This window comes from Pseudomonas sp. PDM22 (assembly GCF_014851965.1).
Classification (GTDB): Bacteria; Pseudomonadota; Gammaproteobacteria; order Pseudomonadales; family Pseudomonadaceae; genus Pseudomonas.
In genome coordinates this window covers 1,056,012-1,113,047 of the sequence record NZ_JACVAR010000001.1, presented here as the reverse complement: position 1 = coordinate 1,113,047, position 57,036 = coordinate 1,056,012, and the positions used below count along the sequence as shown (strand labels likewise).

Sequence of the window (57,036 nt, the reverse complement as noted above, 5' to 3'; positions counted from 1 at the left end):
AGGAACTGGGTGTGGCCGTTGACCGTCTCGGTCAGGCCGATGCCCCACAGCGGCGACGTGCGCCAGTCGCGGCCGCTGGCAAGAAATTCCGGGCGATTGTCCGCTAGTCCCTCGCCCATGTCATGCAGCAACAGGTCGCTGTAGGGGCGGATGACCTGGTTGGCCAGTTCCGGCTCGGCGGCATTGGCGCCGGTGGTGAACTTGGGCGTGTGGCAGCTGGCGCAGCCGCTGTCGAAGAACAGGCCCTTGCCGGTGAGCACCTGCGGGTCGTCGACCTTGCGCCGCGCCGGCACCGCGAGGTTGCGGGCGTAGAAGGCGACCTGGTTGAAGATGTGCTGGCTGACTTCCGGCTTGCCGCCGTCGATGGCGTTCCGGCAGTCGACCTGGGCTTCTGTGCAGTCATCGCTGGGCAGCAGGTCGCTGGTCAGGCCCATGTCGCCGGAGAAGGCGTGGGCGTTCTGCTGGGCGACGTTGGGTTGCCCGGCCTTCCAGCCGAAGCGGCCGAGGACTGTGGCCTGTTTCTCGTCGTCCCAGACCCGGTTCGGCCGGCCGTGGATGCCGTCGCTGCCCTTGGCCTGGAGCTCGGCGTTGGCGAGGATGTCCGCCTCGCTGATGGACTCCAGCAGGCCCAGGCCGATCATCGGCGGGGCGATGCGGGCGGAGAACAGCGTGTCCTGGTGCATCGGGCCGTAGCCCAGGTCGCTGATGAGCAGCTTGGGCTTGCGCAGCTCGACCACGGTGCCGTCCTTGAAGCTCACCTTCACCGGCTCGTAGTCCACCCGCACCTTGCCCTCGGGCGCGATGCCGGGGATGGCCGAGTCCTGGAACTGGCCGCCGTACACCGGCTCGGGCACCACGCCCAGGCGCTTGATGGTTTCGACGTCGGCGGCGCCGGCGGGGATCGACAGGCGCACCAGCATCGACACGGCGTTGACGTCGTTGATCTCCGGCGGATGGCCGCGACCGTCCTTGATGTGGCAGTTCTGGCAGGCGTTGGTGTTGAACAGCGGGCCGAGGCCGTCGCGCGCGGTGGTGGTGGTCGGTGCGATCACCCAGGGATTGCGGAAGAAGCTGTTGCCCACGGCGAAGTCCAGGCGGCGACTCGGCGTGAGGTTGCCCGAGGGCATGGAATAGGCGTTGCGATCGCTCTGTTTCACCGTGGTGGCGCCGCCGGAGAGTGCTTCGCCAGGCTCGGCCACGGCATGCTGGGAGGACTCCGGCTTGCACGCGGCAAGGGCGAGGGCAGACAGCAGCGGCACAAGGCACAGGGCGGTACGGCGGTGGAGCATTGGCGGGGTTCCAGAGCGGTAGATGGCAGCGCGCCATGGTAGCAGGGGCGTCAAATGCAAATATGAAAAATTTGTATTTGAGAACGACATCGTTTGCCGCCCGGAAATGACAAAGCCCCGCAGTGCGGGGCTTTGCAGAGGCTTGCAGGTGGCTGCGGCGTGGAGCCGCAGCACTTTCAGCCGTCAGGACAGGCGGATCAGAACTGGTGATCGGCGTTGTCCGGCTTCAGGTCCTGAACGCCGACCGCGGTGGCGGCCTTCTCGATGGCGCCGGTCTGCTTGACCAGCGAGGCGATGGCGTCGCGGATCTTCTGCTGATCGTCCTTGTCTTCCGGAGCGATCATCTGGTCGAAGTGCACACCGTCCTTCTCGGCACGGTCGACGATGACCTGCATCTTGGCTTCGGTGTTGGCCAGGTCGGCCTTCAGGTCGGTGTCGGCCTGGGCGTCAGCCTTGGCGACCAGGTCGGACAGGCTCGGGCCCTTCACGACGCTGCCGTCGGTACGCTTGTATTCGCCGGTGTAGATGTTGCGAATGCTCTTGGCGTTGAAGAACAGGGTGTTGTGGGTGTTGTCGCTGAAGCAGTCGTGCTCGTCTTCGGTGGAGTTGGCTTCCAGCGCGACCTTCATGCGCTCGCCGGCCAGCTCGCCCAGGGACAGGGAACCCATGCCGAAGAACATCTTGCGCAGGTTGTTCTCGGCGGTGTCGGCCTCGACCTTGGCGCGGTAGTTGTCGGCGACGCCGGCCTTGAAGTTGCCGTGCATTTCTTCCAGGTCGGAAACCAGCAGGTCGGTGACGGCCTTCAGGTAGGCGGCGCGACGGTCGCAATGACCGTTGGTGCAGTCCTTGCCCTGGGCGTAGTCGGTGTACTTGCGGTCGCCCGCGCCCGGCTTGGTGCCGTTCAGGTCCTGGCCCCACAGGAGGAATTCGATGGCGTGGTAGCCGGTGGCGACGTTGGCTTCGGAACCGCCCAGCTCGTTCAGGCCCTTGAGCTTCTCGCCGGTGATTTCCTTGACGTCGATCTTGTCTTCGCCGACCTGGATCTCGGTGTTGGCGACGATGTTGGCGCTGGCGCCGGCGTTGCCTTCGGCGTGCTGGTAGTCCTTGGCGACGTAGTCGATCAGGCCTTCGTCCAGCGGCCAGGCGTTAACCGCGCCTTCCCAGTCGTCGATGATCGAGTTGCCGAAGCGGAAGGCTTCGCTCTGCGAGTAGGACGGGCGGGAGGCGATCCAGGCTTCGCGGGCGGCCTTCAGGGTTTCTTCGCTGGGCTTGGCGATCAGCGCATCGACGGCGGTCTGCAGGGCCTTGGCGGTGGTCAGGGCGTCGCCGTAGGTGGCTTCGGCGATGTCCAGGTAGTTCTTCACCACGGCCTTGACTGCGGCCTCGTCGACCTTGGCAGCCGCTGCCGGGGCAGTGCTCTGGGTGCTGGCAGCCGGAGCGGCGGCGGGGGCTTCGGCTTTCTTGTCATCGCCGCAGCCGGCGAGGGAAATGGCGATGGCGAGCAGGCTGGCAGTGGCCCAGGGCATACGAGTCATGACGGGTTCCTTTGCATGGAGAGGAGGCGCACGTAAAAAGGACTGCGCAAGAAAATCCGCAACATAATGCGAAAGATTTGCATTTTTGAAAAGAGAGATCGATGGCGCCGCTCGATCAAGGGGCCAGCAAGTCGCCAGCAGAAGGGAATTGGCGTGCAGGAGCGGGCCTTGCCTGCGATCGCGCGCAGGGCGCGGTATCAGGGAATCAATGGCGCTCGACGGAGCCGTTGGGATTGCCGCCGGCCGCTTCGGCCAGGCGTCGCGCCTGCTTGAGGTAGAGCGTCAGTTCGCGCGCCGGCAGCGGCTTGCTGTAAAGGTAGCCCTGACCTTCGTGGCAGCCCTGGGCAATGATGTAGGCCTCCTGCTCGACCGTCTCCACGCCCTCGGCGATCACCTGCATGCCCAGGCTCTTGCCCAGCTGGATGATGGCGCGAACGATGGTGGCGTCATCGTCGTCCAGCAGCAGGTCCTGAACGAAGCTCTTGTCGATCTTGATCTTGTCCAGCGGCAGGCTCTTCAGGTAGCTCAGCGAGGAGTAGCCGGTGCCGAAGTCGTCGATGGCGATCAAGGCGCCTGCGCGGCGCAGGCTGAGCAGGTGCTGGGCGGCGGTGGAGATGTCCTCCATCAGGCCGGTCTCGGTGACTTCCAGCTCCAGCGAGCGCGGCGGCAAGCGGTGCATCTGCAGCAGGTTGCTGACCACCCGCGGCAAGGCGTTGTGGCGCAGCTGCACGGTGGACAGGTTGACCGCCAGGCGCAGGTCGTCGAAGCCCTGGTCGTGCCATTCGCGCAGTTGCCGGCAGGACTGGTCGAGCACCCATTCGCCGATACTGAAGATGCTGCCGTTCTGTTCCGCCAGCGGAATGAACAGGTCCGGCGCGACCCAGCCCTGGGTCGGGTGCTGCCAGCGCAATAGTGCTTCCACGCCGACCACGCGGTGATCGCGGTAATCCACCTGCGGCTGATACACCAGGTGCAGTTCGTTGCGTGCCAGTGCCTCGCGCAGGTCCTTCTCCAGCTCCCGGCGTCGACGCATCTCGCTGTCGACGCTGGCGATGTAGAACTGGTAGCGATTGCGCGAACGGCTCTTGGCCAGGGTCATGGTCTGCTCGGCTTTCTGCAACAGCTTCTCGGTGGTCTCGCCGTCCTCGGGGAACAGCGTGATGCCGATGGTGGCGCGCAGGTGCACCAGGTGCTGGTCGAGCTCGAAGGGGGCTTCCAGGTCGTCGAGGATCTGCTGGGCCAGTTCCGCCGCTTCGTAGGGCTGTTCGATGTCGGCCTGGACCAGGGCGAACTGGTCGCCGCCCAGTCGTGCCAGGGCGCCGAGGTGCGCGCTGCGGGTACGCAGGCGGTCGGCGAGGGCGATCAGCAACTGGTCGCCGAACTGGTAGCTATATTGCTCGTTGATGCCCTTGAAGTCATCCAGGCCCAGGCAGAGCACGGCGACGCGGCGTTGCAGGCGCGAGGCGCCCTCGAGGATCTGGTCCAGGCGCTGTTGCAGCAGCTTGCGGTTGGGCAGGCCGGTGAGGAAGTCGTACTGGGAGATGCGTAGCAGGCTGTCTTCGGCCTCCCGGCGCAGGTGGCCATTGCGCTCGATGGAGGCCAGCAGCTGGTTGGCGGTATTCACCCATAGACCCAGCTCGTCCTTCTCGTGGCCGTCGGGCATCGGCAGCTTGTGCTGGCTGGGGCGGTCCGGGTTGATGGAGGCGAGGTGCTCGATGATCTTCGACAGCGGCTTGGTCAGCAGCCAGTGGTAGACCATGAACAGCACCAGGCTCAGGGCCATGGCGCGGAGGATGCCGGAGATGAAGATGATCACCGAGGTGGCGACGAAGTCGTCGCCGTAGGGCGCGGTGTCGAGGGTGATCTTCAGGTCGCCGTAGTACTCGTTGGAGCCGCCGCGGCCGGCGAGGCGGATGGAGTAGTTCTGCTCGGCGCCGAGGATCGGGTCGGTCATCCAGCGGGTGCTGGAGTCCAGCAGCGGGCGGGATTTCTCCGCCAGCATGGGTTCGTCGGGGTGGCCGATGGCGGCGTAGCGCACGGCTTCGTGCTGGAACAGGCCTTCGAGGACCTGCATCGCCATATCGCGGTCGAGGCTGTAGACGGCCTGGGTAGAGGGATCGCGGACCATCGCCAGGATGCGCTGGGCATCGTTGTGTACGGCCTGGCGCGCCTTGTGGGCGTCATAGACGATCTGGGCACAGCTGAGTACCACCCCGACCACGAGGGCCGCGAGCAATACCATTCGCAGCAGCTTGAGGGAGAGGCTGTGCCGGGGATCCAGTTTCAAGGGCGTTCCTTGTTTCTCGCCAGGGGCGAACGACTGGGGCTGAGTATTGGCAATTGGCGCAATGACGTCAAAGGGCCATCGTTGTGTTTCGTGACTGTACCGGCCTTTCAGGTTAGCTGACACGAAGGTGTTACGCGCCCATTACGAAAAAACCCGGCGCGAGGCCGGGTTTTCGTATCAGACAGGGTACATTCAGGCAGCGAACTGCTCGGCCACGAAGTCCCAGTTGACCAGGTTCCAGAACGCCTCGACGTACTTCGGACGCAGGTTGCGGTAGTCGATGTAGTAGGCGTGTTCCCAGACGTCGCAGGTCAGCAGCGGGGTGTCGCCGCTGGTCAGCGGGCAGCCGGCACCGATGGTGCTGGCCAGGGCCAGGGAGCCGTCGGCTTTCTTCACCAGCCAGCCCCAGCCGGAGCCGAAGGTGCCGATGGAGGTCTTGCTGAACTCTTCCTTGAACTTGTCGAAGGAACCGAAGGCAGCGTTGATGGCGTCAGCCAGGGCGCCGGTGGGCTGGCCACCGCCGTTGGGGCTCAGGCAGTTCCAGTAGAAGGTGTGGTTCCACACCTGGGCGGCGTTGTTGAAGATGCCGCCGGAAGAGGTCTTGACGATGTCTTCCAGGCTCTTGCCTTCGAACTCGGTACCCGGAACCAGGTTGTTCAGGTTCACGACGTAGGTGTTGTGGTGCTTGTCGTGGTGGAATTCCAGGGTTTCCGCGGAAATGTGCGGCTCAAGGGCGTTCTTCGCGTAAGGCAGCGGCGGCAATTCGAAAGCCATGGTCTCTCTCCTATCTCACTCAGTCTGGGCTAGCGCGACGTGCGCGCGACCGGTACACGGGGCCGGTTCGATGTTTGTCGCGGCATCCGGGCGTAGCTGCAATGCGCCCCATCAAGGGGCAGGCAGCGCGCCAGTTGCGTCCGGAAGGCTCAGAGCCCGCCGGCGCCACGAAGGTCCGATCATAGCACCCGACCTGCGGCATATCCACGCAGCAACTGTAGGGGCAAAGGCCCTGCACAGCGGCTTGCGCCGGAGCGCGACGCTCATTATGCACAGACCGGGATGACGGAACGTCGTTCGAAAAGCTTCCTTCTGCGGGCCGGAGATCAGCTGGCGAACACCAGTTGCGCGGCCATGCCCAGCATCATCACTGCGACCATCAGGTCTACCAGACGCCAGGTGGCCGGCCGCGCCAGCCATGGCGCAAGCCACGCGGCGCCGAAGGCCAGGGTGAAAAACCACAGCAGCGAGGCGCTGGCGGCGCCCATGGCGTAGGCGCCGGGCGCTGCCTGCTGGGCGCCGAGTGAGCCGATCAGCAGCACGGTGTCGAGGTAGACGTGGGGGTTGAGCAGGGTCACCGCCAGCGCTGCCATGAGCACGGTGCGGCGCGAGCGCGGGCCGGTTTCCTGGGCGTCGGCCATGGCTTCGGGTGCGACTGCACGACGCAGTGCCTTGAGGCCGTACCAGACCAGGAAGGTGACGCCGCCCCAGCGCGCGATGGCCAGCAGCGTCGGGTTCTCGGCGAGGACCTTGGCCAGGCCGAACACCCCGGCGCTGACCAGGATGGCGTCGCACAGCACGCACAGCGCGGCCACTGACAGGTGATGTTCGCGGCGCAGGCTCTGGGCGAGGACGAAGGCGTTCTGCGCGCCGATGGCGATGATCAGGCCGGCGGCGACCAGTACACCGTTGAGGTAGCTCTGCCACATGATTCAGGCTCCTTCCGGGTTGCGGGCGAGGGCGCGCAGCACGTCCAGCGCTCGCGGGCCGTCGGCGTAGGCGACGAACAGATGGTCGTGGTACCAGGCGGCAATCACGTTGCAGCTGATCCCGGCCGTGGCCAGGGCGCCGGCCACGGCGGCGGTGAGGCCGACCGCCTGCAGCGCCGAGTGCACTTCCAGGGTCAGCCAGGCGGCGACGTAGTCGAAGGACAGCCCGGCTTGTTCGGCTTCGGCGCGCGACAGGATCAGCGTCAGCCCCTCGCTTTCGCGAAAGCTGCCCAGCGGTTGCAGTCCGGCTGGCAATTGGCCGTCGGGCAGGGTGCAGAAGACGTACTCGCCGTCGTTGAGCACCGGGGTCATGTCGCGCAGCAGCGCGGCCAGGGAGGTTTCGCCAGCCATGGTGGGCAATCCATAAAGAGTGGGAATGCTGGCGATTGTCCGGCTTTGGCCTGTATAAGAAAAACCAATACTGCTGATATCTCATTAGGGAAACTGATCATGTTCGACTACAAGCTGCTTGCCGCCCTGGCTGCCGTGGTGGAGCAGGGCGGTTTCGAGCGCGGCGCCCAGGTGCTGGGGCTATCGCAATCGGCCATTTCCCAGCGCATCAAGCTGCTTGAAGCGCGGGTCGGCCAGCCGGTGCTGGTGCGCGCGGCGCGGCCGCAACCGACCGATCTCGGCCAGCGCCTGCTCAACCATGTGCAGCAGGTGCGGCTGCTGGAGGGCGATCTGCAGCAATGGGTTCCCGCCCTGGACGACGGCGCGGCACCCGAGCGCCTGCGCCTGGCACTGAACGCCGACAGCCTGGCCACCTGGTGGGCCCATGCGGTCGGCGATTTCTGCGGCGAGCGCCACGTGCTGCTGGACCTGGTGGTCGAGGATCAGGAGGTCGGCCTCAAGCGCATGCGCGCGGGCGAGGTGGCCGGCTGCGTTTGCGCCAGTCCGCGCCCGGTGGCAGGCGGGCGCTGCGAGCCGCTGGGCGCCATGCGCTATCGCGGGCTGGCCAGCCCGGAATTCATCGCCCGGCACTTCCCGAGGGGCGTGACGCCTGCCGGATTGGTCCGCGCCCCGGCCATCGTCTACGGCCCGGACGATCAACTGCAGCACCGCTACCTGAAGGACCTCGGCGTCGACGGCCACTTCAGCTACCACCTGTGTCCGTCTTCCGAAGGCTTCGTGCGCATGACCAGCGGCGGCCTCGGCTGGGGCCTGGTGCCGGAGCAACAGGTGCGCGGCGAACTGGAGCGCGGCGAGCTGGTGGACATGCTGCCGGGGCAGGTGATCGACGTGCCGCTTTACTGGCACCACTGGCGAAACGGCGGCGAATTGCTCGCCGCGCTGACCCGGCACCTGCTGGCGAAGGCGCCGGGGCTCATGGTGCCGATCAGCCGCGAATGACGATGCTGCCGCTGCCTGGCAACTGCTCGATGCAGCGCGCTCCGAAGAGTTTCGACGGAGTGAAGTAGCCGACCGTGTTGGGGTTGGCCAGCAGGTGGCGCACCGCGAAGAGCACGCCGTGGATGGTCACGTCGTAGCCGTTGGCCGTTTCCAGCCGTGCGGTGCGGCGTTCGCCACGGGCGTTGCGCACTTCGCCCCAGACCCAGGTGCGCAGCTTGCTGCGGGCCAGTTCGTTGGGGCCATGGACGCGCTTGTCCACTTGCTGCTTGAGCCAGTCCTGCACGCGGTCGCGGCCCAGCAGCGGGCGCAGGCTGTCCATCACCCGCATGCCGATGGCGGCGGCCGGCGGCACCGGCAGGTAGACCTCGATATCGCCGATGCCGGTGGAGTAGTAGGCCGTTGCCACGTCGCCCCAGGGGATGGTTACCGCATGCTTGAGGCCTCGGCCGAAGTCGATGTCGCGGCGCTTGTAGCCCAGCGGCACGTCGCGCAGGCGCCCGGCCTCGCGCACCTTGCCGCCCAGCTTGAGGCCTTCCACGGTGGTTTTGGCGGTGCCCGGCGAGAGGCCGCTGCCGCTGTCGAAGCCCAGCGCGAGGTGCGCGGCATCGGGCATGGCTTCCTTCAGGCAGGCGGCGACGCAGTCGGTGGGGATCACGTCGAAGCCGACGCCGGGGCAGATCACCACGCCCGCCGTGCGCGCCACTTCGTCGAGGCTGTGGGCGTATTCGAAGACGGAAATCTCCCCGGTGATGTCCACGTAATGCGCGCCGCTGGCGATGCATGCCTCGATCATCGGCGCTGCCGTGGCGGAAAAGGGTCCCGCGCAGTTGGCGACCACGCCGACATCTTCCAGCGCGGCCAGGGCGGCGGCGCTGTCGTTCAGGTCGAACACCCGGCATTCCAGGCCCAGTGAACTGCCCAGCGCATGCAGGCTGGCCGGGTTGCGGCCGCCGAGGACCGGCTTCAGGCCTTCGCGCTGCGCCTGCTCGGCCACCAGCCGGCCGGTGTAGCCGTTGGCGCCGTAGATCATCCAGTGGGGCTTGCTCATGGTGTGGCCTCTTGAGAAAACTGCGTGCCTCAAAGGGTAGTCGCAACCACCCGGCGCATGTCGCCGATCGCAAGTCGTGCAACCCTGGCGCAGCGGCGCGGTCTGCAAGGATTCGTTTCTGGCGTGCAAGGCCAGAGTAGTACGGTACGGCGCCTGCTAGAGTCGCCGGACTATAAGAACGGGAGTGGCGTGCATGAAGATTCTGGTCACCGGAGCCAGCGGGTTCATTGGCGGGCGTTTTGCCCGTTTTGCCCTCGAACAGGGGCTGGCGGTTCGGGTGAACGGACGCCGCGAAGAGGCGCTGCAGCCGCTGGTGGCACGCGGGGCCGAGTTCATGGCGGGCGACCTGTCGGACCCGGCACTGGTCCGCGCGCTGTGCAGCGGCGTCGATGCCGTGGTGCATTGCGCCGGTGCGGTGGGTGTGTGGGGCAGCCAGGCGTACTTCCACCAGGCCAATGTGACCATGACCGAGTCGGTGGTCGAGGCCTGTCTCAAGCAGAAGGTGCGCCGGCTGGTGCACCTGTCCTCGCCGTCGATCTACTTCGATGGCCAGTCCCATGTCGGCATCACCGAGCAGCAGGTGCCCAAGCGCTTCGCCAACCACTACGGATCGACCAAGTACCAGTCCGAGCTGGTCGCCCTCGGCGCCCAGGAATTCGGCCTGGAAGTGCTGGCGCTGCGCCCGCGCTTCGTCACCGGCGCCGGCGACACCAGTATCTTTCCGCGGATGATCGCCGCACACCGCAAGGGCCGCCTGCGCATCATCGGCCAGGGCCTGAACAAGGTCGATTTCACCAGCATCCAGAACCTCAACGACGCGCTGTTCGCCAGCCTGATGGCGGGCGACGAGGCGCTCGGCCAGGCCTACAACATCAGCAACGGCCAGCCGCTGCCGCTTTGGGACGTGGTGAACTACGTCCTGCGCCGGCTGGACATGCAGCCGGTGGAGCGCCACATGCCCTACGGGCTGGCTTATAACCTGGCGCTGCTCAACGAGGGCGTGTGCAAGGTCCTGCCCGGCCGCCCGGAACCGACCCTGCATCGCCTGGGGATGGCGGTGATGGCCAAGGATTTCTCCCTGGACATCTCCCGCGCCCGCCAGTACCTCGACTACGACCCGCAGGCGAGCCTGTGGGATGCGCTGGACGAGTTCTGCGACTGGTGGCGGTTGCGCGGCGTCTGACGGTTGGCTCTACCTGTAGGAGCGGGCCATGCCCGCGATCGCGCATGGCACGCTCCTGCAGGATCAACTCCGCAGCGTGCAGGACGAAAAACGCGCCAGCGTTATCCGCCGTGCGGGTGCCGGCGGATAACCTGTTCCAGATTATGCGCCCTACGCTTTCGAGGCTCGTTCAGCGTCGAGCACCGCCCCGCAGCGGCCCGGAGTACTGCTGGTCGCCACTGCCCTGCATTGGCAGGAAACTCGGCTCCTGCACCACGCGGGGCAGCTTCACGCCGCTCAGCTCGCTCAGGCGTTCGCCCAGCTGGCGCGTTTCTTCCCGCGCTGAGTCGGCGCAGGCGCGGAGCATCCGCTCGATGGCGTCGCTCTGCTGGTACTGGATCTCCAGTGCCTGTTCTTCACGCAGACGGCGGCGCAGTTCACGCATGCAATCCAGGATGGCCTTGTTGAGTTCGATCACCCGACTTCCTCCCCGCGAAGGGCGCCAAAGCGGCGCCAAGTACTTGGAGCGGGAGCAAGGGGCGTGCCACGATGTCGCAAAGCCACTATTGGCGGGTCGCCTGGGGAACTGCGACCTCCGTCACGGGTCTTCTGTGCGCCGACGAGGTGCGTGACGCCCTGTGATGGCACGCTGCTCTGAGCGTCACGCGAACGGATATACTGCGCCCTGCGCAGGCAACACGCCGCTTTATCCCCACAGGTTCATTCCATGCGTAACGACACGTTCGACGAATTCGATGATGTGCCCCACCTTTCCACCGACGCCGCCGACCGCGACGAGTTCGGTCATCACCCGCGCCGCGTGGTCGAGCCCAACGGCCGCCCCGTGCCCCAGGCGGTGAAACGCGGTGGCGGTACCGGTGCGCTGTGGGCGCTGGTCGCGGCCATGGCCATCGCCCTGGCCGGCGTGGGCTGGTGGAGCCATCAGCAACTGCTGCTGATGGAACAGCAACTGATCGCCACCCAGGAAAGCTTCGCCAAGATCAGCGAGGAAGCCGCCGGTCGCCTGGACGACATCCGCGGCAAGTTCGTCGCCAACGAATCCAACGGCATGACCGACCGCGAGGCGCTGAAGCTGCAGGTCAAGCAGCTGCAGGGCCGTTTGGCCGAGCAGGCCAAGGCGCAGCAGACGTCCCTGTCGGAATTCGACGGCGCCCAGGGCAAGCGCCTGGCGCAGGTCAGCGCCGACCTCAAGGCCCAGCAGGAAAGCGCCGCGCTGCTGATGCAGCAGCTCGACGTCAAGCTCAAGTCCATCACTGATGAACAGGCCAAGTTCAAGAACGTGCAGGCTGATCTGACCGCCGCCAACCAGCAGATCCAGGCGCTGAACACCGAGATCGCCAACCTGAAGAAGCAGGGCAACCAGAGCCAGGCGATCAAGAGCCTTCAGGACGACCTGATGCTGCTGCGCGCCGAGGTCGATGGCCGTCAGGGCCAGGCCAGCAGCGATACCAAGGAGTTCGACGTGTTTCGCATCCAGGTCATGCGCAACATCAACACCCTGCAGCAGCAGATGCAGAACCTCCAGCAGCAGATCAGCACCCGCTGATTGTCCTGCCGAAGAAAAGCCCCCGCACCGACAGGTCCGGGGGCTTTTTTCTGGCCATCCCTCTTTGGGGGTAGTAACGGCAATTCTTGTCTTGAATCAGTTTCAGGGCCGGCTTCGAGGCGAATAATCGCTAACAAATGAGAGTCATTCCGATTCTCTCCTTGTTCGATCATTCGCCCCGGAGGCTCCCCATGCACGATCTTCAAGCGCAACGCCGGTACCGCATCGCCGGCTACCGGCCCGGGATCGGCGCCGCCTTCCGCCAGCGACTGTTCTCCATGGGCCTGCTGCCCGGAGCTGAATTGCAGGTGCGCCGCGTAGCGCCGCTGGGCGATCCGGTGCAGGTGGATACCCGCCAGTGCAGCCTGGTGCTGCGCCGCCGCGACCTGGCCTTCCTCCAGCTCGAAGCGCAGGACTGAGCCGCCATGGATGAGCTGCGCATCGGCCTGATCGGCAACCCCAACGCGGGCAAGACCACTCTGTTCAACCAGCTCACTGGCTCGCGCCAGCGCGTCGGCAACTGGGCCGGCGTCACCGTGGAGCGCAAGGAAGGCAGCTTCCGCACCGCGCGCCACAACGTGCGCCTGGTGGACCTGCCCGGCACCTACTCGCTGACCACATTGTCGACCCAGGCCTCGCTGGACGAGCAGATCGCCCGGCGCTGCATTGTCGATGGCGAAGTGGACGTGCTGGTCAACGTGGTGGACGCCACCAACCTGGAACGCAACCTCTACCTCACCGTGCAGTTGCGCGAGATGGGCCTGCCCTGCGTGGTGGCGCTGAACATGCTCGACATCGCCCGCACCCAGGGTTTGAACATCGACCGCGAGGCGTTGGCGCAGGAACTGGGTTGCCCGGTGGTGCCGCTGGTGTCGACCCGCGGCGAAGGCATCGATGCGCTGAAGGACGCCATCGATAGCGTGACGGATCAGCCGCCGCTGCACGTGCCGTATCCCGCCGCGCTGCGCAACGCCGTCACCCAGCTGCTGCCCGCCGATGCACCGCCGACCCAGGCCTGGATGGCCCTGCTGGCGCTGGAAGGCGACCTGCACAGCGCCCGCCAGCTCAAGCTCGACCCGGCGAGCCTGCTGGCCGCCCGCGACGCGATCCGCTGTGCCTGCGGCGAAGACCCGGAACTGCTGCTGGTGGATGCGCGCTACCGGCTGATCGGCGAACTCTGCGAGCGCGCCAGCAACCACCGCCAGGCCGCGCCGCATCGCCTTACCCAGTTGCTGGACAGCATTGCGCTGAACCGCTGGCTGGGTATCCCGGTGTTCCTGCTCGTCATGTACCTGATGTTCTTCTTCGCCATCACCCTGGGCGGTGCGCTGCAGCCGATCTTCGACCAGGGCTCCTCGGCGCTCTTCATCGACGGCATCCAGTGGCTTGGTGCGCGGACGGGTGCGCCGGACTGGCTGACCGCGCTGCTGGCCCAGGGCCTGGGCGGCGGCATCAACGCGGTGCTGCCGCTGATTCCGCAGATCGGCCTGATGTACCTGTTCCTCGCCCTGCTTGAAGACTCCGGCTACATGGCCCGCGCGGCGTTCGTCATGGACCGCCTGATGCAGGCCCTCGGCCTGCCGGGCAAATCCTTCGTGCCGCTGATCGTCGGCTTCGGCTGCAACGTGCCGTCGATCATGGGCACCCGTACCCTGGACAACCCGCGCGAGCGCCTGATGACTTCGATGATGGCGCCGTTCATGTCCTGCGGTGCGCGGCTGGCGATCTTCGCCGTGTTCGCCGCGGCTTTCTTCGGCCAGAACGGCGCGCTGGCGATCTTCTCGCTGTACCTGCTGGGCATAGTCGTCGCGGTGCTCACCGGCCTGCTGCTCAAGCACACGCTGATGCGCGGCGAGGCCTCGCCCTTCGTCATGGAACTGCCGCTGTACCACGTGCCGCACCTGCGCAGCCTGCTGCTGCAGACCTGGATGCGCCTGCGTGCCTTCGTGGTCCGCGCGGGGACGGTGATCATCCTGGTCAGCCTGGTGATCGGCGGCCTCAACAGCGTCACCCTCGACGGCCGCCCGGTGCAGGGCGACATCGCCGACTCGGCGCTGGCCAGCCTTAGCCACAAGGTCACGCCGCTGCTCAAACCCATGGGCGTGCACGAGGACAACTGGCAGGCCACGGTTGGCCTGGTCACCGGCGCATTGGCCAAGGAAGTAGTGGTCGGCACGTTGAACACCCTGTACACCGCCGAACACATCCAGGGCGAAGCCTTCGATGCCGACGGCTACGACCTCTGGGGCCAGCTGAAACAAGCCGGCGCGGATACCCTGGATGGCCTGCGCGACTCGTTCAGCCTCAGCGTGCTGGCCAACCCGGTGGCCGCGAGCATGGCCGACGGCGAGATGGAGGAGGGCTCCATGGGCACCTTCGCCGCCAAGTTCGGCAGCCCCTTGGCCGCCTACGCCTACCTGGTATTCGTGCTGCTCTATGTACCCTGCGTGGCGACCCTTGGCGCGCTGACCCGCGAGAGCGGTCGCGGCTGGATGACCTTTGCGGTGTTCTGGGGCCTCAACGTCGCCTACTCGCTGGCGACCCTCTGCTACCAGGTCTTCAGCTTCGCCCAGCATCCGCAGTACAGCGCGGTGGCCATCGGCCTGGTGCTGGCGTTCAACCTGGTGCTGTTCCTGATCCTGCGCTGGATCGGCCGGCGGGGTCTTGAGCTGGAGGGCGAGCGTGACCTGCGCCCGGCCCCGGCGGGGAGCTGCCACTGATGGCCACGGCAATCGCGGTACGCAACCTGCTCGGCGAGATGGGCGAGGCGGACGTGCCGACCCTGGCCCAGCGCCTCGGTGCCTCGAAGGCTTTACTCGAGGCATTGCTGGAGCGACTGCTGGCGATGGGCGTGGTGGAGAAGATCGCCCCCGAGCCTGCCGCCTGCGGGAGTTGCAAGGGCTGCGCGGAGGCAACGCGGTGTTCGACGACGGGGTATCGGTTGGCTGGTCGCAACGAGGCCACGCCCCTGCGCTGGATTACCACCTGAACCCGGCTCGTAGGATGTGTGGAGCTTAAGCGATACCCATGCTGTCGGTGCCACGCATCGATGGGTATCGCTGCGCTCCACGCCATCCTACAGGTACCGGTAACTCTGGGTGCCCATTGCAGGAGCGGCTGCGAATTTTCAGGACAACAAAAAGGGCGCCTTCGCATGAAGGCGCCCTTTTCATTGGCGCAGGAACCCGCCGTTACAGGCGCGGGTAGTCCAGGTAGCCGACCGGGCCCTTGCCGTAGAAGGTTTCCGGGTGCGGCTCGTTCCAGGCGGCGCCTTTTTCCAGGCGGGTCACCAGGTCCGGGTTGGCGATGAACGGGATGCCGAAGGCCACTGCGTCAGCCTTGCCGCTGGCCAGCCACTCGTTGGCGCTGTCCTTGGTGAAGCGCTCGTTGGCGATGTATACGCCACCGAAGATTTCCTTCAGTTTCGGGCCGATGCTGTCATCGCCGGCCTTCTCGCGGGTGCAGATGAACGCCACGCCGCGCTTGCCCAGCTCGCGGGCCACGTAGCCGAAGGTGGCCAGCGGATCGGTATCGCCCATGTCGTGGGAGTCCATGCGCGGTGCCAGGTGCACGCCGACGCGGCCGGCGCCCCAGACGCCGATCACCGCATCGGTGACTTCCAGCAGCAGGCGCGCGCGGTTCTCCACCGAGCCGCCGTACTGGTCGGTGCGCTGGTTGGTGCTGCTCTGCAGGAACTGGTCGAGCAGGTAGCCGTTGGCACCATGCACTTCCACGCCATCGAAACCGGCGGCCTTGGCGTTCTCAGCACCGACGCGGTAGGCCTCGACGATGTCGGCGATCTCTTCGGTTTCCAGGGCGCGCGGGGTGACGAATTCCTTGATCGGACGCACCAGGCTGACGTGGCCGGCGGGCTTGATGGCGCTCGGCGCTACCGGCAGCTCACCGTTCAGGTACAGCGGGTCGGAAACGCGGCCCACGTGCCACAGCTGCAGCATGATGCGGCCGCCATTGGCGTGTACGGCCTTGGTGATGTTGGTCCAGCCGCGGACCTGGTCGTCGGACCAGATGCCGGGGGTGTCCGGGTAGCCGACGCCCATCGGGGTCACCGAGGTGGCCTCGCTGAGAATCAGGCCGGCGTCGGCGCGCTGGGTGTAGTACTCGGCCATCAGTGCGTTGGGCACGCGGCCTTCGTCGGCGCGGCAGCGGGTCAGCGGGGCCATGACGATGCGGTTGGGCAGTTCCAGGTCACCGATGACGATGGGGTCGAAAAGCGTGGTCATTGCGTTACTCCGGGGCGTGAGGGTGGAGGATCAGTCGAGGACGGGTTGGGTCTGGTTGGGCTTGCCGCTGAAGGCGATCATCACCGCGATCAGCGCGAGTACGGAGAGCACGGCGCCGGCCAGGGGGACGCGGGTCAGGCCCAGGCCGTGGTCGATGACGCTGCCGCCGACCCAGGCGCCGATGGCGTTGCCGACGTTGAAGGCGCCGATGTTCAGGGTGGCGACGAGGTTCGGTGCGGCGCCGCCGACGCGGACCACGTTGACCTGCAGGGCGGGCACTGCGGCGAAGGCCGCGGCGGCCCAGATGAACAGGGTGATCTCGGCCGGGATCAGCGAGGCGCTGGTCCAGCTCAGGACGGTGGAAACCACTGCCATGGTGGCGAACACGCCGGCCAGGGTGGTGCCCAGACGCCAGTCGGCGAGGCGGCCGCCGAGGATGTTGCCCAGGGTCAGGCCGAGGCCGATCAGCACCAGGCTCCAGGTGATGCCGCGCGGCGAGACCTGGGTGACTTCGCCCAGCAGCGGCGCGACGTAGGTGAACAGCGCGAAGACGGCAGCGGAGAACAGCACGGTGGTGCCCAGCGCCAGCCACAGCGGACCGTTGCGCAGCGCGGCGACTTCCTTGCGCATGTCCACCGCTTCTTCATCGTGTTTCTTCGGCAGCACGCTCCACAGGCCGATCAGCGCGAACACCCCGATCAGGGTCACCGCCCAGAAGGGCGAGCGCCAGCCGGCGATCTGGCCCAGCGCGGTGCCAGCCGGTACGCCGAGCACGTTGGCCAGGGTCAGGCCGGTGAACATCAGGGCCACGGCGGACGCCTTGCGGTTGGCCGGCACCAGGCTGGCGGCGACCACCGAGCCGATGCCGAAGAAGGCGCCGTGACACAGGGCGGTGATGATCCGCGCCAGCATCAGCAGGCCGTAGTTGGCGGCCACCGCGCAGAGCAGGTTGCCGAGGATGAAGATGCCCATGAGCATCAGCAGCGCGGTCTTGCGCGGCAGACGGGCGGTGAGCAGGGCCATGATCGGCGCGCCGATGGCGACGCTGAAGGCGTAGCCGCTGACCAGCCAGCCGGCGGCGGGAATGGTCACCGAGAGGTCGCCCGCGACCTCGGGCAGCAGGCCCATGATCACGAATTCCGTGGTGCCGATGGCAAACGCGGACAAAGCGAGGACGAGAAGCGAAGTGGGCATTTGCCTGCTCCTGGAGAGTGGGATTGTCTTGGCTGGCAGTAGCCGGGTTACAGCGCTTCGCTCAGGTGGCGAACAAAGGCCTGGATGGTTTCCTCATTACGTTTGAAGAAATTCCACTGGCCGACTTTTCGACTGGTCACCAGGCCCGCGCGCTGGAGGGTGGCCAGATGCGCGGAAACGGTGGATTGCGACAGACCGGTGCGCTGGTCGAACTTGCCGGCGCAGACGCCGATCTCGAAGGATTGGTGCTCCTGCTCGACGAAGAACTGCTCAGGGTCCTTGAGCCAGTGCAGCATGTCGCGCCGCACCGGGTGGACCAGGGCCTTGAAGATTTCTTCGAGGTCGATGTCAGGATCGAGATGGGTTTGTTCAGTCATGGGGCACATCGGTATATCGCGTTGGGACGAACTATATATCGGTCAAAAGCGATATGAATTCGTTTGGGGCGATAGTAATGATCGACACCCGTGATAGTAGCCGCTGACCACCCGCGCTACTCTCTGCCCATGAACTACCTCGCGCACCTTCATCTGGGCGGCGACCGGCCCGCCCAACTGCTCGGCAGCCTCTATGGCGACTTCGTCAAGGGACCGCTGGCCGGCCAGTGGCCCGCCGAGATCGAGGCAGGCATCCGCCTGCACCGGCGCATCGATGCCTTCACCGACAGTCACGCCTTGATACACAGTGCCAAGACGCGCTTCCCCAGCGAGCGTCGGCGCATGGCCGGCGTACTTCTGGACGTGTTCTTCGACCATTGCCTGGCCCGCGACTGGGGGCGTTTCTCCGGCGAGCCGCTGGAGCACTTCACCCAACGGGTCTACGGTGTACTGGGCCGCACGCCCGGCCTGCCGGAGCGTCTGGCGCGCATTGCACCGCGCATGGCCGCGCAGGACTGGCTGGGCAGCTATCGGGAGTTCCAGGTGCTGCAGGACGTGGTCGCCGGGATGTCCCGGCGCCTGTCCAGGCCGTCCCTGCTGGATGGCGCCTGGGATGAACTGGATCGCCTGTACGAGCCTTTGAGCAGCGATTTCCGTGAGTTCTATCCCCAATTGCAGACCTTCGTCAGAAATCTGCCGAATACGATGGACGGTCCGGCCTGACTTGATATGCGTCAACCGCCCGACGGCCCATAGCGTGTGCAATAGACACATCTGAAGGACGACGAGAGGAGCAGCATGATGAAGTCGTTAATGGTCGCAACGGATCTGTCCGGCCGTTCCGAAAAGGCTTTGCACCGTGCGGCAGCGCTGGCCAAGCGCTACGCCTGTCCCTGGACCGTGCTCTACGTAGTCGATGAAGACCAGCCTTCGGCGCTGGTCGAGCAGGAAGTCACCCAGGTGCGCCTGATGCTTGAAGCGCGGCTGGTGGAGCTCACCGAGCTGGGCGGCACCTGCCCGAAACTGCTGGTGGAACGTGGTGATCCGAATCAGCAGATCCTCGCCGCGGCGAAGCAGCAGGACTGCGAGATACTGGTGATGGGTGCGCACCGCAAGAGCGTGCTGCGCGACATCTTCGTCGGCACCACGGTCGAGCGAGTGCTGCGCGCCGGGCAACTGCCGGTGCTGGTGGTCAACCAGCCGGCCGGCGGCCAGTACCGCGACCTGCTGATCGCCCTCGATACTTCGCCGGCCTCGGCTCACGCAGTGGAAGTGGCCGATGAGCTGGGCTTGCTTGAAGGCGCCGTGCGCCGGGGCGTCTACGCCTTCAGCCCACTGGCCAAGGGCATGATGCAGTACTCCGGAGTGAGCGAGGAGCGCATCGACGAATTCGTCGGCAGCGAATCCCGCCAGGCGGTGGACGAGCTGAAGAAGTTCCTCCACGAGCGCCATCTGGAAGAACGCATCGACGAACAACTGGTGGCCGTCGGGCTGCCGGGCAACGTGTTGCAGCGGATGGTCGACAAGCATCGGCCCGATCTGCTGGTCATGGGTACTCGGGGTATGGGTGGGATCAAGCGTGCCCTGATCGGCAGTGTTGCCGACTACGCTCTGCGCGAACTGGATTGTGACATCCTGGTCGTGCCGCCGGAGGCTTGAGCCTCCGGCGTCTGGAGACTGTTTTCAGGTTGCGTCGGGCGGCTCGAGGGTGCCGCCCGGCGCAGTTTGAAAGCCGTTTCGTCAGAGTGGGAACCCGTCGGCCGTAGGTTACGGCGGGCTCCAAACCCACTTCGTCTTTCCTGTCGTTTTCCTGGCAGGCCTCAGGCCGCGATGGCCGATTCTTCCTGAACCTCACACACCACTGCCTGGATCGCTGCGTGCGCCTGCTTCGCCAGCAGGTTGCGGTCTTGGTGGGCGCTGGACAGCGCCGGCAGCAGGTGAATCTCCACGACGCCCCGATCATGGTCGAACAGGCGCCTCAGGTGGCTGACCAGATCGTCGTCACCGATGAAGGGCGCCAGTTCGCACGCCTGGTCGTTGCGGCGGTAGCGCAGCGCTACCGGCTGCACCGGCACGCCGGCTTCGATGGCGCTGGCCATCAGGCGGCCGTGGAAGGTGCGCAGGCCCGTGCCGTCGGTGGTGGTGCCTTCGGGGAAGACCAGCAGCGAACGGCCGCGCGACAGGTGCGTGGCCAACTGCGCATTGATCATCCGTGCATCGCCCGAGCCACGGCGAATGAACAGCGTGCCGGCCTTCTCCGCCAGCCAGCCGGCCAGCGGCCACTGGCGCACTTCGGCCTTGGACAGGAAGGTCAGCGGCAGCAGCCCGCCCAGCAGCGGGATATCGACCCACGACACATGGTTGGAGACCCACAGCATCGGCTGCCGTGGCAGCTCGCCGTGAACCTGCAATTGGAAGGGCAGGGCACCGGACAGGCGCGCCAGGAACCAGCGCGTCAGGCGCTGGCGCAGGGGCATGCGGTCGCCGGGCAGGCGCTCCAGCAGGCTGACGAAGCTGGCCAGCGCGAGGCCCACCAGCAGCAATGACAGCAGGCGGGCGACGCGCAGCCAGGCGCGCAGGCTGCGCATCAGACCGCGGCCTTGAAGTGACGGGCGTAGCGCGGGCAGAGCTCGTCGCGCTTGAGCAGGATGAACACGTCGGCAACGCCGAAGTCCGGGTCCCAGCAGGGTTCGCCGCAGATCTTCGCGCCCAGGCGCATGTAGGCCTTGAGCAACGGCGGCAGCTCGGCGGTGAGGTTGTCCGGCACGTCCATCGGCGGCAGCGGGGTCTTCGGCTCGGCGCGCAGGTTCTGCTGGCACAGGTAGCGGTCGCGCAGGCGCTGCATCACGGCGCGGGCCTGGATGCCGCCGTCGCGCATGGGAATGCTGGCGCAGCCCATCAGGTAGCGGTAGCCGCCTTCGTTGAGCACTTCGGCCAGTTCGCTCCAGAGCACGGCGATGGTGCCGCCGTTGCGGTAGTCTGGGTCGACGCAGGTACGGCCGATTTCCAGTACCGGGCCCTGCAGGTTGTCCAGGCCGTCGAGGGCGAATTCCTCTTCGCTGTAGAAGCGACCCAGGCGTTGCGCTGCGCGGTGGTCGAGCAGGCGGGTAGTGGCCACCAGCGCGCCGGTGTTGAGGTCGCGCACGCCGATGTGGGCGCAGTGGCGATCGTAGTCGTCCATGTCCAGCCCCAGGTCCGCGCCCTTGAGCTGGGCATCGAACTCGCTGCTGAACACGCGGTAACGCAGGGCCTGGGCTTCGCGCAGGGCGCGGGCGCCGCGCAGACGCACGGCCTTGAGACGGCGCTGTGCCGGGGTGTCACAGGAGAGGGCGATCTGACTCATGCGAGTGCCTCCGTGAACCGGCCATGCGGGTTGCGGCCGGTCGGCTTTGTTGTGCAAGCTCAGGCTAGGAATGACCGGTGTCACGCCCATGACGGTGTGGTGATGCTTGTATGACAAGAACAACGACCTCGAAGGAAGGAGCGCCGCGATGCCCTGGAAATGCCTGCTCGGTCCACAGGACCGGTTACCGCCAGGCCTGGCCCTGGACGACTGGTACGCCGAATTGCTCTCCCGCGCAGAGTGCGCTGGCAGCTTCGAACTGGCGGTGCTCGGCGGTCGTCTGGCGACTTCGCCAGGGCTGGCTTTTCTCGCTGGCTATCAGGCGGCGCTGCGCGCACTCTGGCCGGCTGCCCCGCGCAGCCTCGGCGCGCTGTGCGTGACCGAGAAGAAGAGCGTGCGCCCCGCCGACCTGCAGACCCGCCTCGAGGGCCTGGTGCTGCACGGTCGCAAGGACTTCGCCACCGCCGCCGACAGCGCCGCCTGGTGGCTGGTCGCCGCGCGTGACGAGGAGGAGGGCGAGCCGCCGCGCATCGCCATGACCGTGGTGCAGGCCGGCGCCCCTGGCGCGAAGCTCGAAGCGCTGCCGGCCCTGCCGCTGATGCCCGACATCCCCCACGCCCGCCTGCTGCTCGATGGCGCCCATTGCGAGCGCCTGCCCGGCGATGGCTGGGAGGCCTACAGCAAACCTTTCCGTACCCTGGAAGACACCCATGTGCTGGCCGCAGTCTGCGCCTGGCTCTATGGCCTGGCCGTGGAACATCAATGGCCGGCGGAGTTGAGCCTGCGCCTGACCGGCGTACTCGCCGGTTGCGCCGAAGTCAGCCGACAGCCCGCCTCGCAGCCGGAAACCCACCTGCTGCTGGCCGGCGTGTTCAGCCAGTTCGAAAGCCTCGCTTCGGCACTGGATGCCGCATTTGCCTCAGGCGCTGCGGAGCTGGCTGCGGTGTGGATGCGGGACAAGGGCGTGCTGGCCATCGCCGGCTCCGCACGGGCCAAACGCCTGGAGAAAGCGAGGGTGGCAATAGGCCTTGACCCACGTCAGTGAGGGCTTGGGGAGGGGACGTTAGCCTTACAGAAGTTTCTGAGATACCTAGAAATTTCCGTAGGGCTACCCACTGTTTTCCCTCCCACTGCTTTAGGAAATCCCCTCATGCGACGCGAACCCATCGTGCTGTTCGACGACGGTAAACACCAATGCCTGTGTTTCGACGACCTGGTCAGCGGCGACGGTGTGCAATCCAACCAGTTCCTCATCGTCGACCACGACAAGCGCCTGCTGCTCGATCCGGGCGGCGACCTGACCTACACCCCGTTGTCGCTGGAACTCTCCAAGCTGTTCCCGCTGCAGGACCTGGACTACATCTTCGCCTCGCACCAGGACCCGGACATCATCGCCGCGCTGGACAAGTGGCTGCTGCACACCCGCGCCAAGGTCATCTGCTCGAAGCTCTGGGCGCGCTTCCTGCCGCACCTCACGGCCAGCTACCTGGCGGTCAGCCATGGCATCTCCACCTATGACCGCGTCATTCCGCTTCCCGACCGTGGCGAGTCGGTACCACTGGGCCGCTGCCAGCTGAAGATGATCCCCGCGCACTTCCTCCACTCGGTGGGCAACTTCCAGGTCTACGACCCGATCAGCAAGATCCTCTTCTCCGGCGACATGGGCGCCTCCCTGGTGGACGACGCCAGCCCGGTGCAGGACTTCGCGGCCCACGTGCCGCACATGGAAGGTTTCCACCGCCGCTACATGGCCTCGAACAAGGTCGGCCGGCTGTGGGCCAACATGGTTCGCGGCCTGGACATCGAGATGATCGTCCCGCAGCACGGCCGGCCCTTCGTGGGCAAACCGATGATCACGGCATTCCTCGACTGGATCGCCGACCTGCAATGCGGCATGGACCTCATGGGGCCGGACGACTACCAGGTTCCGCGCTAGCGCGCTCGTGCTGTAACAAGCGCGGCGCTGACCGATTGCGCCAATCGTCCTTGATTACGGCACGATCGGCGCTTAATCCGTCATCTTCACCGTGCTAGGGTGCGGGCCGACCTGATAACAAGAGGCCCGCCGATGCCCTTTGCCCCCTTCCGCCCAGCGCTGCGCGCGCTGGCGCTGGCCACCTGCCTGCTGAGCAGCCACGCCCACGGTAGCGAAACCTGGCCCGAGGCCGACTGGCCCCACGGTGCCACGCCCAGCGGCACCGCCGTGCAGGCGTTCGAAAACTACGCCTTCCCCACGCGCGACGACGGCACCCGCAAGGGCGTGCGCACTGACGCCGTGGTCGTCATTCGCGATGGCCAACTGATCTACGAGCGCTACGCCGGCCCGACACGCGCCGAGACTCCGCACCTCGCCTGGTCGATGAGCAAGAGCGTGATGGCCAGCGTCCTCGGCGTGGCCTTCGGCGAGGGGAAATTCCAGCTCGACGACCCGGTCGCCAAGCATTACCCGGCCTTCGCCGAGCACCCCGACATCAAGATGCGCGACCTGCTGCACTGGGCCTCGGGCCTGGCCTGGCAGGAAGAGTACGAATACGCGCCGGTACGCTCCTCGGTGGTGGCGATGCTCTACACCCGTGGCCGCGACGACATGGCGAAGTTCACCGCCGGCTTCCCCGCGGATGCCGAGCCGGGCAAGCGCTTCCGTTACTCCAGCGGCGACAGCAACGTGCTCTCCGCCACGCTCAAGCAGATGGTCGGCAAGGACTACGCCAACTACCCCTGGACCGCGCTGTTCGAGCCGCTGGGCATCCAGTCCGCGGTCTGGGAGCGTGACGCCAGCGGCACCTTCGTCGGTTCGTCCTACGCCTACATGACCGCCCGCGACCTCGCGCGCATCGGCCTGCTGATGGAGCGCGACGGGCGCTGGAAGGATCGCCAGTTGCTGCCGCAGGACTGGCTGAAATTCGTCCTCGCGCCATTCCCCGAGTACCAGCCCGATCCGAAGAAGCCCAATGAGGCGGTGCCCGGCGGCCAGTGGTGGCTCAACCGCCCGGTGGCCGGTGCGCCCGCGCCCTGGCCGGATGCGCCCGAGGACACCTTCGCCGCCCTCGGCCACTGGGGCCAGGCGCTGTACGTGATTCCCGAACAGAAGCTGGTGATCGTTCGCTACGCCGACGACCGCGACGGCAGCTACCAGCACGACACCTTCCTCAAGCTTGCCCAGGCGGCCTTCGCCCACGGGGAGGTGCAGCCATGATCCGCCGCCATCCGATCCTCACCGCCCTGGTCCTTCTGCTGCTCGCGCTGGTGACCACGGCCTGGCAGAACCGCATCCACCTCGCCGCCTTCCCCGGCATCATCGGCGCCTATACCGCCAAGGAGTACTGCTCCTGCCGCTACGTTATGGGGAACTCGGCGGACTATTGCCGGGCCTATACCAAACAGTACGTGCCGACCAGCGCCTTCCTCGACGACGAAGCGCGCAAACGGGTGACCGCCCGCGGCCTGGGCAGTACGCAGACAGCCGCCTGGCTCAGTGCGCGCGAGGGATGCCAACTGATGCCCCAGGCGGACGATTTGCCCGAATCGGGCAGCCACTGACGGGCGCGCTCCACGGAGCGGGGCGACCCGCTTCGGAGGATCAATGCATTCTTTTGTAACAGGAGCTGTATGCGCGTTGCTGGTGCTGGCCAGCCCCCTGGCCCTGGCCGAATGGCAACTGGACGGCGACACCTCGCGGATCAGCTTCGTCTCGGTCAAGCGCGGCAAGATGGCAGAAGTGCAGCGTTTCGACCGCCTCTCCGGGCAGATCGACGACAAGGGCGCGGTGCGTGTGGTGGTGCCGCTGGAGTCCATCGACAGCGGCCTGGCACTGCGCGACGAGCGTATGCGCAATGCCTTCTTCGAGATCGAGCGCTTCCCTGAGGCGATCGTCAGCAGCCAGCTGGACCTCAGCCGTTACGAGGACCTGCAGGTCGGCCAGTCGCGCCAGGAAACCGTGGATTTCAACCTCGACCTGCACGGCCAGCAGCGCCGGCTCAAGTCCGAGGTGCTGGTCAGTCGTCCCAGCGAGAGCCGCATCGAAGTGACGACCATGGAGCCGCTGGTGCTCAAGCTGATCGACTTCGACCTGGAAGAGAAGCTGGAGCCGCTCAAGGAAGTCGCCAACGTCCCTTCGATTACCCCTGAGGTGCCGGTGTTTGCGGTGCTGGGGTTCAGTCAGGTGATCAAGCAGGCGCCGTGACACGCGCACCATGACCCTGTAGGAGCGGGCCATGCCCGCGATCCGCCGGCAGGGCCGGCGCTTTCTTTTGCTCCTGGTGTTGGTCCTGTATTGCTGCGTTGGCCTGGGGATTTCTGCGCCGCTTCGGCGTGCGCTCGGATTCCTGGTTTCGCCCCCTCGGGCGAGTTACTTTTCCAAACGACGGAAGGCCGCCCCCCGAAAAGTAACCAAAAGGCTTGCCCCGGACATCCGGTTTTTCGCTTAGGCGAAAAATTCCCTCGTTGAATCGAAGTTTCAGGGGCACGAACTAGGCGTCCCCCCACGAAGGGCCATCCCTGGCCCATCGCGGCTCTCGCGACATCCATGTCGCTCAACCCCTGAAACTCCAATTCAACGAGGCCTCCTGAATGGGGCCGTTCGGAGTGCGCGGGTATTTCTCTGGAAGTCTTCAAGAGCCAGAGCCATGCCGAGACCGTGGCTTTTCGTAGGACCGAGGGGCGCCTGGTCCTTGCTCGCGAACCGCACGGCACAGCGGCAATCGCGAAAACAGCCAGCCTTAAGCTCGCACTGCAATCGCCGGCACATCGGGCTGGAAGCGAAAGCCAGAGCCCACGCTGCAACTGGAAGCGCCGATGATCACGAAGGTGAGCAGCAGGATGGTTTTCATGGTGATGCTCCTGTCATTCAGGATTGGACAGCCTCCAGTCTAGGCCGCGCCGCCCGATGCGCGCCGAAGGTCAGGAAACTCCCCGCCGCGAACAGCCAGGCAGCGATCCCTCCGTAGCCGAGCACCCAGCCGAATCCCTGCACCAGTGCCGCACGGGCGCCGTCCGGATCGTCCGCACCCAGCCGGCCGCTGGCGATGCTGGCCGCCAGTTGCAGCTTCTCGCCACTCTCTACGCCCTGTAGCGCGGCCGCGACGCCGGAAAGCAGGATCAGCCCCATCACCGCGATATTGATCGCCAGGGAGATCATCCGCGCGCTCATGTCGATGCCTGAGGCCATGCCGGCGCGGGTGGCGGGCACGGCGGCGGTGGAGGTGTTGGTCACCGTGGTGTTGGTCAGCCCCAGGCCGATGCCGGCCAGCACGCAGCCGGGCAGCAGGGTCAGCCAGCTGGCATGGTCCACGCTGCTGCCCCAGAGCATCAGGAAGAAGCCGGCGCCAATCACGAACATTCCGCCGGGAATCACCCAGCCGGGGTGGAAGCGATGCGCCAGGCGCTCGGCGATCGGCGGTACCACCAGCGTCGGCAGGGTGTAGGCGAGCAGCGACCAGCCGGCTTTCACGTCGTCGTAGCCGAGCACGCCGTGGTAGTAGACCGGCAGGTAGATCATCAGCGGCCAGAAGCTCACGTTCATCCCAGCCGAGGCGAACATCGCGCCGGAGAATGCGCGGATGCGCAGCACCGAGAAGTCGAACATCGGGTGGGCGACGCGGCGCTCGATCAGGACGAAGGCCGCCAGGCTCGCGAGGCTGAGCAGCAGGATGGCCAGCGCCGCCGGGCTGGCGTAGCCCATGTCGGCGCCCTGGGTGATGTAGAACACCGTGCCGAGCACTGCCAGCGACAGCGTGAGCATGCCGCCGACATCCAGCCGCTCGGCATCCGGATCGCGCGACTCCACCGCGCCGTATTGCGCCAGCGCCAGGGTGAGCAGGGCGAGCGGCCCGTGGACCAGAAACACCCACTGCCAACTGGCCAGGGCGACGATGGCGCTGCCGACGATCGGCCCGAAGCCCAGGCCGATGCCGAACACCACACCCCAGGCGGCGAAGGCGCGCACGCGCTCGGCCGGGTCGCTGAACTGACTGGTCAGCACGGCCACCTGGCAGATCAGCATGACCCCGCCGGCGGCGCCCTGCAGGAAGCGCCCGGCGATCATGGTCGGCATGTCGCCCGCCAGCCCGCAGAGCAGCGAGGTCAGGCCTAACAGCGCCAGGCTGATGACGAACAGGCGCTTGCGGCCGAAGCGGTCGGCCAGGGTGCCGGCGGCCATCAGCACGCTGGTGACGGCAATGGTGTAGGCGTTCATCACCCATTGCAGGTCCTGGAAGTCGCCGTGCAGCACGCGCTCCAGGGCCGGCAGGCTGGCCGGCACGCTGGAGATTTCCAGGCCGAACATCATCGAGGACAGGCACACCGCCGCCAGGGCGATGAGGTTTCTTGGGTTGCGGTGGGCAGTCATGGGAGTGGGCTCCATAGGGCGAGCCACCATTGTCGAAAAGAACAGGGTTCCCCATTGGCTCCATTTGGTCCCATCATTGAGTCTTTTCAGGATTCAAAGGGGAAGGGTGATGGATGACCGTCTCGATGGCATCGCTACCTTCGTTCAGGTGGTCGACGCCGGCAGCTTCGCCCTCGCGGCGGAGCGCCTGAGCCTTACTCGTTCGGCGGTGGGCAAGGCCATCGCCCGGCTGGAGGCGCGCCTGGGCGTGCGCCTGCTGCAACGCACCACGCGCAGCCAGAACCTCACCGACGACGGCCAGGTGTTCTACGACAGCTGCGTGCGCGCGCTGGCCGAGCTGGACGCCGCGCATACCGTGCTGGAGGGCGGGCGGATGGAGCCGCGCGGGCGCCTGCGGGTCAGCGTGCCGATCTCCTTCGGCCACCTCTGCGTGGCGCCGCTGATGCTGGCGCTGGCGCGGCAATATCCGTCATTGAAGATCGACCTGTCGTTCACCGATCGCCGCGTCGACCTGGTGGAAGAGGGCATCGACCTGGCCGTGCGCATCGGCCCGCTCAGCGACAGCGCCACACTCGCCGCCCGCAAGCTGGGCGTGCAGTACACCGGCATCGGCGCGGCGCCGTCGTACATCGCCGAACATGGCATGCCCGACCACCTCGACGATCTGGTCGGCCACGCTTCCATCAGCTATTCCGTGGCTGGCGTCACCTCGCCCTGGGACATGCGCGATGACGACGGCTACGCCAGGCGCATCGAGATGGACCCGCAGCTGAGCATGGACGATCTGCAGGCCATCACCGCCGCCGCCGTGGCCGGTTTCGGCCTGGCACGCCTGCCGACCTGGCTGTTGGCGCGGCACGTGAAGCGTGGCGAGCTGGTGGTGGTGAAGGGACGCTGCAGGTTGCCGCCGCTGGAGATCCATGCGGTGTGGCCGAAGACGCGCTACATGCCGTCGAAGATTCGTTGCGCCATCGATGCGCTGGTGGCCGGTGTTCCCGGGTTGCTGGCCGACTGAACCATTGGCGCTCACGCCTGCCCAATGGGCTCGCCGGTCGGCCGGTTTGCAAGCCGACGGCGGGCCGCTATCGTTGGCCGTTGATCCATCCGTTTTCCATGTAAGGGATTCCATGCGCTCGCTGTTCGCCTTTCTCTTCGCGGCCTGCTTCGCCGCTTCTGCCCAGGCTGCCTGGTACCTCGACTACGAGTCCTCGCGGCTGACCTTCGTCACCACCAAGAACGCCGATATCGCCGAGGTGAACCGCTTCCTGGTGATGCACGGCAAGGTGGAGGAGCAGGGCCGGGTGGAGCTGCGTATCGAGATGGATTCGCTGAGCACCGGCATCCCGCTGCGCGATGAACGTGTGCGCGATCAGCTGTTCGATACCGAGAAGTTCCCCGAGGCGCGCATCACCTCGACCATCGACCTGCGCCCCATCACCGATCTCGCCAACGGCGTGCAGCTGGAAACGCGCCTGCCGCTGCGCCTGGAGCTGAACGGTCAGGCGAAGGACTACCGCACCGACGTGCTGATCACTCGCCTGGACGAGCATCGCTTCCAGGTGGTGACGCTCTCGCCGCTGGTGATCAACGCCGCTGACTTCGGCCTCGCGCCGGGCGTGGCGCAGCTGCGCAAACTGGCCGGGCTCAAGAGCATCGGCCTGTCGGTGCCGGTGGGCGCCGTGCTGATCTTCGCCTCGCGGTGAGCGGGCCGATCTTCCCCTGGCGGACGGGCAACCGTTTCGCCCTGCTCTGCGATGGCGAGCGCTTTTTCCCGCGCATGTTCCAAGCCATCGACAGCGCCGAGCGGCAGATCGAACTGGAGCTGTACCTGGTGGAAAGCGGCAGCTGCGCCGAGGCGCTGCTGGATCGCCTGCTGGCTGCGCGCTCGCGCGGCGTGAAGGTGCGTTGCCTGTTCGACGCCTTCGGCAGCCTCAAGCTCTCCAGCGCCTGGACGCGCCAACTGCTGGAGGCGGGCGGCGAGCTGCGCCACTACAACCCGCTGAACTGGAAGGCCGGCATTCGCAATCTGTACCGCGATCACCGCAAGCTGTTGCTGGTGGACGAGCGCATCGCCTATGTCGGCGGTACCGGCGCCACCGACGAGTTCTGGTCCGCGCGGGAGAACCGCAGCGACTGGCACGAAGTGATGGTGGAGATGACCGGCCACATCGTCGCCGACTGGCAGCGGCTGTTCGAGCGGCAGTGGAATGCCTGTCTCGGCGTGCGCGCCTGGAAGCCGCGCGAGGAAGTCCTGCTGACCCGCCTGCCGCCGATCCCCAACTACGGCGAAGGCCTGGCGCGGGTCGCCTATGCCGACGCCGGCCAGCACAGGGACATCCTCCAGGCGCTGGTGCGTTCGCTGCGTGGCGCGCACCAGCGTGTGTGGCTGGCGACGCCGTATTTCCTGCCGACCTGGAAAGTCCGCCGCGCCCTGCGCAAGGCCGCCCAGCGCGGTGTCGACGTGCGCCTGCTGCTCACCGGGCGCCTCACCGACCATGCTCCCGTGCGCTACGCGGGTCAGCGCTATTACCCCGGCCTGCTGCGTGCCGGGGTGAAGATCTTCGAATACCAGCCGCGCTTCCTTCATCTGAAGATGGTACTGGTCGATGACTGGGTCAGCGTCGGCTCGTGCAACTTCGATCATTGGAACCTTCGGTTCAATCTGGAGGCCAATGTAGAAGCGTTCGATCCGTCGTTCACCGCGGCGGTGGCCGACTGCCTGGCCGCCGACTTCGCACAGAGCCGCGAGATCGACCTGGGCTTCTGGCGCGCGCGTCCCTGGTGGAAGCGCCTGCGCGAGCGCCTGTGGGGCTCGCTGGACCGACTGGTGGTGAACTTCCTCGATCGCCGCCGCTGATGTCGTCGTGGTTCGTCCAGCTGTCGTTCGCCTACCTGGAAGGAGAGAAGCGTGGAGAACATACGAAAAAAGGAGCGTTTCATCGGGCTGGAGTGGCTGCGCTTCCTGATGGGCCTCTACGTGGTGATCTATCACACGCTGCACAGCTACCCGGCGGAGCAGAAGTTCGCCGGCCTCGATGACCTCACCGCATTGGGCTTCTTCGCCACCAGCACCTTCTTCGTGCTCTCCGGCTTCCTGCTCTGCCACGTCTACGTCACCGACGGGCAGCTGCGCGAGAGCCCGCGCAGCTTCTTCACCAAGCGCCTGTCCAACCTCTACCCGCTGCACATCTTCTCGATCCTGCTGACCATCACCGTGCTGCTGGTGGTGAGCGGGCTGGGCATCGGCCCGGACCTCGATCAGGCGACACCGCGCTTCGTCATCTACGACACCAACGAGGCCATCGGTCGGTTGCAGCCGGAACTGTTCCACCACTGGATGAGCGATCGCGAGCTGCTGTTCAACAGCATTCTCCAGCTCACCATGCTGCAGGCCTGGAACCCGTATTACCTGACCTTCAACGCGCCGCTCTGGTCGCTGTCGACGCTGTTCTTCTTCTACCTCTGCTTCCCCTTCGTCGCACCGCGCCTGGCGCGCCTGCAGAACAAGTGGCGCTGGTTGCTGGCGCTGTGGGGGCTCTACCTGATCCCGCCGATCCTGGTGGTCGCCAGCGAGCAGTACGGCATGCCCTGGACCGGCCTGCTGCACCGCAACCCGCTGCTGCGTTTGCCGGAGTTCCTCAGCGGCATCCTCGCCTACGGGCTGTTCCGCGAGTACAAGGACGCAGGCCGCCTGCCGGGGCGCGGGATGCTGGTGGCGATGGGGGCTTTCGTGCTGGCCAATTTCCTCGTCGCCGATTACCTCTACACCCACGGCGCCAAGTACTGGTACTTCCTCCTGCATAACGGCCTGCTGCTGCCGGCGCAGTTGGTGCTGGTCTACATGAGCGCCTTGCCGCGCGATCCGCAGAGCAGCTTGATCCGCCACTGGTCGCCGAGACTGGGGGCTGCATCGTTGTCGCTGTTCGCCCTGCATGTGCCGCTGTTCACCCTGTTCTCGCGCACCGAGAAGCTGATCCGCGCGCCGGGCGACTGCCTGGCCGACTGGGCCTTCTGCGTCGAGTCGGCGACCCACCAGCAGCTGTCGCTGTGGCTGTATCCGCTGTTCCTGCTGTTCATGGTCACCAGTTGCGTGCTGGTGCAGGAACGCTGCGTAGTGCCGGTGCGCAAATGGCTGGTGCGCCACCTGTTGCCGGCGCCGCCCGCACCGCCCGCCACGCGGCGACGGGTGGTGACCGAGTCCTGAGGCGCGTTCGTCGGCCACACCCGCGAACTGCCTTGAAGGCTGGCGCGCAGGGATACGCTTCTGTCGCGGTTGGAACTTCGGCTGGCTTCACGGCCCATGCTAGGTTTCAACATTGCTGCCGCCTTGCCGGCGGCGGCACCTGCGGACTCCCGCCATGCCCCTGGATATCCGTCTGCTCAGCGGCGATGCCCTTCGCCCGTTCATCGATGATCTGGCGCGACTGCGTATTACCGTATTCCGCGAGTATCCGTACCTCTACGACGGCAGCCCGGAGTACGAAGCCGGATACCTCGACAGCCACGTGCGCTCCGCCTGGAGCCTGTGCGTGCTGGTGATCGATGAGGGCAGGGTGGTGGGGGCCTCGACCGGGCTGCCGTTGCTGGACGAGTCCGAGGCTTTGCAGCAGCCGTTCCTGGTGCAGGGCTGGAACCCGGAACGAATCTTCTATTTTGGCGAGTCGGTGGTTCTGCCGGAGTACCGCAGCGCCGATCTCGACCTGCGCTTCTTCGAGGAACGCGAGCGCTTTGCGCGTAGCCTGGATCGCTTCGACTGGTGTGCCTTCTGCGCCCTTCGGCGGCCGCCGGAGCATTGCGCGCGACCTGCCACCTACCGCTCGCCGGACGCCTTCTGGCTGCAGCGGGGCTTCACTCCGCAACCCTCCCTGCAGACCGAATACCACTGGCGGGATATCGGCGAGCAACGGGAGACGGCCAAGTCGATGATGTTCTGGCTCAAGGACCTGAGCTGACGCACGTCAGTGTTCGGGACGCTGGATCGGGGACAGGTCTGCGCCGGTGGCCCAGGTGTGGCCGAGAAGAGATCGACCCGGACTTTCGACGGGTGGCAAGGCGCGAAGCGCTGGTTATGCTCCGGGTATAACCATAAGAGGGACTTTCCATGCTCCGAGTGGCCCTGTGCGCCTTTTTCCTGATGCTCGCTGGTTGCAGCTCGCCCGGTGCGTTCTTCGGCGCGGTCGACGGGCCGCCGTTCGGCGCGCTGCCTGCGGATGCGCAGCAGGCCACGGTGTACATCTACCGGCCGCAGAACCAGTGGTCCGACGAGGAGCTGGAAGCGCCCGGCCTGTTCATCAACAACGAGCTGATCGGCAGCCTGCCGAGCAATGGCTACTTCGCCCTGAGCTTCGCCCCGGGCAGTTATCCGCTGCAGATGCGGCGCCCACTGCTGGGCAGCTTCTGGACCTTCTTCGCCGGCGGCAGCCTGGACTTCACCCTGATCGCCGGCTTCACCCTGGAAGCCCGCGCTGGCGAGGTCTACTATCTGCGCTACGACGAAACCCACACGCCGCCCAAGTACGAGCACACCGCCGGCCAGGGCGCCGGCCCGCTGCAACTGGTGGGCAAGGAGCTGGGCTCGCGGGAAATCCCCGCCACGCGGCAGGTCCAGGAGCCCGTGAGCATCGCCGCCAGCGGCAAGGAAGTCGAAGGACCGGGCTTCTTCGAACGCATCGGCCTCTGAGGTTGCCAAGCCACACGCGAAGACCGGAATAGACAGCTGCAGCTCTTGACCCGGTAGGGGAAAATTCGACCTCCGCTTTAGGAATCCAAGCGATTTCGGCGGCTTGCGTCGTGGCAGAAAAATCGTGACTCCACATTCAGGGAGTCACGCTATGGAACAGGCCGACAGCAACAAGATCGGGGTGGTGGCGGCCACCCTGATGGTGGCAGGCAACATGATGGGTTCGGGCGTATTCATGCTCCCGGCCAACCTCGCCACCACCGGCGGCATTGCCCTCTACGGGTGGTTCATCACCATCGTCGGCGCCGTGTCGCTGGCATTGGTCTTCGCCAAACTGTCGGCGATCGACCCGGCGGCGGGCGGCCCCTACGCCTACACCAAGAAGTCCTTCGGCAACTACATGGGCTACCAGACCAACCTGATCTACTGGTTGGCCAACGTGGTAGGCAACGTCGGCCTGGCGGTGGCCGGCCTGGGTTACCTGTCGCACTTCTTCCCCAGCCTGAAGGACCCGCTGGTCTCCGCCATGGCGCAGATCGCGGTGATCTGGTTCTTCACCTACGCCAACATCCTCGGCCCGTCGGTGGTCGGCAAGCTGCAGTCTTTCACCACCGTGTTCGCCCTGTTCCCGATCATCGGCATGGCGCTGCTGGGCTGGTTCTGGTTCAGCGGCGACATCTACAAGGCCGGCTGGAACGTCTCCGGCAAGAGCGGTTTCGAGGCGGTCGGCTCGACGCTGAACTACACGCTGTGGGCCTTCATCGGTGTCGAGAGCGCGTCGGTGTCGGCAGGTGTGGTGCGTGACCCGGCGCGCAACGTGCCGATCGCCACCGTGGGCGGGGTGCTGATCGCAGCGGTCTGCTACGTCCTCAGCTCCACCGCGATCATGGGCATGATTCCGAACAAGGACCTGCTCGCCTCCAGCGCCCCCTTCGCGGATGCCGCGCGCCTGGCGCTGGGGGATACCGCCGCCAACGTCGTGGCCCTCTGCGCGGCGATCGGCTGCCTCGGCTCGCTGGCCGGCTGGACGCTGCTCGTTGGGCAGACCGCCAAGGCGGCGGCGGACGACGGCCTGTTCGGCAAGATATTCGCCAAGGTCAATGCCAAGGGCGTGCCCTCGGCGGGGTTGGCCATTGTCGCGGCGATCATGAGCATCCAGGTGCTGGCGACCATGTCGCCCACCGCCAGCCAGCAGTTCGGCAAGATCGCCTCCATCGCGGTGATCATGACGTTGCTGCCGTACATCTACTCGGCCATCGCCATCAAGGTGATGGGCTACCAGAAGATGCCGGCGCGGCAGTATGGCTTCTATACCTTCGTCGGCATCATCGCCGCGATCTACAGCCTCTGGGCGATGGTCGGTTCCGATGGCGAGCAGACGCGCTGGTCGCTGATCTTCGTGGTCTCCACGATCATCTTCTACGAGCTGTCGATCAACAGCATGCGCACCGTCGAGGAAACCGGCGTGCATCCGGGCGGCGTCTCGCCGGGCTGGATCCGCTTTGGCACCCTGGCACTGACCATCATCGCGCTGGTGGCGATGTTCTGGGTCTCGGTCGGCCGCCACGACAACCTCAACCTGCGGCCGCGGGTACCGCAACCCGCTGCCGCCGCAGTGACTGTGCCGGCTGCCCCCGCAGCCGTCGTCCCTGCCCCCAACTGATCCCTCCGCCTGCACGCGCCTTCTCCGATGGCGCTGAAGGCGGGGCAGGCGCCTGCCTGGCTGACGGCTTGAGAGCCGCCAGTCGTATCAAGGAGTTCCCATGTCTGAGTCCGCTACCAAGAACACGCTGGATGTCGTGGTGCTGATGGTCCACGAGGGGCTGGAGCAGCCCACGTCTGCAGGTCGAGCCGCGCGTGCGCTGGTCCAGGATCTGCAGCGTCGCGGTGTGACTGTGCTGCTCGCTGCGAGCGCCAACGACGCCTGCGCGGTGATCGAGTCCAACCCCGCTCTGCAATGCCTCCTGCTGAACTGGGAGTTGCCCGGCGGTGCGCTGTCGGTTCTGCAGACGCTTCGCCAGCGCCACGCGCAACTGCCAGCCTTCCTCATGGCGTCGCGCGGTGATGCGGCGTCCATCGATCTGCAGGCACTGCGCCTGTCGGACGATTTCATCTGGCTGCTGGAAGACACCACCGACTTCATCGGCGGTCGCATCATCGCGGCCGTCGAGCGTTATCGCGACGCGGTGCTGCCGCCGATGTTCAAGGCGCTGATGAAGTTCTCCCGCGTCTACGAATATTCCTGGCATACGCCGGGCCATACTGGCGGCACGGGCTTCCTCAAGTCGCCGGCCGGGCGAGCCTTCTTCGACTTTTTCGGCGAGGAGCTGCTGCGCTCGGACCTGTCGATCTCCGTCGGCGACCTGGGTTCGCTGCTCGATCACAGCGGTCCCATCGGTGATAGCGAGCGCTATGCTGCGCGGGTGTTCGGTGCCCATCGCAGCTACCACGTCACCAACGGCTCCTCGACGTCCAACCGGGTCATCCTGATGGCCAGCGTCACCCGCGACCAGATCGCCCTGTGCGACCGCAACTGCCACAAGTCCGCGGAACATGCGATGACCATGTCGGGGGCGATTCCCACCTACCTGGTGCCCTCACGCAACCACCTTGGCCTGATCGGCCCGATACTGCCCGAACGGCTGACGCCCGTGGCGGTGAAGCGCCATATTGCCGAAAACGCGCTGGCACATCCGGGGATCGATCCCACGCCACGCCACGCGATCATCACCAACTCCACCTACGACGGCCTCTGCTACAACGTGGCAAGGGTCGAAGAGCTGCTCGGGCAGAGTGTCGACCGCCTGCACTTCGACGAGGCCTGGTACGGCTACGCGCGCTTCAACCCCATCTACCGCCAGCGCCACGCCATGCACGGCGACCCGGCCGAGCACACGGCGGACCGCCCCACGGTGTTCGCCACCCAATCCACCCACAAGCTGTTGGCGGCCTTGTCCCAGGCCTCGTTCATTCACGTGCGCGATGGGCGCAATCCGGTGAAGCACGCGCGCTTCAACGAGTCGTTCATGATGCATGCGTCCACCTCGCCGCAGTACGCGATCATCGCTTCCAACGATGTATCGGCGGCCATGATGGACGGGCAGGGCGGGGTGGCGCTGACCACCGACGCCATCCGCGAGGCGGTGGCCTTCCGCCGCCTGCTGGCGCGCCTGAACAATGAGTTCGCCGAGCAGGGCGACTGGTTCTTCGATGCCTGGCAGCCCGACGAGGTGCGCGACCCGAGAACCGGCCGCAAGGTGTCGTTCTTCGAGGCGGACGAGGAGCTTCTGGTCAGCGACCCGCAGTGCTGGACCCTGGCGCCGGGAGCGCAGTGGCACGGCTTCGGCGAGATCGAGGACGGCTACTGCATGCTCGATCCGATCAAGGTCTCGGTGGTGACGCCCGGTGTCGCGCCCAATGGTGGCTTGATGCCGGTCGGTATCCCCGCGGCGGTCCTCACCACCTATCTGGCGCAACAGGGCATAGTGGTGGAGAAGACCACCGACTTCACCCTGCTGTTCCTCTTCTCCATCGGTGTGACCAAGGGCAAGTGGGGCACGCTGGTGAACGCGCTGCTGGGCTTCAAGCGCGATTACGACTGCAACCTTCCGCTGTCGCGCGCGCTGCCGCAGCTGGTCGCGAGCTGGCCGGAGCGCTACGGCGACATCGGGCTCAAGGACCTCTGCGACCGGATGTTCGAAAGCATGGCCGAACTGCAGACCACCACCCTCATGGGCCAGGCCTTCTCGTTGCTGCCCGAGCCGCGACTGACGCCAACTGCCGCCTACGAGCAACTGGTGAAGAACAACATCGAACAGCTGACGCTGGAGGAGATGAGTGATCGCACCGTGGCGACGGGCGTGGTGCCCTATCCGCCGGGCATTCCGCTGTTGATGCCGGGTGAGAATGCCGGTCCGGGCAACGGTCCTGTACTGGGTTACCTGAAGGCACTGGAAGCCTTCGACCGGCGTTTCCCGGGCTTCACCCACGATACCCACGGCGTCGAGGTAGAGGACGGTTTCTATCGTATCGCCTGCCTCAAGAACTGACGGCCAAGGGTAACCAACCGACGGCGGAGCCTCGCTTCGTCGTCGGCTTTTTCCGGCTTGGCTGTCTGTTTTTTGGGGTATGAGATGAACTCATAGCTCCTTGAGTTTTTATGGTTACCGGGCCGATTTGGCCCGGTGCTAAAAATCGTCGCACCAGCTCATCGACAACAACAAAGAGCGACGCGACATGATCACCTCCCTGCTTTCCCTGCCCTCGATCCGTCCTCCGCGTTCCGGCCTGTCCGGTGCCTCTGCGCACCCGTCCGACTCGCCTGTCGATTCCTGATCCCACTCCGATTTCCTCCGGCGCCCTGCGCCGGCTTTGCCACGGGCCGCGCAAGCAGGCCCGGGCTTTCCTGCACCCCCACGATTCCATGAGGTACCCCATGAAAAAGCTCGACCTGTATATCGGTGAAGGTTTCGAAGGCCCCGGCGTCAACGCCGCGCACATCAATATCCTGCTCGGTCCGCGCAGCGGCCCGGCCGGCCAGGCCTTCTCCAACAGCCTGGCTTCGCCCAGCCAGGGCCACTGCCCGTTCATGGTGATCGCCCAGCCGAACATTCCGGTCAAGCCGATGACCCTTTACGTGAACAAGGCCGAGATCGATGGTGACCTGCACGCCAACGCCACCTGGGGGGCTTCCCAGGCGGGCATCGCCAAGGCCGTCACCGAGGCGCTGCTGGACGGCACCCTGCCTCCGGAAGCCGAGGACGAATGGGCCATCGTCACCGCCAACTGGGTCAATCCGGGCTGCGACGACCTGGATGCCGTCTACCGCAACAACTACAACGCGTGCCGCACCGCGATCCGCGCGGCGCTGACCTGCAAGCCCGAGCGTGCGCAGCTGGCCGACGTGGTCAACGCCATTGCCAACCCCTTCTACACCCCCAAGGCCTGAGGTCCGCACCATGCAATACATCCGTCTCGGCAACTCCGGCCTGCAGGTTTCCAAGCTGTGCCTGGGCACCATGAACATGGGCACCCCGGACTGGAAACCGTGGATCTTCGATGAGGCCAAAAGCGAGCCGATCGTGAAGCACGCGCTGGATGCCGGCGTGAACTTCATCGACCTCGCCGACTTCTACTCGGCCGGTGTCGGCGAGGAGGTGGTCTGCCGCATCCTCAAGCGTCTGGTGCGTCGCGAGGACGTGGTGATCACCACCAAGGTCGGCTACGGCACCCGTCCCGGCATCAACGCCAGCGGGCATTCGCGCAAGCACATCATGGATGGCATCGACGCCTCCCTGAAGCGCATGGGCATGGATTACGTCGACATCTACATGCTGCACTTCTACGACGTGAACACCCCGGTGGAAGAGGTGATGGGCGCGCTCAACGACATCGTCCGCGCCGGCAAGGCCCGCTACATCGGCGTGTCCACCATGCTCACCGGCCAGCTGGCGAAGATCCTCATGGCCTGCGAGCGCAACGGCTGGGTCAAGCCGATCAACATGCAGCTGCAGCTCAACTGCGCCTACCGCGAGGAAGAGCGCGAGATGATCCCGTTCTGCCGTGACCAGGGCCTCGGCGTCTCGGTGTTCAGCCCGCTGGCGCGGGGACTGCTGACCGGCGACGTGAGTTCCACGCGTAACCAGACCGACTTCTTCACCCAGCAGATGTATGCCGACGACGCCTCCTTCGAGATCGCCCGTTCGGTGCAGCGCGTTGCCCAGCGGCGCGGAGTGTCCAATGCGCAGATCGCCCAGGCCTGGGTCCTGCAGCATTCGGGCGTGGATTGCATGCTGGTCGGCGCTGACACCACCGCGCAGTTCGACAGCGCGCTGGCTGCACTGGAGACTCGCCTGGATGATGAGGAAATCTTCGAGCTGGAGCGCAACTACACGCCCTGCGACGTGATCAACGACTACAGCGCCGGCAAGCGCATCCTGCGGGTCGCCCGCCCCATGCGCGAAGCCTTCGCGCTGACGGAGGCGGTGGCATGAGCGAGTTGCTGAAGACCGGCCATTACATCGACGGGCAATGGGTTAAGGGTGGCGCGACCTACCCGGTGCGCAACCCGGCCACCGGCGCGCTGATCGCAGACGTTGCCCGTGGTGGCGCAGAAGAAACCAATGCAGCCATCGCCGCCGCCGAACGTGCATTGCCGGCCTGGCGCGCGTTGACTGCCAAGGAACGCAGCGCGCACATCCGCCGCTGGGGTGAGCTGATGCTGCAGCGCCAGGACGACCTGGCGCGTCTGCTCAGCACCGAGCAGGGCAAGCCGCTGGCCGAGGCCAAGGGCGAAGTAGCCTATGCGGCGAGCTTCCTCGAGTGGTTCGCCGAGGAAGCCAAACGTGTCTACGGCGACGTGATCCCTTCGCACAAGGGGGATGCGCGCATCGTGGTCATCAAGCAGGCGATCGGCGTGGTTGCGGCGATCACTCCGTGGAACTTCCCGCTGGCGATGGTCACCCGCAAGGTCGGTCCGGCGTTGGCCGCCGGCTGCACGATGATTCTCAAGCCTTCGGAAGAAACCCCGCTGTCGGCCTTCGCCCTCGCGGTGCTGGCGGAACAAGCGGGCATCCCGCCGGGCGTGTTCAACATCGTTTCTGGCGACGCCCCGGCCATCGGCGGCGCGCTGCAGGCATCGGGGGCGGTGCGCAAACTGTCGTTCACCGGCTCGACCCGCACCGGCAAGCTACTGATGCGCCAGGCGGCGGAAACACTGAAGAAGGTCTCGCTGGAGCTGGGCGGCAACGCCCCCTTCATCGTCTTCGATGACGCCGATATCGAGGCCGCCGTGCGCGGCGCCATGGCCTCGAAGTTCCGCAACACCGGGCAGACCTGCGTGTGCGTGAACCGCTTCTACATCCAGGACGGCGTGTACGACGCTTTCGTTTCGCGCCTCACCCAAGCAGTGCTCGCCATGCGCGTGGGCAATGCACTGGAAGGCGAGACCGAGCAGGGCCCGCTGATCAACGAAGCAGCGCTGGCCAAGGTCGAGCAGCACGTCGGCGATGCGTTGGAGAAGGGCGCGAAGCTGCTCTGCGGTGGCCGTCGCCATGCGCTGGGCGGCACCTTCTTCGAGCCGACGGTGTTGGCCGAAGCGAGTCCGAAAATGCTGATTGCCAGTGAGGAAACCTTCGGCCCTGTAGCGGCCTGTTTCCGATTCCGCGACGAGTCTGAAGTCCTGAGTCTGGCGAACGATACGCCCTACGGACTTTCCGCCTATTTCTACAGCCGCGACATCGGCCGCGTCTGGCGCATGGCCGAGGGCCTGGAGGCCGGCATGGTAGGCATCAACGAAGGAATCATCTCCACCGAAGTGGCGCCTTTTGGCGGCATCAAGGAATCGGGCCTGGGCCGCGAAGGTTCCAGGTACGGCATCGAGGACTATGTGGAGATCAAGTACCTGCTCATGGGCGGCCTGTCCGTCTGACGCTTCGCCAAGGCGTTCTGCCTCATCCGCCGCGCCCTCCGGGGCTCGGCGGCTCAACCTCGCTGTGTTTCCAATAACAAAAAGTCGGAGACGATCATGTCGGGTCAACCAGTCAAAATCGATGACCTGCCCATCGGCAGGTTCCACATCAAGATCGCCGGCCTCACCTTCGGCGCCCACTTCACCGACGGCTACATCCTCGGCCTCATCGGCATCGCCTTCACCCTGATCAACCCGCAGATGGCGCTGACGCCATTCTGGCAGGGGCTGATCGGCAGCTCCGCGCTGCTCGGGCTGTTCTTCGGCAGCCTGTTCTTCGGCTGGATTTCCGACCACCTCGGCCGCCAGAAAATCTTCCTCATCAGCTTTGTGCTGATCACCATCGCCTCGGTGATGCAGTTCTACGTCGAAACCGCGATGCAGCTGTTCCTCTGCCGCGTGCTGATCGGCATCGGCCTGGGCGGTGACTTCAGCGTCGGCCACGCCATGCTCGCCGAGTTCTCCCCCCGCAAGCACCGTGGTGTGTTGCTGGGCTCGTTCAGCGTGATCTGGACCTTCGGTTATGTCGCCGCCACCTTCGTCGGCACCGCTCTGCTGGCGCTGGGTGACGATGCGTGGCGCTGGATGCTGGCGTCCTCGGCGATCCCCGCGGCGATGATCCTGATTGCCCGCATCGGCACGCCCGAATCGCCGCGCTGGCTGATCCACAAGGGCCGTGTCGAGGAAGCCCGCGCCATCGTGCACAAGCACCTGGGCGCCAACGTGGAGATCGACGAAGAAGTCATCACCCGCAAGCACGCCGGCTACAGCGCGTTGTTCAGCCGCGAGTACCGCAAGCGCACGGCGTTCAACTGCCTGTTCTTCATCTGCATCGTCATGCCGTACTTCGCCATCTACACCTTCCTGCCCTCGATCCTGCAGAAGATGGGGCTGTCCGAAGGCTTCGGCACCGAGATGATGCTCAACGCGCTGCTGGTGGTCGGGGCGCTGCTGGGTATCTGGTGCACCATCAGGTTCACCCGCCGTGGCTTCCTCATCAACTCCTTCCTGATCCTCGCCGCTTCGCTGTTCCTGCTGGTGTTGCTGCCGGGCAGCATGGCCTGGCTGATGGTGGCGTGCTTCGGTCTGTTCACCCTGGTGCTGTCGGCGGTGAGCAACCTGGTCGGCGTCTACCCGGCGGAAAGCTTCCCCACTGAAGTGCGCGCCGGCGGTATCGGCCTGGCCACGGCGGCCAGCCGCCTGGGCTCGGCGCTGAGTACCTTCCTGCTGCCGGTCAGCGTGGCGGGTATCGGGCTCAATCCGACCATGGCGATCCTCGCCGGCATTCTGTTGCTCGGAGCGATCATTTCCATCGCCTGGGCGCCGGAGACCAAGGACCTGACCCTGACCCACGCCTGTCGCGCCGAGTCAGAGCCGGTGCCGGGTGATGCAGCCGAAAAGACCGCGCAACTGGTCTGACTTCTCCCCTCGGCTTGTACAAAAGGGCGCACCGGGAAACCGGTGCGCCCTTTTGTCTGTAGGCTCTAGTTCGGTGTTTTGCGGGACGGTTCCTCGGATATTTGTGTTGCGCTTGTAGGAATTTGGCGCAACTGGCGGGGGGACCATCCGTATCTATTTCTACCCCGATTCAGCGCTCCGGATGGCGATTAAGGTAACGACTCCTGCCTCGGACTGCCGTCTTCGCACGCTTGTACAACGGTGCAAAGGTCCCAGGCGATCACTCTTCCGCAAGGAGTCGCCATGCACCTGCGTCCCGCCGTTGCCGCCATCTTTCCGAATGGCCTGCCGTCGCTCCCCGCCGTCGCCCTGCTGGCCTGCGCTTCCCTGAGCGGCTGCATGACCGACCAGCAGTTCATTGCGCAGAACCAGAGCGCAGCCATCAACACCGCCTTGTCCCGCGCGCGGTTCGAACTCGACTGCCCTGGCGCCACCGCCACCGTGCTGTCGAGCAAGGTCACCCAGTTCGCCTACGCCAACAACCGCACCGAATACACCATCGGCGCACGCGGCTGTGGTCGGCAGGCGGTGTACATCGCCTTCTGCCTGACGCCCGACAGCTGCACTGCAGTCAGCGATACCGCACGCCTCGCCCAGTGACGCAGTCGCTTCGCGTACCTGTTCCGCTCACAAGAAGCCGAGCCCAAGGAGGGTTCCCCATGCAAGTACTCAAGACCATGCCCCTGATCGCTGCGCTGGCCCTGGCGGCCGCGGCCCCGGCGATGGCCGCCGATATTCCGCTGGGTACCGCGGTCGTGTCCGATGAGGTGGTGACCAAGGTCGTTTCCGTCGATGCGAAGGATCGCCGCATCGTTGTCGAGGACGAGGCCGGCAAGCCGCTGACCGTGCAACTGACCGACGCCGCGCAGGACCTGGGGCATCTCAAGGCGGGCGACTACATCGCCGCGCTGGTCGTTCACTCCGCGGCCTTCGACCTCGATACCCAGGTCCAGACGCAGGCTCCCGGCGGCCTTGAGGTCGATGGCGCGGTCATGGCCACTCCGACCAACCCGCATCCCGGTGGCGATGCGTTCCGCATGGCCCGCGTCCAGTTGAAGATCGTCGGTATCAATCTCAGGAAACATGAGCTGACCTTCGAAGGACCGAACGGCGCAACCAAGGTGGTGCAGGTCGATGACGCCAAGCTGCGCAGTCGCATGAACGAGCTGAAGACGGGCCAGATTCTGACAGTGACCTACGAGGACACCCTGCAGATCGTCACCGCCCACCCGGTTGCTCAGCCGGCGGCGTCGGCCAAGTCCGCCAACTGATGCCATCGCGGAGCTCCCGCCATGGCGGGAGCTCCCTTTCCCGTTCCCACGCCTTCGGGCAATCGCTGTGGATTGACTATGCGCCTGACTCCTTTGGGCTGCCCCTGCGCAGTTCTACTCGCGACCGTATTCCTGACCGCCTGTGATCGGGTGGAAACAAGGCCCGTCGTGGCCGCTCCAGTCGCTGTCACGACCGTCGTGGCGAAGCCGGCCAGCCTGCCGGCGAGCATGACCTTCGTCGGGCAGACCCAGAGTCCGCAGGCGGTGGACATCCATGCGCGGGTCGATGGTTTCCTGCTCAGGCGCAACTACAACGAAGGCAGTGTAGTGAAGGCCGGCGACCTGCTTTTCGAGATTGACCACGCACCGTTCCAGGCCCAGCTCGATTCGGCCAGGGCGCAGTACGCCGCGCAGAAGGCCAGCTACGATCGCGCCAAGGCCAACCTGGACCGCGTGCTGCCGCTGGCGGCGGAAAAGGCCCTGAGCCCGAAGGACCGCGACGATGCCATCGGCACGGCCAAGTCCGCCGAGGCCTCCATGGAGGCGGCGCTGGCCCAGGTCAGGACCCAGGAGCTGAACCTCTCCTACACCTACGTGCGCTCCCCGGTCGATGGCATCAGCGACTACGCCCACGTCAACGACGGGACCTACGTCAACGCCAGCAACAGCCTGCTGACCTCGGTGTCCACGCTGGACCCGATGCGCGTGGTGATGAGCGTGAGCGAAGAACAGTTCCTCGCCATCCGCGACCTGCGCGACAGCGGCCGCCTGGTGTTGCCGGCCGACGGGCGTCTCGAGGCTGACCTGCAGATGTCGGACGGCTCGCGCTATCCGGCAACCGGCGTGGTGACCTTCGCCTCTTCCACCTTCAACCAGCAGACCGGCACCTTCATGGTCCGTGCCGACTTCGCCAATCCCAAGGGCAATCTGCGCCCCGGCCAGTTCGTGCGCATCACCCTGAAAGGCGCGAACTATGCCAATGCCATCCAGCTGCCGCAGCGTGCGGTCATGCACGGGCCCAAGGGCGACTTTGTCTACGTGGTCAACGGCGACAAGGCCGAGGAGCGCCCCGTGCAGATGGCCGAGCCATCCGGGGAGTTCTGGCGGGTCGAGAAGGGGCTCAAGGGCGACGAACAGGTGGTGGTCGACGGCGCCGGGAAGCTCATGCCCGGCGCCCCCCTGAAGATCACCGGCGACGCGCCGGCCGGAAGTTTCGGCCCAGCGTCCCCGAAGGCAGAGTGAGGCGACCGTCATGCTTTCCCGTTTCTGTATTGACCGTCCCATCTTCGCGATGGTGTTGTCGCTGATCATCATCATCGCCGGCGGCGTTTCCATCTTCGCCCTGCCGGTAGCGCAGTACCCGGACATCACGCCCATCCAGATCACCGTGACGGCGACCTATCCGGGCGCCGACTCGCAGACCATTGCTTCCACCGTGGCGGCGCCCATCGAGACACAGGTCAACGGTGTCGACAACATGCTGTACATGCAGTCGGTCAGCTCGCCCACCGGGCAGATGACGCTGAACGTGTACTTCGACATCGGCACCGACCCGGACATCGCCCAGGTCCAGGTACAGAACCGCGTCAGCCAAGCGCTGGCGCAGCTTCCGCAGTCCGTTCAGCAGAATGGCGTGAACGTGCAGAAGCGCTCATCCAGCTTCCTCATGCTGCTGGCGATCTACTCGCCGGACGGCAGCTTCGACCAGCAGTACGTGGGCAACTACGCCAACCTCTACGTGCTGGACGCGATCAAGCGCATCCAGGGCGCCAACCAGGCGCAGATCATGGGCGACGCCGACCTCGCGTTGCGTATCTGGCTCAAGCCGGACCGCATGGCTGAATTGGGCATCACCGCGACCGACGTGCAGAACGCGGTCAGCCAGCAGAACCAGCAGTTCGGCGCCGGCAACATCGGCCAGGCGCCGTCCCAGGGGATGATGGAACTGACCTATCCGCTGGTTACGCCAGGGCGCATGAAGACTGCCAAGGAGTTCGAGCAGATCATCCTGCGCGCCGACGCCAATGGCACCGCCATCGTTCGCCTGGGCGATGTGGCCAGTGCCGAGATCGGCCTCAACCAGTACAGCATGCGCTCCGCGCTCAACGGCAAGACGGCGACCATGATCGCGGTCTACCAGCAGGCTGGCTCCAATGCCCTGGAAGTGTCGAAGAACGTGCGCGCGGCGCTGGCGGACATGTCGACCACCTTCCCCCAGGGCATCGGCTATGCCGTCTCCCTGGATACCACCGAGTTCGTGCGTTCCTCGATCCACGAGGTGGTGGTCACGCTGCTGATCGCCATCGCCCTGGTGGTGCTGGTGGTGTTCATCTTCCTGCAGAGCGTGCGCAGCACCCTGATTCCGGTGGCTGCGGTGGTCGTGGCGGTGATCGGCACCTTCGGCGCGCTGCTGGCGCTGGGCTTCTCGATCAACCTGCTGACCCTCTTCGCTTTGGTGCTGGCCATCGGCATCGTGGTCGACGACGCCATCGTGGTGGTGGAGAACGTCGAGCGGAACATGGAGACGTTCCACCTGAACGCCCACGACGCCACGGTCAAGGCGATGGAGGAGGTGACCGGCCCGGTGATCGCCATCGTGCTGGTGCTCTGCGCGGTGTTCATTCCCGTGGCCTTCGTCAGCGGCACCACCGGCCTGCTGTATCGCCAGTTCGCCTTGACCATCGCCTGCTCGGTGGTCATCTCGGGCTTCGTCGCCCTGTCATTGTCGCCGGCGCTCGCCTCGCTGATCCTCAAGCCGGGCCAGCATGCTCGCTGGAAGGGCTTCCAGTGGTTCAACCGGGCTTTCGACAGGATGACCCATGGCTTCGTCGGTCTGGTTGCCCTGGTCGTGCGGCGCATGGTGCTGGCGCTGGTGCTGTTCGCGGCAATGCTGCTGGGCATCGCTACACTGTTCTCGAAGATTCCCACCAGCTTCGTCCCTGAAGAAGACCAGGGCTATTTGCTGGTCGCGGTGATGATGCCGGACTCGGCCAGCCTGGATCGCACCGAAGCGACTACCGAGCAGGTCGCGGCGATGTTCCGCGAGCATCCTGCCGTGCAGGACGCTTCGGCGATCTCCGGCTACAGCTTCATCGATGGCCAGAACCAGACCAACATGGGCACGGTATTCCTCAACCTGAAGCCTTCGGAGCAGCGCAAGGGGGACGCGATGTCGGCCGATGGCATCATCCGCGCCCTCTACCCCAAGCTGGCGACCATTCCCCAGGCCCGCATCATCCCCATCAACCCGCCGTCGATTCCCGGCCTGGGCACCCAGGGTGGCTTCGAATTCTGGGTGGAGAACCGTGGCAACGGTGATGCGAAGGAACTCCAGGCGGCCACCTGGAAACTCATCGGCGCCGCCGCGAAGCGCCCGGAGCTGTCCGGCCTGATCAGCACCTTCCAGGCCTCGACCCGGCAGATGCGCGTCTCGGTGGACAACGCCAAGGCAGAGACCCTGGGCGTGCCGATGGCCGACGTGTATGGCGCATTGCAGACCCAGTTCGGTTCGGCCTATATCAGCCAGTACGTGCTGGGCAGTCGGGTATGGCAGGTGATCGTGCAGGGCGATGCGCAATACCGCAGTTCACCGACCGACCTGGGCTACCTCTACGTGCGGCAGAAGGACGGCAAGATGATCCCGCTGTCGGCCCTGGTGAAGACCGAGTTCACCTCCGGGCCGAGCCTGGTGACGCGTTTCAACAACTTCCCTGCGGCCAAGATTACCGGCAACGCAGGCCCAGGCTACAGCTCCGGCGATGCCATCAAGGCCATGCAGGAGCTGGCCCTGCAGGAACTGCCGCCGGGTTACAGCTTTGCCTGGAGCGGCGAGGCTTTCGAGGAGAACAAGGCGGGCAATACCACGGTGCTGGTGTTCGTCTTCGGCATCATCATGGTCTTCCTGATCCTGGCGGCCCAGTACGAGTCCTGGTCTCTGCCGCTGACCGTGCTCAGCGCGGTGCCCTTCGGCATCTTCGGCGCCCTGGTATCGATCTGGCTGCGCGGTATCTCCAACGACGTGTACTTCCAGATCGGTCTGGTCACGTTGGTGGGGCTGGCGGCGAAGAACGCGATCCTCATCGTCGAGTTCGTCATCCTGCAGCGCCAGGCCGGGTTGTCGCCGCTGGATGCGGTGCTCAAGGCGGTCGAGCTGCGCCTGCGGCCGATCATCATGACGTCCCTGGCCTTCATCTTCGGTGCCGTGCCGCTGGCCATCGCCAGCGGAGCCGGGGCCAACTCCCGCCACTCCATCGGCACCGGCATCATCGGCGGCATGATCGCGGCCACCAGCCTGGCGCTGGTATTCGTGCCGCTGTTCTCCTACATCGTCGAACGCTTCAGTGAGCGGCGGGAAAAGTCCAAAGCTTCCGTGACCACGGCAGCGACGCCCGGTGGCGACACTACCCAGGAGGCACACTGATGACTGCCAGAAAACTCTTGTTGGGACTGGCCGTCTCGACCCTGGCCGGCTGCATGGTCGGCCCCGACTATCAACGCCCCGAGGTCGCCATGCCGGCGGCTTACAGGGCGCACCTGAACGCCACCACGTCCCAGGTCGACGGCCCCTGGTGGAGCCAGTTCGGCTCTTCCACCCTGTCGTCGCTGGTCAAGGAAGGGCTGGCGAACAACCTCGATCTGCAGCGCGCTATCGCGCGCATCGAGCAGTTCCGTGGCCAGTTGCGCACGGTGCGGGCGGGACTGTTCCCACAGCTGGGGGTGGGCGCAGGGGCCAAGCGGGCACGGACTGACCAGTTCGTCGGTACGCCGCTGGCTGGGTTCGATGGAGTGGGCAACCAGTACCAGACTGGCCTCGATGCCAGCTGGGAGATCGACCTCTGGGGCAAGCTGCGTCGCCAGAGCGAAGCGGCAAGCGCGCAATTGCTCGGTGCGCAATACGCGCAGCGCGGCGTGGCGCTGAGCCTGGCCAGTTCGATCAGCGAGGGCTATCTCAACCTGCTGGCACTGGACGAGCAGCTCGTCATCGCCGAGCAGACCGCGCAGGCGCGCAAGGACGCCCTGGACATCTTCCAGAAACGCTATGACCGAGGCGTGATCCGCCAGATCGAACTCAGCCAGGCACAGAACGACTACTGGGCGACCCAGGCGGCGATTCCTCCCCTGAGAGCGAAGATCAGCGCAGCTGAGAACTCGCTGTCGGTGCTGCTCGGTCGAAACCCCGGCCCTATCGTGCGCAATGAACGCCTGTCTTCCCTGCGCGCGCCGAAGGTGCCTGACGTCCTGCCAGCCACCTTGCTGTCGCGACGCCCTGACCTGCTGCAGGCCGAGCAGGCTGTGGTCGCCAGCAACGCGATGGTCGGTGCGGCGCAGGCGCTGTACCTGCCGGACCTGAACCTGTCGGGGATGATCGGCTTCAGCCGGGGCGAGAGCGGGCAGTTGTTCGAGAGTGCATCCAAGGTCTGGAACCTGGCCCTGGGGCTCAACCAGACCGTGTTCGATGCCGGGGCAATCTCCGGACAGGTGCTCCAGGCGAAATCCGAGTACCAACAGTCGGTACTCGCCTACAAGCAGGCGGTGCAATCGTCGTTGGCCGATGTGAATGATGCGCTGGTGAGCACGCGGGAGACGGCGGCGCAGCTGACTGCGGTCGAGCAGCAGGTCGGCGCATTGCAGACCTACTCGCTGCAGGCGCGTCGCCTGTACGAGGGGGGATATTCGACTTACCTGGATGTCACCACGGCGGAAGAAAAACTCTTCGACGGGCAGTTGCAGGAGGTAAGCAGCCGCCTGGCTTCGCTGAATGCGTTCAACACGCTGTATCTCTCCGTGGGCGGCGAGGTGGGTGCGGATGCCGCGCTGCTGTTCAAGCCTGTCGCGCTGAAGGGGGGCTAGTTCGATGGCACTGGCAGCTTCCCGCCGCCGCGGGGAGAAAATCCGCATCTTCCGTGGCGATGATGCAGGCGATGCAGAAATCCTCGCGGCGCTACGGGGCGAGAAATTGGTGGTGCGCGGCGATGGCGTTTGCACGTCGCTGTCTCGGCCGCCGATGAAAGGCGTGATGGTGCGTCTTTCTATTCGTGCTCCCCGCTGCATCGAGGTGTTGCGCGACGAGTCGATCGGCAAGTCGAAACTCCCCCGCATCTGGCAATCCACCTGCGTAGGCGCCTCTCGGACGAGAGGCGCCTACGGTAATCAGCTTTGGGGAACGACACGCGCCCCGTTGCCACTGCCCTCGATGTACACCGCCATGCCTTGGCCGAGGTTGGGGTTCACCGGCTGGGTCACCGAGACCAGCACGCCGCTGCGCATGCGCACGATGACCTGCTGGGCTTCCTTGGGTTGGTCGTAAAGTTTCTTTTCCTCGTAGTCGCCACCCAGCGCTCCGCCCATTGCGCCAGCCACCATGGCTACGTCACTGCCCGTTCCGCCGCCAATCAGGCCGCCCAGTACTGCACCACCGATGCCTCCAAGCACGGCGCCGACGCCGCTGTCCTGGTTGCTCTGCATTTGCGTCAAGGTGATCTGCTCGATGCGCCCGCTGCGGATTGCTATCTCGCCCGGGCCGCCGTTACCGGCGTCGACCGTTGCGCAAGCGCTGAGGGAAAGGGCGAGCAGGGCGCTGACGAGCCAGGATGTTGCTGGTTTCATGTCTCTGTACCTCGAGAATTGCAGGCGCGCCCTCATTGGCATGCCTGTTTCCTGAGGTTAAGGGGATGCTTCCGGCGATGCTGCGGGGGTAGGTGAGTACAGGAAATGTCGCGGCAGACTCTAGGATGCTTCCGGCAGAACTGAGACGGGCACAGTGTCAAGAATGGGCGTGCACGCCGGTCGAGGCATGCGGCAGAGGCTTCACGAGGGGCTCCGTTACTCCCGTCTCTGTCTTGGGCCAGGTCCTGGTGTTTCGTGAGTCAGGGCCTGGCTTTTTTTACGCTCGCGAAGGCCGCTTCACGGATTCCGCTCCACATTCAGCCAATGCTGGAAGCGCTCCACTTTCGATAGGCCCAGCTTGTCGCTGGCGATATCCAGCCAATAGCCGTAGGGGCCGATCACCTCGACCGGGGTGATCGGCAACAGGCTGCCGCTGGCCAGTTCCCTTTCGATCATCTGCCGGTCGATCACCGCCAGCCCACCCCCGGCGAGGGCCGTATGGATGACCTGGTCCAGGGTGCTGAATTCGATGCCGCTGGCGGCATCGACGTCGCTGCGGCCGACCGCTTCCAGCCAGTTTTCCCAGACCCGCAGGCGCTTGCCTTCGTGCAGGATGTGCAGCAGCGGGTGGTCGTGCAGTTCCGGCGGTTGTTCGCCGTCGAACAGCTCCGGGCTTGCCACGGCTATGTGGCGCTCCATCACCAGCAACTCGCTGTGGCAGTGGGGGGCCTGCTCCAGGCCGAAGCGGATGCGGCAATCCAGTTCGCCAGCACTGTCGTCGCCCTGCTGGTTGGTGATGCTCAGGCTGATGTCCGGATAGCGCTTGAGAAAGCTGCGCAGGCGCGGCGACAGCCAGCGTGTCCCCCAGGTCGGTGGCGCGAGGATACGCAGGCGCTGGCGCAGGTTGGGCACGCGCACGGCCTGCAGGGCGCGCTCCATCTGGTCGAAGGCTTCACCCAGGTGTGGGGCGAGGGCGCTGCCGGCTTCGGTCAGTGTCAGGCCGCGTGGCGTGCGTAGGAAAAGGCTGATTCCGAGGTATTCCTCCAGTTGCTTGATCTGCCGGCTGACGGCTCCCTGGGTAACGTTCAGTGCATCGGCCGCCCGATTGAAACTGCGGTGGCGGGCTACTTCTTCGAAAACGCGGAGCATGGTCAGGGGCGGCAGGTTGCGCATGGCGGGGCCATCCGAAAGTACGCTCAAGGCGCGGGCTTTTTTCGCCGATTCTAACGGTGGCGATGCCTTCGGAATATGCGTTTTTCTCGGGTTTGGACTGCGATTTAGTCGTTTGTGTGGCGGTTCGGCCAAGGGCTAGTTTCGGCCGCGCTCACGCACCGGGGAGCACCGGGCGCGGGCGATTCCAATAACGACAAGAAACCAGCCGAGGCACCTTCAACGTGGCCAGACTCCACCTGCCGTTCCTGCTTCCTGCACTCTTCGCCCTGAGCTCCACTGCCATCGCCGCGCCGGTGACCGACAACCTGGACATCGGCGGCGCCGTGCGCGCGCGCTGGGATCATGACCCGGACCGCGATATCGAGAAGTTCGGCATCGACACCGCGATGCTGCGCGTCACCTACACCTCCGACACCTGGATCGGCGCCGCGCGCTACCGCTGGTACGGCAAGGACTATCCCTACCAGTACACCCAGCACTTCGGTGACGTGAACTTCGCCGAGTACGCCTGGATCGGTTACAAGTTCGATCCGGATCGGCAGATCCAGGTCGGCCTCAACCAGATCCCCTTCGGTCTGCAACCCTTCTTCGGCAGCACCTTCTACGAGACCCTCGGCAACGTCATCGGCCTGGAAGACGTCAACGACGTGGGCGTGAAGTACATCCAGCAGCAGGGCGACTGGAACCTGCAGGTCGGCGCGTATAGCCGCCCCGCCTGGGAGGGCAACGGCACCAGCAACGGCACCACCTATTCCACCGTGGTGACTTCGGCGGATGGCTATGTCGGCGATGGTTCGCGCAACAAGGAGCGGCAGATCCTGGTCGGCCGCCTGGCGCGCTCGCTGCAACTGGGCGATTGGAAATCCGAAGTGGGCTTCTCGGCGCTGACCTCGCGCCTGGAGAACCAGGACACCGACGACAACGGCCGGCGCAACGCCTACGCCATTCACTATGCCGGGCAGAATGGCCCCTGGGGCGTGCAACTGCAGGCAGCGCGCCAGCAGATGTCGCCGCGCAATCCGGGGAGCGACGAAGTAGTCACATTCGGTGGGTACGACGGTACGTTCAACGTCGCCAGTCGCGGTAACCTGTATGTCGGAGACCTGAGCTACAGCATTCCGGGAAGTTTCCTCGATGGTTGGGTCAGCGGCGTGAAGGTCTATGGCAACTACAGCGCCTTCGACAAGTCCGCTGACGACTTCAAGACTTCGCAGCGCTTCATCCTCGGCACCTCCTTCTCGGTGAAGGCGGTGTACATCGCCGTGGAGTGGCTCAACGGTCGCAACGATCCGTACATCGGCGGCAGCAACTACACCCAGAGCCTGGCCGAAGGTGGCACCAGCCACTGGGAGAACCAGCTGTACGCGAATGTCGGCTATTACTTCTGATATTGCGCTGACAAGGCCCGCGCGGCAGAAGCCGCGGGGCAGGGAAGGGTGGGTGAAACGCAAGATTCCGGCGCTCAATGCGCTGAAAGCCTTCGAAGTGGCCGGCAGCACGGGGAGCTTTACCCGTGCGGCCGAGCTGCTCAACGTGACCCAGAGCGCGGTCAGCCGCCAGGTGCGTCAACTGGAGGAACAGCTGGGCGAGAGCCTGCTGGTGCGCCGGCATCATCACCTGGAGCTGACCGAGGCCGGGCGTGTACTGCTGCGTGCGCTGCAACTCTCGTTCGACCGCATCGAGCTGACGGTGCGCGGTATCCAGCAGCGCCACCACCTCAATCGCCTGCGGGTCAACGCGCCGCCCACCTTCGCCCTGCGCTGGCTGTTGCCGCGCCTGTCGCGCCTGCGCGAAGCGCACCCTGACCTGGAAGTGAGCCTGACCACCAACCTGCAGGACAGCCTTGCGCAGAGCAGCACGCTGGATTGCGCGATTCGCTTCGGCAATGGCGAATGGGACGGCCTGGACAGCTCGCTGCTGATGCACGAACGGCACATCGCAGTGTGCGCGCCCAGCCTGCTGGCGCAGCGCGAGGAGCAGGACATCGACCTGCGCAGCATGACTTTGCTGCATGTGCTGGCCCGCGACGACCAGCGCTTCCTGACCTGGCGACACTGGCTGGACGCGGCGAAGATCCAGGGCGTCGACCTGCAGGGTGGCTACGAATTCGACCTGTTGGACATGGCCATCCGCGCGGCCATCGACGGGCTGGGCATCACCATCGCCGACCGGCAGATGGTCGCCCGTGAGCTGGCGGCGGGGCAGTTGGTGCAGATGCTCGACGTCGAGGTGCAGGGGCACCAGTCCTACTGGTGGGTGAGCCGGCCGGAGCAGGAGTTGCCGTCCCACGTCCAGCGTTTCCATGAGTGGTTGCAGCAGGAGGTTTGGATGACCGAGCGCAACCTGGCGGGATCGGGCTCCGTCATCAGTCTTTCCTGAAAGAATCCGTCGTCATTTCCTGTAGGAAGTGGCGACTTTCCTGCGCGCACTAACCTGCGTTTTTTGCATGTTATGGCGGTTTATTAATCGCTTGTCGCGACTCGGGCGCCTGTCGAAACTTCGGCCAACCGATAACGACAAGAGTCACCTCCCTGCCTGCGCCGCGCCGCCTTGCCCGTCGCCTGCATGAGCCAGCCTGCACCTTGTCGTTGCGTGGGGCCGCCACCGGCCCGAAGCCTTGCTTGAACGACAGGACATGACCATGCGTACAGATCGAAACTTCATCGACGGCTGCTTCGCCGACGCCTCCTCCGCCCATATCGCCGTGTTCGACCCGGCGACCGAGCAGCAGGTCGCCCAGGTACCGGCCGCGACCGAGGCCGATGTGCGCAACGCCGTCGAAGCCGCCGCCCGCGCCCAGCGCAGTTGGGCCCGCCTGCCGGCCATCGAGCGCGGCGAACACCTGCGCCGCTTCGCCGAAGCCCTGGAACGCAACGCCGATCGTATCGGCGCCGCCCTGGCCGCCGAGTCCGGCAAGAGCCTGGCCGACGCCAGCAGCGAAGCCTTCTACGCCGGCCAGATCACCCGCTACCACGCCGAATGGGCGCGTCGCATCGAAGGCGAAGTCATACCCAGCGACTCCTCCGACGAAACCATCCTGCTGCAGCGCGAACCGATTGGCGTGGTCGCGGCGCTGATCCCGTTCAACTACCCGGTCTATACCTTCCTGCGCAAGGTCGCGCCGGCGCTGATCACCGGCAACACCGTGGTGGTGCGCCCGAGCAACAACACCCCGACTTCCGCCTTCGAGATCGCCCGTTGCGCCGAGGAAGCCGGCCTGCCCGCCGGCGTGCTGAACGTGCTGACCATGAATCACGACGTCGCTGCCGTGCTCTGCCAGCAGCCGCAGATCGGCCTGATCACCCTGACCGGCAGCGTCGGCGCCGGCCGTATCGTGCTCGACTACTGCAAGGCCAACATTGCCAAGCCGTCCCTGGAACTGGGCGGCAAGACCCCGGCGATCATCGAGGCGGACGCCGACCTGGAGAAGGCCGCCACCGCCATCGTCGCCTCCAAGACCACCCACTGCGGCCAGCTTTGCACCGCCATTGAGCGCGTCTACGTGCAGGCCAGCGTGCATGACCGTTTCCTCGCCCTGCTGCGCGAGAAGATGGCTGCCGTGCGCATCGGCAACCGTGCCGAGGACGCCAGCCTGATGGGCCCGCTGCAATACGGCCGCGCCCGTACCGACGTGCACGCCAAGGTCCAGCGCGCGCTGGCCGAAGGCGCCGTGCTGGAGTGCGGCGGCGTGCTGCCCGAGGGCGCCGGCCACTTCTACCCGGCGACCCTGCTCAGCGGCTGCCGCCAGGACATGGAGATCGTCCAGGAGGAAATCTTCGGCCCGGTGCTGCCGGTGCTGTCCTACGAGACCCTCGACGACGCGCTGGCCATGGCCAACGACCACCAGTTCGGCCTGTCCTCGGTGCTGTTCACCGAGAACTACCGCAACGCCATGAAGGTCGCCAACCACATCGAGGCTGGCGAGATCTACATCAACCGCACGCCTGCCGACCCCTATCAGGGCTTCCACGCCGGCTGGAAGCGCTCGGGCCTGGGCGGCGACGACGGCAAGCACGGGATGCTCGAGTTCACCCAGACGCGCCTCGTGGTCCTCAAGTTCTGATTCGCTGATCTACTGATCCAACCCACGGGGCCCACTGCCTGGGCCTCGATACTCCCACCGCTGTTCCGACCAGTTGCCGGCGACCGAGCCGGCTGCGAGATGCATGATGAAAAAAACAATAAGTGCAGATGCCATGACCATGGCCGTGCCGGCTAACGCCAACCTCACCCGTTACATCCAGCTTGCCCTGCTCGTGCTTGCGGCGGGGGCGATCTATCCCATGCTGTATCTGCGCCAGGTGTACCAGAGCACCATGCTCGAGGCGCTGGCGATCAACAACAGCGAACTAGGCTACCTCTACTCGATCCTCGGCACCGCCTTCCTGCTCAGCTACCTGCCCAGCGGCTGGCTGGCCGACCGCCTGTCGCCGCGCTTCCTGATCAGCTTCTCGCTGATCGGCACCGGCCTGCTGGGCATGTGGTACGCGATGCTGCCGGGCTTCGACACGCTGCTGGTGATCTTCTGCGGCTTCGGCATCACCACCGGCCTGACCTTCTGGGCCGCGCTGATCAAGCGGGTGAAGATGCTCGCCGGCGAAGACGAGCAGGGCCGCTTCTTCGGCGTGCTCGACGGCGGCCGCGGGCTGGTCGAGGCGCTGCTGGCGACCATCGCCATCGCGCTGTTCGCCTACGTCACCGAGACCCGTGGCGAGAAGAACGCCCAGGGCCTGCAACTGGTCATCCATATGTACGCGATCTTCTGCATCGTGCTGGGCGCCGCACTGATGCTGGTGCGTGATCCGCAGAAGAACGGCAAGCAGTCCCGCGCCGAGAAGGGCAACCTGCTGGAAGACTTCCGCACCCTGCTGCGCATTCCCGAACTCTGGCTGGTCACCGCCATCGTCTTCTGCGGCTACCACTTCTTCTGGGCTACCTACAGCTTCTCGGCGTACCTGCAGGAAGGCGGCTTCGGCCTCTCCGCCACCGCTGCCGGCCTGATCACCACCATCAAGCTGTGGATGCGCCCGCTGGGCGGCATCGGCGGCGGCTGGCTGGGTGACCGCTTTACCCGTACCGGCGTGCTGACCTGGGCCATGCTCCTGGCCGCCCTGGGGATGATCGGCCTGATCGTGCTGCCGAGCCTGCATGTGCTCGGCGTGCTGATCTTCCTGGTGATCTTCATCGGCCTGATGACCTACGCCATCCGCGGCCTGTACTGGGCGATCCTCGATGACTGCCACATCCCGCTGCGTGTCACCGGTCTGGCCATCGGCATCATCTCGGTGCTGGGTTACGCCCCGGACGCCTACCTGCCCCTGCTCAACGGCTACATCACCGACCGCTTCCCCGGCTTCGTCGGCTACCAGATCTACTTCTCCTATGTCGTGGTGATGGGCCTGCTGGGCGTGATCGCCACCCTGATCCTGAACAAGCGCATCCAGAAGAGAGCGAAACAAGCATGAAGATCGTCTCCCTCGAAACCCATGTGGTCGCCGTCCCACCGCCCCACGTCGGCGGCATGTACTGGCTGTTCGTCAAGCTGAAGACCGACTGCGGCATCGAAGGCGTCGGCGAGATCTACGCCGCCACCTTCCATCCCCGGGTGATGGTGCCGGCCATCGAGGACGTGTTCGGCCGCTACCTGGAAAACCAGGACCCGCACCACATCGAGCGCTTCTTCCGTCGCGCCTATTCGAGCGGTTTCACCCAGCGCCCCGACCTGACCATGATGGGCATCGTCAGCGGCCTGGAAATGGCCTGCTGGGACATCATCGGCAAGGCCGCGAACAAGCCGGTGTACGAGTTGCTCGGCGGCAAGGTCCACGAGCGCCTGCGCTCCTACACCTACCTGTACCCGAAGAACGCCCAGGGCGAA

At 65.7% G+C, this 57,036-nt stretch carries 51 protein-coding genes and 1 pseudogene (2 of these 52 running past the window's edge); 36 read left to right on the top strand and 16 right to left on the bottom strand.

Features of this window, described 5'->3' with window-relative positions:
* The 6 genes from IB255_RS05370 to IB255_RS05345 all read right to left on the bottom strand — a co-directional run.
* On the bottom strand, positions 1–1,289 hold the 5' portion of the coding sequence (locus tag IB255_RS05370; protein ID WP_081516377.1) for a di-heme oxidoredictase family protein. The gene continues 136 nt to the left of window position 1, outside the view; the window shows 1,289 of its 1,425 coding nt (coding positions 1–1,289); its start codon is at positions 1,287–1,289; the stop codon falls past the left edge of the window.
* A 197-nt stretch (positions 1,290–1,486) separates the two neighbouring features.
* Positions 1,487–2,824, bottom strand: a complete 1,338-nt coding sequence (locus IB255_RS05365; protein WP_081516376.1) for an imelysin family protein — start codon at positions 2,822–2,824, stop codon at positions 1,487–1,489.
* 205 nt (positions 2,825–3,029) lie between these two features.
* Positions 3,030–5,111, bottom strand: a complete 2,082-nt coding sequence (locus tag IB255_RS05360; RefSeq protein ID WP_081516375.1) for a putative bifunctional diguanylate cyclase/phosphodiesterase — start codon at positions 5,109–5,111, stop codon at positions 3,030–3,032.
* Positions 5,112–5,303: 192 nt separating this feature from the next.
* Positions 5,304–5,885, bottom strand: coding sequence for a superoxide dismutase (locus tag IB255_RS05355; RefSeq protein ID WP_045211147.1), 582 nt, complete (start codon positions 5,883–5,885; stop codon positions 5,304–5,306).
* A 326-nt stretch (positions 5,886–6,211) separates the two neighbouring features.
* Complete coding sequence (locus tag IB255_RS05350) at positions 6,212–6,814, bottom strand: LysE/ArgO family amino acid transporter (protein WP_081516374.1); 603 nt, start codon at positions 6,812–6,814, stop codon at positions 6,212–6,214.
* A gap of 3 nt (positions 6,815–6,817) precedes the next feature.
* Positions 6,818–7,225, bottom strand: coding sequence for an ACT domain-containing protein (locus tag IB255_RS05345; RefSeq protein ID WP_081516373.1), 408 nt, complete (start codon positions 7,223–7,225; stop codon positions 6,818–6,820).
* Positions 7,226–7,318: 93 nt separating this feature from the next.
* Between IB255_RS05345 and IB255_RS05340 the strand changes: the two genes are divergently transcribed.
* A complete protein-coding gene (locus IB255_RS05340) occupies positions 7,319–8,224 on the top strand; it encodes a LysR family transcriptional regulator ArgP (RefSeq protein WP_139791484.1) in 906 nt (301 codons plus the stop codon).
* Here IB255_RS05340 and IB255_RS05335 read toward each other — a convergent pair.
* Complete coding sequence (locus tag IB255_RS05335; protein ID WP_081516371.1) at positions 8,211–9,272, bottom strand: saccharopine dehydrogenase family protein; 1,062 nt, start codon at positions 9,270–9,272, stop codon at positions 8,211–8,213. The two genes, IB255_RS05340 and IB255_RS05335, sit on opposite strands and share 14 nt — an antisense overlap.
* Before the next feature lie 193 nt (positions 9,273–9,465).
* On the opposite strand from IB255_RS05335, the gene IB255_RS05330 reads away from it, so the two are divergent.
* Complete coding sequence (locus tag IB255_RS05330) at positions 9,466–10,455, top strand: NAD-dependent epimerase/dehydratase family protein (protein WP_081516370.1); 990 nt, start codon at positions 9,466–9,468, stop codon at positions 10,453–10,455.
* A 169-nt stretch (positions 10,456–10,624) separates the two neighbouring features.
* Here the strand turns inward: IB255_RS05330 and IB255_RS05325 are convergent, their stop codons facing one another.
* Positions 10,625–10,909: a hypothetical protein gene (locus IB255_RS05325; protein ID WP_230986100.1), complete on the bottom strand. Its 285-nt coding sequence runs from the start codon at positions 10,907–10,909 to the stop codon at positions 10,625–10,627.
* A gap of 252 nt (positions 10,910–11,161) precedes the next feature.
* Here IB255_RS05325 and IB255_RS05320 point away from each other — a divergent pair, with 252 nt between their 5' ends.
* The 4 genes from IB255_RS05320 (at position 11,162) to IB255_RS05305 (ending at position 14,990) form a co-directional block, all read left to right on the top strand.
* Positions 11,162–12,001 carry an ATPase gene (locus IB255_RS05320; protein ID WP_151188296.1) on the top strand — a complete coding sequence of 280 codons (840 nt, stop codon included), beginning with the start codon at positions 11,162–11,164 and terminating at the stop codon, positions 11,999–12,001.
* Positions 12,002–12,192: 191 nt separating this feature from the next.
* Positions 12,193–12,420 carry a ferrous iron transporter A gene (feoA, locus tag IB255_RS05315; protein ID WP_081516367.1) on the top strand — a complete coding sequence of 76 codons (228 nt, stop codon included), beginning with the start codon at positions 12,193–12,195 and terminating at the stop codon, positions 12,418–12,420.
* A 6-nt stretch (positions 12,421–12,426) separates the two neighbouring features.
* Positions 12,427–14,721, top strand: a complete 2,295-nt coding sequence (feoB, locus tag IB255_RS05310) for a Fe(2+) transporter permease subunit FeoB (RefSeq protein ID WP_081516366.1) — start codon at positions 12,427–12,429, stop codon at positions 14,719–14,721.
* Positions 14,721–14,990, top strand: coding sequence for a FeoC-like transcriptional regulator (locus tag IB255_RS05305; RefSeq protein ID WP_081516365.1), 270 nt, complete (start codon positions 14,721–14,723; stop codon positions 14,988–14,990). Before feoB ends, IB255_RS05305 begins: the two co-directional genes overlap by 1 nt.
* Before the next feature lie 202 nt (positions 14,991–15,192).
* On the opposite strand, the gene IB255_RS05300 is transcribed toward IB255_RS05305, so the two are convergent.
* The 3 genes from IB255_RS05300 to IB255_RS05290 are packed head-to-tail and all read right to left on the bottom strand — an operon-like array spanning position 15,193 to position 17,813.
* Complete coding sequence (locus IB255_RS05300) at positions 15,193–16,242, bottom strand: alkene reductase (protein ID WP_081516364.1); 1,050 nt, start codon at positions 16,240–16,242, stop codon at positions 15,193–15,195.
* A gap of 30 nt (positions 16,243–16,272) precedes the next feature.
* Positions 16,273–17,436, bottom strand: a complete 1,164-nt coding sequence (locus IB255_RS05295) for an MFS transporter (RefSeq protein WP_081516363.1) — start codon at positions 17,434–17,436, stop codon at positions 16,273–16,275.
* A 47-nt stretch (positions 17,437–17,483) separates the two neighbouring features.
* Positions 17,484–17,813 carry an ArsR/SmtB family transcription factor gene (locus IB255_RS05290; protein ID WP_081516362.1) on the bottom strand — a complete coding sequence of 110 codons (330 nt, stop codon included), beginning with the start codon at positions 17,811–17,813 and terminating at the stop codon, positions 17,484–17,486.
* Positions 17,814–17,942: 129 nt separating this feature from the next.
* Here IB255_RS05290 and IB255_RS05285 point away from each other — a divergent pair, with 129 nt between their 5' ends.
* Both IB255_RS05285 and IB255_RS05280 read left to right on the top strand, forming a co-directional pair.
* Positions 17,943–18,536, top strand: a complete 594-nt coding sequence (locus tag IB255_RS05285) for an ACP phosphodiesterase (RefSeq protein ID WP_081516361.1) — start codon at positions 17,943–17,945, stop codon at positions 18,534–18,536.
* A 75-nt stretch (positions 18,537–18,611) separates the two neighbouring features.
* Positions 18,612–19,472 carry a universal stress protein gene (locus IB255_RS05280; RefSeq protein WP_225594652.1) on the top strand — a complete coding sequence of 287 codons (861 nt, stop codon included), beginning with the start codon at positions 18,612–18,614 and terminating at the stop codon, positions 19,470–19,472.
* A gap of 161 nt (positions 19,473–19,633) precedes the next feature.
* Here the strand turns inward: IB255_RS05280 and IB255_RS05275 are convergent, their stop codons facing one another.
* Positions 19,634–20,401 (bottom strand): lysophospholipid acyltransferase family protein, encoded by a 768-nt coding sequence (locus IB255_RS05275; RefSeq protein WP_192209848.1) that lies wholly within the window; start codon positions 20,399–20,401, stop codon positions 19,634–19,636.
* The gene (olsB, locus tag IB255_RS05270; RefSeq protein WP_081516358.1) at positions 20,401–21,156 is read right to left on the bottom strand and encodes an L-ornithine N(alpha)-acyltransferase; all 756 of its coding nucleotides are present in this window, start codon (positions 21,154–21,156) and stop codon (positions 20,401–20,403) included. The genes IB255_RS05275 and olsB overlap by 1 nt, the downstream gene beginning before the upstream one ends.
* A 148-nt stretch (positions 21,157–21,304) precedes the next feature.
* Here olsB and IB255_RS05265 point away from each other — a divergent pair, with 148 nt between their 5' ends.
* The 5 genes from IB255_RS05265 (at position 21,305) to IB255_RS05245 (ending at position 25,339) form a co-directional block, all read left to right on the top strand.
* Positions 21,305–22,201, top strand: coding sequence for an acyl-CoA dehydrogenase family protein (locus IB255_RS05265; RefSeq protein ID WP_081516357.1), 897 nt, complete (start codon positions 21,305–21,307; stop codon positions 22,199–22,201).
* Between the two features lie 105 nt (positions 22,202–22,306).
* Positions 22,307–23,092 (top strand): MBL fold metallo-hydrolase, encoded by a 786-nt coding sequence (locus IB255_RS05260; RefSeq protein ID WP_081516356.1) that lies wholly within the window; start codon positions 22,307–22,309, stop codon positions 23,090–23,092.
* Positions 23,093–23,224: 132 nt separating this feature from the next.
* Positions 23,225–24,352, top strand: a complete 1,128-nt coding sequence (locus tag IB255_RS05255; RefSeq protein WP_081516355.1) for a serine hydrolase domain-containing protein — start codon at positions 23,225–23,227, stop codon at positions 24,350–24,352.
* Positions 24,349–24,696 (top strand): amidase, encoded by a 348-nt coding sequence (locus IB255_RS05250; protein ID WP_081516354.1) that lies wholly within the window; start codon positions 24,349–24,351, stop codon positions 24,694–24,696. Before IB255_RS05255 ends, IB255_RS05250 begins: the two co-directional genes overlap by 4 nt.
* A 43-nt stretch (positions 24,697–24,739) precedes the next feature.
* Positions 24,740–25,339: a YceI family protein gene (locus IB255_RS05245; RefSeq protein ID WP_081516353.1), complete on the top strand. Its 600-nt coding sequence runs from the start codon at positions 24,740–24,742 to the stop codon at positions 25,337–25,339.
* Between the two features lie 663 nt (positions 25,340–26,002).
* On the opposite strand, the gene IB255_RS05240 is transcribed toward IB255_RS05245, so the two are convergent.
* Positions 26,003–27,502, bottom strand: a complete 1,500-nt coding sequence (locus IB255_RS05240; protein WP_192209847.1) for an MFS transporter — start codon at positions 27,500–27,502, stop codon at positions 26,003–26,005.
* A 109-nt stretch (positions 27,503–27,611) separates the two neighbouring features.
* On the opposite strand from IB255_RS05240, the gene IB255_RS05235 reads away from it, so the two are divergent.
* The 18 genes and pseudogenes from IB255_RS05235 to IB255_RS05155 all read left to right on the top strand — a co-directional run bounded on the left by IB255_RS05235 (position 27,612) and on the right by IB255_RS05155 (position 49,229).
* The gene (locus IB255_RS05235; protein WP_081516351.1) at positions 27,612–28,517 is read left to right on the top strand and encodes a LysR family transcriptional regulator; all 906 of its coding nucleotides are present in this window, start codon (positions 27,612–27,614) and stop codon (positions 28,515–28,517) included.
* 112 nt (positions 28,518–28,629) lie between these two features.
* The gene (locus tag IB255_RS05230) at positions 28,630–29,205 is read left to right on the top strand and encodes a YceI family protein (protein ID WP_081516350.1); all 576 of its coding nucleotides are present in this window, start codon (positions 28,630–28,632) and stop codon (positions 29,203–29,205) included.
* Positions 29,202–30,359, top strand: coding sequence for a phospholipase D-like domain-containing protein (locus IB255_RS05225; protein ID WP_081516349.1), 1,158 nt, complete (start codon positions 29,202–29,204; stop codon positions 30,357–30,359). The genes IB255_RS05230 and IB255_RS05225 overlap by 4 nt, the downstream gene beginning before the upstream one ends.
* A gap of 51 nt (positions 30,360–30,410) precedes the next feature.
* Positions 30,411–31,706 carry an acyltransferase family protein gene (locus tag IB255_RS05220; protein ID WP_081516348.1) on the top strand — a complete coding sequence of 432 codons (1,296 nt, stop codon included), beginning with the start codon at positions 30,411–30,413 and terminating at the stop codon, positions 31,704–31,706.
* A gap of 160 nt (positions 31,707–31,866) precedes the next feature.
* Complete coding sequence (locus IB255_RS05215) at positions 31,867–32,454, top strand: GNAT family acetyltransferase (protein WP_081516445.1); 588 nt, start codon at positions 31,867–31,869, stop codon at positions 32,452–32,454.
* Between the two features lie 149 nt (positions 32,455–32,603).
* The gene (locus tag IB255_RS05210; RefSeq protein ID WP_192209846.1) at positions 32,604–33,182 is read left to right on the top strand and encodes a DUF2846 domain-containing protein; all 579 of its coding nucleotides are present in this window, start codon (positions 32,604–32,606) and stop codon (positions 33,180–33,182) included.
* A gap of 151 nt (positions 33,183–33,333) precedes the next feature.
* Positions 33,334–34,845: an arginine/agmatine antiporter gene (gene adiC, locus IB255_RS05205; protein WP_192209845.1), complete on the top strand. Its 1,512-nt coding sequence runs from the start codon at positions 33,334–33,336 to the stop codon at positions 34,843–34,845.
* Between the two features lie 100 nt (positions 34,846–34,945).
* Positions 34,946–36,718: pseudogene (locus IB255_RS05200) on the top strand (Orn/Lys/Arg decarboxylase N-terminal domain-containing protein); the annotation flags it as partial.
* 27 nt (positions 36,719–36,745) lie between these two features.
* Positions 36,746–37,231 carry a hypothetical protein gene (locus tag IB255_RS31165; protein ID WP_412548110.1) on the top strand — a complete coding sequence of 162 codons (486 nt, stop codon included), beginning with the start codon at positions 36,746–36,748 and terminating at the stop codon, positions 37,229–37,231.
* A 386-nt stretch (positions 37,232–37,617) separates the two neighbouring features.
* Complete coding sequence (fae, locus tag IB255_RS05195; RefSeq protein ID WP_081516344.1) at positions 37,618–38,130, top strand: formaldehyde-activating enzyme; 513 nt, start codon at positions 37,618–37,620, stop codon at positions 38,128–38,130.
* A 10-nt stretch (positions 38,131–38,140) separates the two neighbouring features.
* Positions 38,141–39,175, top strand: coding sequence for an aldo/keto reductase (locus tag IB255_RS05190; RefSeq protein WP_151189736.1), 1,035 nt, complete (start codon positions 38,141–38,143; stop codon positions 39,173–39,175).
* The gene (locus IB255_RS05185; RefSeq protein WP_081516342.1) at positions 39,172–40,611 is read left to right on the top strand and encodes an NAD-dependent succinate-semialdehyde dehydrogenase; all 1,440 of its coding nucleotides are present in this window, start codon (positions 39,172–39,174) and stop codon (positions 40,609–40,611) included. Before IB255_RS05190 ends, IB255_RS05185 begins: the two co-directional genes overlap by 4 nt.
* Positions 40,612–40,707: 96 nt before the next feature.
* Positions 40,708–42,069, top strand: a complete 1,362-nt coding sequence (locus IB255_RS05180) for an MFS transporter (RefSeq protein ID WP_081516341.1) — start codon at positions 40,708–40,710, stop codon at positions 42,067–42,069.
* 282 nt (positions 42,070–42,351) lie between these two features.
* Positions 42,352–42,708 (top strand): hypothetical protein, encoded by a 357-nt coding sequence (locus IB255_RS05175; RefSeq protein WP_081516340.1) that lies wholly within the window; start codon positions 42,352–42,354, stop codon positions 42,706–42,708.
* A 59-nt stretch (positions 42,709–42,767) separates the two neighbouring features.
* Positions 42,768–43,379 carry a hypothetical protein gene (locus tag IB255_RS05170; RefSeq protein ID WP_139791478.1) on the top strand — a complete coding sequence of 204 codons (612 nt, stop codon included), beginning with the start codon at positions 42,768–42,770 and terminating at the stop codon, positions 43,377–43,379.
* A 168-nt stretch (positions 43,380–43,547) separates the two neighbouring features.
* Positions 43,548–44,621: an efflux RND transporter periplasmic adaptor subunit gene (locus IB255_RS05165; RefSeq protein WP_192209844.1), complete on the top strand. Its 1,074-nt coding sequence runs from the start codon at positions 43,548–43,550 to the stop codon at positions 44,619–44,621.
* A 10-nt stretch (positions 44,622–44,631) separates the two neighbouring features.
* Positions 44,632–47,799, top strand: a complete 3,168-nt coding sequence (locus IB255_RS05160; protein ID WP_192209843.1) for an efflux RND transporter permease subunit — start codon at positions 44,632–44,634, stop codon at positions 47,797–47,799.
* Positions 47,799–49,229, top strand: coding sequence for an efflux transporter outer membrane subunit (locus tag IB255_RS05155; RefSeq protein ID WP_192209842.1), 1,431 nt, complete (start codon positions 47,799–47,801; stop codon positions 49,227–49,229). Before IB255_RS05160 ends, IB255_RS05155 begins: the two co-directional genes overlap by 1 nt.
* A 300-nt stretch (positions 49,230–49,529) precedes the next feature.
* On the opposite strand, the gene IB255_RS05150 is transcribed toward IB255_RS05155, so the two are convergent.
* Positions 49,530–49,985, bottom strand: a complete 456-nt coding sequence (locus tag IB255_RS05150; protein WP_151188276.1) for a hypothetical protein — start codon at positions 49,983–49,985, stop codon at positions 49,530–49,532.
* A gap of 297 nt (positions 49,986–50,282) precedes the next feature.
* Positions 50,283–51,158, bottom strand: a complete 876-nt coding sequence (locus tag IB255_RS05145) for a LysR substrate-binding domain-containing protein (protein ID WP_192209873.1) — start codon at positions 51,156–51,158, stop codon at positions 50,283–50,285.
* 236 nt (positions 51,159–51,394) lie between these two features.
* On the opposite strand from IB255_RS05145, the gene IB255_RS05140 reads away from it, so the two are divergent.
* From IB255_RS05140 to IB255_RS05120, 5 genes are all read left to right on the top strand, one after another.
* Complete coding sequence (locus IB255_RS05140) at positions 51,395–52,546, top strand: hypothetical protein (protein WP_225594712.1); 1,152 nt, start codon at positions 51,395–51,397, stop codon at positions 52,544–52,546.
* A 52-nt stretch (positions 52,547–52,598) separates the two neighbouring features.
* On the top strand, positions 52,599–53,537 hold the full coding sequence (locus tag IB255_RS05135; RefSeq protein WP_081516333.1) for a LysR substrate-binding domain-containing protein: 939 nt from the start codon (positions 52,599–52,601) through the stop codon (positions 53,535–53,537).
* A 262-nt stretch (positions 53,538–53,799) separates the two neighbouring features.
* Complete coding sequence (gene aldA / locus IB255_RS05130) at positions 53,800–55,221, top strand: aldehyde dehydrogenase (protein WP_192209841.1); 1,422 nt, start codon at positions 53,800–53,802, stop codon at positions 55,219–55,221.
* A gap of 106 nt (positions 55,222–55,327) precedes the next feature.
* Positions 55,328–56,623 carry an MFS transporter gene (locus IB255_RS05125; RefSeq protein WP_225605900.1) on the top strand — a complete coding sequence of 432 codons (1,296 nt, stop codon included), beginning with the start codon at positions 55,328–55,330 and terminating at the stop codon, positions 56,621–56,623.
* Positions 56,620–57,036 carry the start of a mandelate racemase/muconate lactonizing enzyme family protein gene (locus tag IB255_RS05120; RefSeq protein ID WP_081516332.1) on the top strand. 801 nt of this gene lie beyond the right edge of the window, so the window shows 417 of its 1,218 coding nt (coding positions 1–417); the start codon lies at positions 56,620–56,622; its stop codon lies off the right edge, out of view. Before IB255_RS05125 ends, IB255_RS05120 begins: the two co-directional genes overlap by 4 nt.

Bases quoted from the DNA above. Each gene is read 5' to 3' on its own strand.
- IB255_RS05365 (WP_081516376.1), bottom strand. From the start codon at position 2,824: ATGACTCGTATGCCCTGGGCCACTGCCAGCCTGCTCGCCATCGCCATT.
- IB255_RS05355 (WP_045211147.1), bottom strand. From the start codon at position 5,885: ATGGCTTTCGAATTGCCGCCGCTGCCTTACGCGAAGAACGCCCTTGAG.
- IB255_RS05350 (WP_081516374.1), bottom strand. From the start codon at position 6,814: ATGTGGCAGAGCTACCTCAACGGTGTACTGGTCGCCGCCGGCCTGATC.
- IB255_RS05345 (WP_081516373.1), bottom strand. From the start codon at position 7,225: ATGGCTGGCGAAACCTCCCTGGCCGCGCTGCTGCGCGACATGACCCCG.
- IB255_RS05335 (WP_081516371.1), bottom strand. From the start codon at position 9,272: ATGAGCAAGCCCCACTGGATGATCTACGGCGCCAACGGCTACACCGGC.
- IB255_RS05330 (WP_081516370.1), top strand. From the start codon at position 9,466: ATGAAGATTCTGGTCACCGGAGCCAGCGGGTTCATTGGCGGGCGTTTT.
- IB255_RS05320 (WP_151188296.1), top strand. From the start codon at position 11,162: ATGCGTAACGACACGTTCGACGAATTCGATGATGTGCCCCACCTTTCC.
- feoA (WP_081516367.1), top strand. From the start codon at position 12,193: ATGCACGATCTTCAAGCGCAACGCCGGTACCGCATCGCCGGCTACCGG.
- feoB (WP_081516366.1), top strand. From the start codon at position 12,427: ATGGATGAGCTGCGCATCGGCCTGATCGGCAACCCCAACGCGGGCAAG.
- IB255_RS05305 (WP_081516365.1), top strand. From the start codon at position 14,721: ATGGCCACGGCAATCGCGGTACGCAACCTGCTCGGCGAGATGGGCGAG.
- IB255_RS05300 (WP_081516364.1), bottom strand. From the start codon at position 16,242: ATGACCACGCTTTTCGACCCCATCGTCATCGGTGACCTGGAACTGCCC.
- IB255_RS05295 (WP_081516363.1), bottom strand. From the start codon at position 17,436: ATGCCCACTTCGCTTCTCGTCCTCGCTTTGTCCGCGTTTGCCATCGGC.
- IB255_RS05290 (WP_081516362.1), bottom strand. From the start codon at position 17,813: ATGACTGAACAAACCCATCTCGATCCTGACATCGACCTCGAAGAAATC.
- IB255_RS05285 (WP_081516361.1), top strand. From the start codon at position 17,943: ATGAACTACCTCGCGCACCTTCATCTGGGCGGCGACCGGCCCGCCCAA.
- IB255_RS05280 (WP_225594652.1), top strand. From the start codon at position 18,612: ATGATGAAGTCGTTAATGGTCGCAACGGATCTGTCCGGCCGTTCCGAA.
- IB255_RS05275 (WP_192209848.1), bottom strand. From the start codon at position 20,401: ATGCGCAGCCTGCGCGCCTGGCTGCGCGTCGCCCGCCTGCTGTCATTG.
- olsB (WP_081516358.1), bottom strand. From the start codon at position 21,156: ATGAGTCAGATCGCCCTCTCCTGTGACACCCCGGCACAGCGCCGTCTC.
- IB255_RS05265 (WP_081516357.1), top strand. From the start codon at position 21,305: ATGCCCTGGAAATGCCTGCTCGGTCCACAGGACCGGTTACCGCCAGGC.
- IB255_RS05260 (WP_081516356.1), top strand. From the start codon at position 22,307: ATGCGACGCGAACCCATCGTGCTGTTCGACGACGGTAAACACCAATGC.
- IB255_RS05255 (WP_081516355.1), top strand. From the start codon at position 23,225: ATGCCCTTTGCCCCCTTCCGCCCAGCGCTGCGCGCGCTGGCGCTGGCC.
- IB255_RS05250 (WP_081516354.1), top strand. From the start codon at position 24,349: ATGATCCGCCGCCATCCGATCCTCACCGCCCTGGTCCTTCTGCTGCTC.
- IB255_RS05245 (WP_081516353.1), top strand. From the start codon at position 24,740: ATGCATTCTTTTGTAACAGGAGCTGTATGCGCGTTGCTGGTGCTGGCC.
- IB255_RS05240 (WP_192209847.1), bottom strand. From the start codon at position 27,502: ATGACTGCCCACCGCAACCCAAGAAACCTCATCGCCCTGGCGGCGGTG.
- IB255_RS05235 (WP_081516351.1), top strand. From the start codon at position 27,612: ATGGATGACCGTCTCGATGGCATCGCTACCTTCGTTCAGGTGGTCGAC.
- IB255_RS05230 (WP_081516350.1), top strand. From the start codon at position 28,630: ATGCGCTCGCTGTTCGCCTTTCTCTTCGCGGCCTGCTTCGCCGCTTCT.
- IB255_RS05210 (WP_192209846.1), top strand. From the start codon at position 32,604: ATGCTCCGAGTGGCCCTGTGCGCCTTTTTCCTGATGCTCGCTGGTTGC.
- adiC (WP_192209845.1), top strand. From the start codon at position 33,334: ATGGAACAGGCCGACAGCAACAAGATCGGGGTGGTGGCGGCCACCCTG.
- fae (WP_081516344.1), top strand. From the start codon at position 37,618: ATGAAAAAGCTCGACCTGTATATCGGTGAAGGTTTCGAAGGCCCCGGC.
- IB255_RS05190 (WP_151189736.1), top strand. From the start codon at position 38,141: ATGCAATACATCCGTCTCGGCAACTCCGGCCTGCAGGTTTCCAAGCTG.
- IB255_RS05185 (WP_081516342.1), top strand. From the start codon at position 39,172: ATGAGCGAGTTGCTGAAGACCGGCCATTACATCGACGGGCAATGGGTT.
- IB255_RS05180 (WP_081516341.1), top strand. From the start codon at position 40,708: ATGTCGGGTCAACCAGTCAAAATCGATGACCTGCCCATCGGCAGGTTC.
- IB255_RS05175 (WP_081516340.1), top strand. From the start codon at position 42,352: ATGCACCTGCGTCCCGCCGTTGCCGCCATCTTTCCGAATGGCCTGCCG.
- IB255_RS05170 (WP_139791478.1), top strand. From the start codon at position 42,768: ATGCAAGTACTCAAGACCATGCCCCTGATCGCTGCGCTGGCCCTGGCG.
- IB255_RS05160 (WP_192209843.1), top strand. From the start codon at position 44,632: ATGCTTTCCCGTTTCTGTATTGACCGTCCCATCTTCGCGATGGTGTTG.
- IB255_RS05155 (WP_192209842.1), top strand. From the start codon at position 47,799: ATGACTGCCAGAAAACTCTTGTTGGGACTGGCCGTCTCGACCCTGGCC.
- IB255_RS05150 (WP_151188276.1), bottom strand. From the start codon at position 49,985: ATGAAACCAGCAACATCCTGGCTCGTCAGCGCCCTGCTCGCCCTTTCC.
- IB255_RS05145 (WP_192209873.1), bottom strand. From the start codon at position 51,158: ATGCGCAACCTGCCGCCCCTGACCATGCTCCGCGTTTTCGAAGAAGTA.
- aldA (WP_192209841.1), top strand. From the start codon at position 53,800: ATGCGTACAGATCGAAACTTCATCGACGGCTGCTTCGCCGACGCCTCC.
- IB255_RS05125 (WP_225605900.1), top strand. From the start codon at position 55,328: ATGAAAAAAACAATAAGTGCAGATGCCATGACCATGGCCGTGCCGGCT.